Origin of the sequence: Nostoc sp. NZL (assembly GCF_015714705.1) — a bacterium.
Taxonomy (GTDB): Bacteria; Cyanobacteriota; Cyanobacteriia; order Cyanobacteriales; family Nostocaceae; genus Nostoc; species Nostoc foliaceum_A.
In genome coordinates, this window is the sequence record NZ_WBKL01000198.1 from 1 (window position 1) to 57671 (window position 57671).

Consider the following 57671-nt stretch of genomic DNA (forward strand, 5'->3'; position numbering starts at 1 on the left):
CCCCAATCCCCAATCCCCCGAATTCTTCTGGCTGACGACAATTCAGACATGCGCGATTACCTCAAGCGGCTGTTAAGTCAGCAGTATGAGGTGGAATCAGTGTCGGACGGTTTAGCTGCTTTGGATTCTGCTCGTGGGCGTGTTCCAGATTTGGTATTGACAGACGTAATGATGCCTGGATTAGATGGCTTTGGACTCTTGCAAGAATTACGATCTGATCCGCAGACGAGAAAAATTCCAATCATCCTGTTGTCGGCACGGGCGGGAGAAGAGGCACGAGTGGAAGGGTTAGAAGCGGGAGCCGATGATTACTTAATTAAACCGTTTTCTGCTCGTGAATTGTTGGCACGGGTAGAGGCAGCCCTCAAAATGGCTCGTCTCCGCCAGGAGGCAATGGAACGGGAGCAATATCTGCGAATTGAAGCTGAGGTGGCGAAAGCACACCTAGAGACTGTCTTAGCTGGCATCCAAGACCAGTTTTTTGTGTTGGATCGAGAGTGGCGTTATACCTTTGTCAATGATCAGGTAGCACAAGTTGTTGGCATCCAAAAAGAAGAGTTGCTAGGTAGGATCATTTGGGAAGTGTTTCCAGATGTGGTCAAAAGCGAGTTTTATACTCAGGTTCAGCAGGCGTTTGCACAAAATACCGTTGTTCAGTTTGAATACTTTTATCCGGCTTGGCAGCGCTGGTTTGAGAATCGCCTCTACCCCAATGCTTTTGGAGTAAGCATTTTTGTTACAGACATCAGCGATCGCAAACAGGCAGAGAAAGCACTTCGTGAAAGCGAAGAACAGTTCCGCAATATGGCTGACAATGCCCCCTTCATGGTTTGGGTAACTGATACAAATAGCTACTGCACATATCTCAGCAAAAGCTGGTACGAGTTTACGGGTCAGAGCGAGGAAATAGGTCTGGGATTTGGCTGGTTGAACGCCGTGCATCCAGAGGATTACAATCAGGTCAAGAATGTTTTCCTGGAAGCTAACAGGCGCTACGAGGATTTCCGTATCGAGTATCGGTTGCGGCGCAAAGATAGCGAGTATCGCTGGGTGATCGATGCTGCTAATCCTTGGTTTGGGGTAGACGGTCAATTTAAAGGTTATATTGGCTCAGTAATTGACATTACAGAACGCAAAATAGCAGAAGCCGAACGCGATCGCCTCTTGCAACTTGAGCAAGCTGCAAGAACTGAAGCCGAAACAGCTAACCGCATTAAGGATGAGTTTCTAGCAGTGCTTTCCCATGAATTGCGATCGCCTCTTAACCCTATTCTTGGTTGGGCGAGACTCTTACAGACTCGTGAGTTTGATGCAGCAGCGGTGAAGAAAGCTATTGCAACCATCGAGCGGAATGCTCAATTACAAGCTCAACTAATTGAAGATTTGCTTGATGTCTCTCGCATCTTACAAGGCAAGCTCAACCTCAACATGTTTCCCGTCAACCTAGTGCTTGTGATTGAGGGGGCATTAGAGACAGTGCGATTGGCAGCAGAGGCTAAAAATATTCAAATTAAGACAATGCTAGATGCTTCTTTTGGGCAAGTTTTGGGTGATTCCGGTCGCTTACAACAAGTTATCTGGAATCTCTTATCGAATGCCGTTAAATTCACTCCTGAAGGAGGAAAAATTGCTATTCAACTGGAGCGCGTTGATACTCAAGCTCAGATTACCGTCAGCGATACCGGCAAGGGAATCAGCCCTGAATTTCTTCCTCATGTGTTTGAATATTTTCGTCAGGCTGATAGCACAACAACCCGGAGGTTTGGTGGGTTGGGGTTAGGGTTAGCAATTGTCCGTCATCTGATAGAATTACACGGCGGCACGATTTGGGCAGAAAGTTTAGGTGAAGGGCAAGGAGCTATTTTCACGGCTAGGATACCGCTCATCAAAAAAAAGTTAACCCTAAAACAACAGATAATTCCTACCTTAAATGCTTCTCCTACAACTGAAATCCTTGCAGGTATCCAAATTTTAGTTGTGGACGATGACGATGATACTCGTGAATTCCACACATTTGTCCTAGAGCAAGCTGGAGCAAGGGTGACTGCTGTGGCATCGGCAAAAGAAGCACTGCAAGTATTGGCAGAGTCAGAACCAGAAATTCTGCTCAGTGATATTGGGATGCCAGAAACAGATGGCTATATGCTGATGCGCCAAGTTAAAACATTGCAGGCATTGCAAGCTAAACAGATTCCCGCGATCGCTTTAACTGCTTATGCCGGAGAAATCAACCAGCAACAAGCACTCGAATCAGGGTTTCAAAAACATATGTCCAAACCTGTCGAACCAGAGGAGTTAGTCAAGGCAATTGCAACTCTGATTGCAAGGAGTGAGAATAGCTGAGTGTTCGGCTGCTGTGCAGAAACCGCGTAAATCCATGTTTATACAAGAGGAATTTATGAATTTATTCGTGCAAGAAATACCAGCGTTAGATATCTCTCCAAAAACCATTCAAGAAACACCCTCACCAGCCACAGACCCACTAATTGCCCGCAGTTTACAAAAAGAGCAGTATTTTGGCATTATCGGGCTAGCGATCACCCTGATTGCCACCGTGGGATTTTTTAGTCGCAGAGTTGAATACGCTATTGCGATCGCTATTATTCTCAGTGCAATTTTAATTGCTTTCTTTTTGTTCGTATAGCAAGGGCTGGGGAAAATTCAAATAACATTTGCCAGAGCGATCGCTCACCAAATCCCGAAGCCTTAAAGCTACGTTGTCTATTCTGAATAAAATTGCGCTTTTATCGAAAAATATGGGATAATTTGCCAAGATAAAAAGAAAATATAAGCCTTTTTATTCTTATAAAATAATGGGTTCAAGATTGTTAATAAAGATGTGGGTAATGGATAGTTTAAAAATGGCGGAAATTGAGAGTTTTGTGCCAGCCAATTTATTCGGGTTTGGGGAAATTTAAAGCTTATGGAGCAACAATGTTATAAGGGACTTCCAAAAATTAAATTATCCAATTTCTGGACTTCACTACGACTATCCCTCCCCCTGCTCCCTGCTCCCTGCTCCCTGCCTCTATAGCGATGGTATATTTTTTTATTTGGAAGTCCCTAAGACTTGTGTATACAGCGTAGCTCCTACGGGTGAGAGAAACTTTAGCTTTAGTTAAAGGCATGGAGAGGTTCATCGGACTTACGTTAATCTAGCTAAAAACTATTCCTAATCTTGTCTGAATTTATCTTTAATTTAGAAATTTAATTATTAATTTAAATTTTCGCTATTTTGATTAATTGCACAGAATATATCGGCAATTAATTGAGTATTTAATATAATTTTGGGGAGATGTTGGCGAGTTACCTGAGCAGCTAAATTATTCAATTAACCTAACTCATCAAATCTTCATATATTTGAAGTCTAGTTTATCTTTTATAGGCAAAATAATGGGAATAATAAAGTAAATCGGATTGAACAAATTAGTTAGCTATGAGCCACATATGTCCTATCTCCAAAACCTGTGCTTGTCGTAACGTTGCACGCTGCCGGACTAAGGAGGCAGGTAGGCTCTTTCTCTGGTTCCCCGTTTCACATACCCTGAAAAAAGTCACCACCTACCTACAGCAGTTTGCCCTTGAGTATGAACTGATGCACGAGCGTCCAGGTCTGAGTTTGGACTGTAGACCCGGACAGTCGCTAGAAATTGCGCGTAATCTGGCCCAACTACTTGCACCGAGAGAATTAAAAGAGACGCAAGTCCTTTTCATTCAAGGCGCTATGCAACCTCAACTCCACGATTTTAGTGATATAACCTCATTACAACGCTTCATTAAGTTCAACCAATCCGAATGGCTGATTGAAATGCTGGCAACGGAACGATTCACCAGTTACTTTCAACCAATTGTCTCAATTAAGGATACATCGCAGATTTTTGGATATGAATCGCTCTTGCGGGGACTGGATGAACAAGGCAATTTAGTGTTACCGGGGCCAATTCTGGAGTTAGCAACCGAAGCCGGACTCCTACCACAACTTGACCAAGTGGCTCGCCTCAGCACAATTACTCAATTCAGCCGCTATCAAGTGAGTGGGCACATCTTCATTAATTTTGCACCAACGTCACTTTATGATCCAGCTTTTTGCCTACGTAGTACGGTAGAGGCAATTGATGCTGCTAGCATTCCCCATGAGCGGGTTGTTTTTGAAGTCGTGGAGTCAGATAATCCTCAAGATTTAGCCCACCTCAAGGCAGTGCTTCAATACTACCGAGATGCTGGGTTTTTAGTCGCCCTTGATGACCTCGGTTCTGGCTATTCCAGCCTAAACTTGCTGCATCAGTTACGTCCAGATTTTATCAAGCTGGACATGGAATTAATCAGAAATGTGCATCAAGACCTGTACAAAGCCTCGATTACCGAGAAGCTTCTAGAGATTACTCAAAAATTAAACATCCAGACCGTTGCTGAAGGAATTGAGTGCATTGAGGAACTGAACTGGCTGCAAGAACGAGGTGCAACTCTTGCTCAAGGTCATTTGATTGCTAAAGCCAGTGCAGTGCCCGTTACTACAACCCCTCATTTTGATACGATCGCGTTAAATGTAGCATTGGCAGATCGTAAGCAGGTTGAGGGGCATGTCCAACACCAAAGCGAGTCCGAGCGAATTGTTGCGGCTGTGACGCAGCGAATTCGACAATCGTTGGAGTTGGACGAGATTTTGCAAACCACAGCAGCCGAAGTGCGACAACTGTTTGAGGTAGACCGAGTGGTGATCTACAAGTTTGAGCCAGACTGGAGTGGATTAGTCGCTGTAGAATCCTTAGCAGAAGGGTGCATGTCGATTTTGGGATTTCACGTCATGGACACCTGCTTTAAATCTACACGTGCAGCTTACTATCAACAAGGTAACACCAGAGCGATCGAAGACGTTGAAAATGCGGGACTATCGCCGTGTCATGTTGACCTTTTGCGGAGTTTGCAAATCCGGGCAAACCTTGTTGTGCCCATTTTGCAGCAAGAGCGTTTGTGGGGACTATTGATCGCTCACCAATGCCGTAATAGCAGACAATGGCAGCAATCGGAGATTAACTTATTTAACCAGTTAGCGGGACAAGCTGCGATCGCTATTCAGCAATCAGAACTTTACCACCAATTACAACAAGCAAACCATGAATTACAGCGTCTTGCCTGTTCGGATGGTCTAACCCAAGTGGCAAATCGACGTTGCTTTGATGATACGTTAAACGCACAGTGGGAAAGGTTGGCACTAGAGCAAGGTTCGCTATCTTTGATTTTGTGTGATGTCGATTACTTTAAGCTTTACAACGATACGCATGGACATCTGGCAGGAGATGATGGACTCAGACAGGTTGCCAAGGCAATTTCTCAGACAGCTAAACACCCCGCTGATTTAGTCGCTCGTTATGGTGGAGAAGAGTTTGCGGTCATTTTGCCAAATACTGATATCGAAGGGGCCATGGCAGTTGCAAGAAATATTCAGAAGAATGTTAGTGCATTAAAAATGCCTCATCTCTATTCTCATGTCAATGAATTCATCACCCTAAGTCTTGGTGTGGCAACCATCACTCCTCATAGCCAATTATCTCCCGCAATCTTAATTGCTGCTGCTGACCAGGGACTCTACCAAGCAAAAGCACAAGGAAGAAATTGTGTGGTGCAGATGGATTGTGAGGATGCTGACGTTTAGATATCTCTTGTAGCGCCAGTCGTGAATATTGTCGATAAGATGATTATTCAATTCTGCTGGGAGAACGCATTGATAAATTAACAACGCTATTCACCGTACAACTTACAAGAAAAGTTAGCGCGTAGCTTGCCGCCGTAGGCATTGCCCCTCAGTTTCACCAAACCTATACTTTCTAATTTGAAATTACAATACTTGAAGTAGAGACCAATGAATTATTCTCTCATCGCCCAAGCGGCAAAATCTGCATCAAAAGCTAGCGTAGTACCACCACCCCTAACTTTACCAACAGGCGCACAAATTAGCTCTTTCTTCTATACATTTGGCGCATCCATAGTTGTTTTCTTCATAATCTACATATTAGTGTTTTATCTACTGCGATCGTTTCTTCGCCGCACCGAAAAAGATACAGCTCTGTTCATCCTTGGCATTTTACAAATCCCTGCGATCGCTATTTTTATCCTTGCCAGCCTAAAACTCTCGCTGACTCAACTAGGATCAGGGAGAATTATTAGTTGGATTGATCGAGGAATCACGGCTTTCCTAATTGCTGCTTTCACTTACGGCATAACTTTGTTGTTTACTGAAGCAGCAGTCCACTACTTAAAAAACTACGCCCGAAAAACTGAGGCTGTCTGGGATGACGTATTAATTCCACTCCTACAAAATTTTATCCCAGTCATCACTTACGTAATTGGAATATCCCTATTTTTCAGCACTCTTGGGGTTGATCTAACAGGAATTGGGTTAGCAATAGGTAGCATCACGGTAGTGTTGGGATTGGCAGTAAAAGATATTTTAAGCGATTTTTTCAGCGGGTTGGTTTTGCTAGTTGATACACCATTTAGATTTGGAGATGTCATCTCCATGCCCGATGGTTCAATTGCAATTATCAAACATATTGGCATCCGAGTAACTAAACTATATCTAATTAACGAGCATTGCGAGGTGTATATACCAAATAGGACTTTAGGAGGTCAAAATATAGTTAATCTTAGTCGTCCTACAACTCACTATGCTTATACAATTCAAGTATCAGTCAGAGTTGATGCTGACGCAGTTGTAGCAACAAATATTTTGCAACAAATTCTCGTCGGGCATCCAGACACTTTGGGCGATCTTAATGAAAAACTTCAGCATTTAGACAGTTTTGCTGCATTGAGAGAAGCAGAGGGCGATAAACTGTCAAAAAAAGAAGCGGGACGGCTGCGTTTATTAGTTGAAAAAGACGTTAACAGTCAACTGCAAAAAGTTGAACAAGCCTTTGAAGATTTTGTTAGAGAAATTAAGAAGTTAGAAAAGGGTGGATTAAATTCAGAGGAGTTGAGAATTCTCCAGAAAAATTATTTAGAAATCATGAACCTTGTGGGACTATTGGTCATAACAGAACGTCAGGGAAAACGGCTGCGATCGTGGCTAGAAGAACAAGAACAGACTGATAAACCAACTCTGATTAGCTTGATTCGCAAATGGTATCAAACTTGGTTAAAAGATCCTGATTTAGTACTTGAAGACCAACGTCTTTTACCAGACGAATGGGAACAAAAAATCGAACTTATGAAAATTAAACTGAATAAATTATTTCAGAAAGTCTCCAATCCAGGAGTAGATGAAACCAGATTAGATGACTACTGCTTAAAATTCGTCGAATGGCTGCATGAAAGTTTTAAAGAGTCTAATACTGCCTGGAAAGAACCACAAGTTCAGCTAACTGATATCCAAGGCTCTGCTATGCAATTTTCTGTGAGGTTCTACGTTGATAATATTCAGTTAGAACACTGGCGGCGTGGAAACCGGATCCAAAATGAGGTGCGAAGAGAAATGGTACGCCGGTTAAGACAAGCTTATATCTACACACTAGGGTGATGAATTTTAGGTATAAAATAATTTGTCTGTCGATCATGTAAAGACGTTGGAGTGTAACGTCTTTACTGTGAGTAATAGAATCTAAATATTATTAAGTAAAAAAATAGCTTTTTAGTTCGTCCAGGATTAGCGTTGTACCAAGCTCGATATAACATAAAAAAGAAATTTGAAACAAAAAAATGTGTCCACTTATACAACAAAGTAGTAATAATTGTTATAGGCTTGAAAAGCCCTTTACTTTTATACTTTTGGCGAAACTTCACCGCCAAAAAAGCACCAGAGCGATAGGAAATTACCTATGACCAAGTACGATTGATAGTTATCAAACGTAAACTTGGTTAAGTTGAACATATTCCTGTCAGCAGCATAGGTGACTTCCTACGCCCTGGTTATTTCTTTTAATTATTTTTAGGTCAACGGCTTAAAGCGATGTCTACGACGGGCTATTCTGCGTCGCTTGCGAGTTTAAACTCGATCCTCTCTAAGCATCCTTAAAAATGAGGAAGATGACGTAATAGCCAATACGATCTAGAACCTTCACGAGTTAGCTAATAGTCATAAGTTCGTAGTTGGTGCTTTAACGCTAAAGCGCCAACTACGAACAATACCTACCCCTCAATCTAACCAATTAATTTCTGCCAGCTAGCAGGCCCCACAATGCCATCGGCATCTAAACCATTTTGCTTTTGAAAGTTCTTAATTGCAACCTCTGTTTGCGGACCATAAACGCCATCAGCCTCAACACCTACACGGTATTGCAAGTATCTGACAACTGCACCACCAGCATGGTTTGGTCTGATAATCCGTTTTGCCAAAATTAGATTTATGGCATTCCATGTAGCTGAGTCAGCAATTCCAGTCGCTTGAACCCCGACAATAGCCTGAAATTTTTCTACGGCAGATTTTGTATTAGCCCCGGTTATGCCATCTTCTACTAACGCCTTACCATTTTTATCAGTTATTTTGAGTCGATTTAAAGATTTTTGCAGTCTGAGAATAGTGGCATCTACATTATCTTCTTCATCTGGTACCGGATTAACAGGAACACTTGGCAATTTACCAGTTAAGCCTTTGACAATTGCATTGGCCATTGTTTCTGGATTAAAAAGATTCATATCTTTTTGCGAATCAATAAAGCAACATTCTACAAGAATCGCAGGCATATCTGTATTTTTCAGGACATACAAGTGGGAACCACTCTTAACACCACGATTAAAAAATCCCAACTTGACGATTTCATCTAATACAGGTTTGGCTATTTTTCTGCCATTTTCACTAGTTGCAAATACTTCTGTGCCATTAGCTTGCCTGTTAAAAGCATTAAAATGAATCGAGACATAAATATCTACTCTACTCGCATTAGCTGTACTACATCTTTTTGAGAGTGATTCAGTTACTGTACGAGCACTACTTGGTTTACATACGACGACTTCATTTCCTAAAGCTCTTAACTTGGTTATAACTCTATTACCCACATCTAGAGTTAAATTATCCTCAACTTTAATGCCTCTAGCTCCTGTGTCTGGTGGACAATTGTGTCCGCTATCAATTCCAAATTTCATGATTTAATCCTCAACTTACTTATTTATCACACTAATTCAAAACTCTTCCAATTATAAAGACAAAGTTTTGTTAATAAATTTGTTTAAGTACTTGTTGGCAATATTCACATTATTTTTAGCATTACTACGCTGGTAAATAAAATAAGTTTTTTTTGCGAACTTTGTAAGCAGAGTTTATGTGGGAGAATCCGCTTTTTACAAGGTTTTTTGGAAGAAAAAACACAACCATCATAATTTATCAAAATCGAGAAGAACTAGGTGATTGTTGCAATAAATTGAAATGCAGCAATTAACCCCATTATTCAGATAATAACGCTTTGTAAAAGTAGAAAGCTATGACAAATGTACCTATTTCGATGCCAAGCCAAGAGCACTGCTTGATGTAAAGTATGCTTATAAAGCTGTAAACCCTTTACAGGCCTGCCTCTTGGCATTCCTATCAACCTTGAGTAACTGAACACATAATGGTTGACAGTATTAATAAATACGCGATCGCTTCTAGACACTTCCAGGAAATTAATCAGATAAACTTCTTAAAAAAGCAGAGTCAACATCGGATCTTTAAATTTTGTGAAGTTACTGGAGAATTCCATCAATGAACTCGGTTTGGGGTGGAGAATTTTCTGCGGCAGGCGATGGAAAAGAGAATTTATCTGGTTTTTCCTAATGGAGAATAGTCCCAACATCGCTTGAAATCATACTTCCAATGATTGATTTTGATAATAGCTGAAATGATGCGTCTCTGAAAGTCGATGGTCATGTTAATAACAGTGACGTAAAAAGAGCAGCCTTGAAGCTTAACTTTAGAAATAGTTTAAGGCTTCATGATCTTACGTTCGTGCTGTAATGAATTTGCCTCTATTGTTCTTTTTATGAACTGCCAGCAAGTACAAAATTAAATTTTCATTGGAAGCTTTATATAGCTTTATATAGCAAAACTTTTAAGATTTAAGTAGCAGGCAAATGACAGAATAAAGGCAGAGGGCAGTTCTTGCAGGAGGCAGGAGGTTATAGAAAATAATTCTTCCCTCTGCTAAGAGGGTTTCAGAGCAAGTAAATTTATTTATGAACAAAGGTAAAAAATGTATTTTGAGACGCGTAGCGCAAAAAATACGGTGTCCTTATTAAATCCCCTAAATTTATTTATGGGGATTCCTCCTGCCTTCTGCCTCCTGAAAGCTAACTAATCTCACCCCTTTTAAGGATAGTTTAACTGCTTTTAAAACAGCGACTTTAAACAAAGGTAAAGCTTTAATTAAAATTAAAAAAGATTTGTGTATCAATAAAAATTAATTATGTAATAAGTCCAAAATATTACTAAGAGTAATAGGCTTCATAATACGCTTGTAAGTTTTTGTATTATGATATATGAAAATGCTATAAAGTATTTCTTTTTTTATGGGAGGGATAGTTATGACTATTAATCATGATGTCTTAATCCAACAGTTTATTTTATGTAAAACAGAAGATAATATACCAGAAAATTGGAATATACGACGTAGTAGTTCTTGGTGCTTAGGATTCCATCAAGATTTGCCAGTAATAGAAATTCTGGCTTCTGATTCCTCATTTATAGGATGGTTACTCGGCTATCCAATTGATATAAATGGTCTATTGCTGAAGAAAAGCCTACAGATGTCAGTGTCTCTAGAGGATAGCAGCGCTGCTTCTCAACTGGAATCATCGCTTTATGCCTTTGGCGGACGTTTCGTTGCGATTTTTCTCACAGGGAATATCTCGCGTGTTTATTTAGATCCCTTAGGTTCTCTGGGAATAGTATTCTGTGCTGAACAGCAAATTGCTGCTTCATCAACAGTCTTAATTCCATATTCGGAAGATTCTAAAGATAATTATGAGTTAATTAATTCACTAGATATTCCTATCAAGGATAACTGGTATCCGTTTGGTTTAACGCCAAGACATTCAGTTGAACGACTATTACCCAATCATTTTTTAGATTTGGATAATTGGCAATCAACAAGACATTGGCTTACCGACGAAATAACTACGACTCAAGATGTTGACAGTTCTATATATGAAATTGGCTCTATTGTAAAGAATAATATTGCAGCATTTGCTAAGAATGCTCCGGTTTATATGGCATTAACAGCTGGAAGAGACTCACGAATGCTCTTAGCATGTGCGCGAGAATATCTGCAAAATATTGAATTTTTCACAATAAGAATACCTAGTAAAGGAGGAAGACTCGATTGTGAAGTTGCCTCTCAAATGGCAAAGAGGTTTAAATTAAATTATAGGGTTATAGAATTTGAAGAGGCAACGGAAACAGAACTAAACGAATGGTTGCATAGAACCGGAAATTGTGTTGCTGGAAATTCGTGGAAAAATGCTCGGACAATTAAACAGTTAGATTCTTCACGTGGATTATTACTTGGACTGGCTGGCGAAGTTGGACGTTCACTTTATTGGCGCGTTTCAGATACAGAATCCACTTATCTCTCCCCAAGTGAACTTTTACGAAGAATTGACCTTCCAGCTACTCCTTACCTCAAAGAGCAAGCAAATAAATGGCTGAGTAATTTACCAATTAAGAATACTTTTACAGTACTAGACATTGTATTCATAGAACTGAGATTAGGATGTTGGGCTGGCCCACAACAGTATGGTCATGTAAATAATGCCTTCCGTATATCTCCCTTCTCTCATCGTAAAATTATGGAAATAATGTTAAGTTTGCCGCCCGATTATAAGCGTCATCAAATGCTTACCAATGATTTAATTAAAAGATTTTATCCAGAACTACTTATGTTTCCATTCAATGAACCTATTGGCATACAAAGATATTTGTGGTTATTGAAAAATGGAGATAAATTCATTAACATAATCCAAAAAAAGCAAGCTCCTCAGCAATTATTTTGGGAGAATCCAGTTTCGGAAGATGAAGATATAGAAGTTTTGGGAGAAGGTAAGAAAAGATAAAAAGTGTGCATCAGCAACCATGAACTAAGAAAAATAACAACGGCTTAAAGGCTGATTATAAGCATTGGTAACATTGCTGTATTAAAAAGTAGCCAAAAATTCAGGTCATCCGAAAGGCATTGGTGATAGTAAAGCCCTAACTATCTCAAGGAATTACTGAGCAGAATCTGTGGGTAGATATTTAACACTCAACCTGAAAGCACGTTTAAAATTTAAGTAAAGAAATATTTCGTAGCTTACAGGCATGAAACGCATCGTCTTGGTTGCTGGGTTTGAATCGTTCAACGCTGACTTGTATAGAAAAGCAGCATTTTTGGCTAACTCTCGCTGTCCTGATTTGGATATTCGGGTATTTAGCGATCGCAATCTTACCAGTCAACGCGCCGAAGTAGAAGCAGCACTGGATGGGGCTGATGTGTTTTTCGGTAGCCTACTATTTGATTATGACCAGGTTGTGTGGCTGCGCGATCGCATTTCCCAAATTCCCATCCGTTTGGTGTTTGAGTCAGCCTTGGAATTGATGAGTTTAACCAAGCTGGGTATATTTGCCATTGGCGACAAACCCAAAGGAATGCCCAAACCAGTTAAATTCATCCTCGACAAATTTAGCAACGGACGAGAAGAAGACAAACTCGCTGGTTACATCAGCTTCTTAAAAATTGGCCCCAAACTACTGAAATACGTCCCAGTGCAAAAAGTCCAAGACTTACGCAACTGGTTAATTATCTATGGTTACTGGAATGCAGGCGGTCCAGAAAACGTCGCTTCATTATTCTGGACACTGGCAGAAAAATACTTAGGTTTAAAAGTCGGCGACATTCCCCCGCTAATTGAAACCCCCAACATCGGATTACTCCACCCCGACTATCAAGGGTTTTTTGAATCACCCCGCGAATATTTGGAATGGTATAAAACCCATTGTAGAGACGCAGACGCGATGAATCGCGTCTTCCCTAATCGCGTCTCCCCAGTTGTCGGAATTCTCCTCTACCGCAAACACGTCATTACCAAACAACCATACATTCCCCAACTAATTCGCAGTTTTGAAAAAGCTGGCTTAACTCCTTTACCCATCTTCATCAACGGCGTAGAAGGACATGTAGCGGTACGAGATTTAATGACAACCGACCATGAAATTCAGCAACGACAACTAGGTAATATAGAAACTCCCTCACTATCAAGTGAAGCAGTAAAAGTAGATGCGATCGTTTCTACAATTGGCTTTCCTCTGGTGGGTGGCCCGGCTGGTTCAATGGAAGCTGGCCGTCAGATAGAAGTAGCAAAACGCATCCTCACTGCCAAAAATGTACCTTATATTGTTGCTGCACCACTATTAATTCAAGATATTTCCTCGTGGACGCGCCAAGGTGTCGGCGGATTGCAAAGTGTGGTGTTGTACGCATTACCAGAATTGGATGGGGCTATTGATACCATTCCCCTCGGTGGATTGGTGGGCGAAAATATTTATCTAGTTCCCGAACGGGTGCAGCGATTAATTGGTAGGGTAAAAACTTGGGTGGCTTTGCGGCAAAAACCTGCTTCGGAACGCAAGATTGCCATCATTTTATATGGGTTTCCTCCTGGTTATGGTGCTGTAGGCACAGCTGCATTATTAAATGTGCCGCGTAGTTTGCTGAAGTTTCTCCACGCACTTAAAGAACAAGGTTATACCGTCGGAGATTTACCAGAAGATGGGGAAGAATTGATTCGCTGGGTAAAAGAGGCAGATGAATCTTTAGATGATACAAAAAATATCCCCGCGTCCGTTAGCGCCCGTACTCTAGAAAAATGGCTGGGATATCTGCAAACCTCCCGCATCGAAAAACAATGGAAATCTCTGACTGGAACTGGAATTAAAACATCCGGCGATGAATTTCAGATTGGCGGTGTGCAATTAGGAAATGTGTGGATAGGTGTACAACCACCTTTGGGGATACAAGGTGATCCCATGCGCTTAATGTTTGAACGAGATTTAACGCCACATCCTCAATATGCAGCTTATTATAAATGGCTGCAAAATGAGTTTGAAGCTGATGCTATAGTTCACTTTGGGATGCATGGGACGGTGGAATGGTTGCCTGGTTCTCCTTTGGGTAATACGGGTTATTCTTGGTCTGATATTCTGTTAGGAAACTTGCCTAATCTATATATATATGCGGCGAATAATCCTTCTGAATCGATGTTGGCAAAACGTCGCGGTTATGGTGTATTAATTTCCCATAATGTACCGCCTTATGGGCGTGCGGGTTTATATAAGGAATTGGTGGCGTTGCGAGATTTGATTTCGGAGTATCGTGAAGATCCGCAAAAGAATTATGTTTTGAAGGAAGGGATTTGTAAAAAAATTGTGGACTCTGGCTTGGATGCAGATTGTCCGTTTGAGGATGCTAAACGGTTGGGTATTGCGTTTACTCCAGAAAATATTCGGATGTTTAGCAGTCATGCTTTTGATGATTATTTGGTGGAGTTGTACGAATATTTACAAGTTTTAGAGAATCGTTTGTTTTCTTCTGGGTTGCATACGTTGGGGGAAGCACCGAATGAAGAGGAATTAGGATCGTATTTAGAAGCTTATTTTGGCGATGAGAAAGGAATACCTGAAGAAAGAGAAAAAGAAGAAAGACTAATAAGAGATTTGTTAATGCAATCTACGGATGAGTTAACGAATTTGTTAAGGGGGTTAAATGGGGAGTATATTCCGCCTGCGCCTGGTGGAGATTTGTTGCGGGATGGCGCTGGTGTGTTACCGACTGGGAGAAATATTCATGCTTTAGATCCTTATCGGATGCCTTCACCTGCTGCTTATGAACGGGGACGAGAAATTGCTCAAAAAATTATCGCCCAGCATTTGGAAGAACATGGGACGTATCCAGAAACCGTGGCGGTTCTGTTATGGGGATTGGATGCGATTAAAACTAAGGGTGAATCTTTGGGGATTCTGTTGGAATTAGTGGGGGCTGAACCTGTTAAGGAAGGAACTGGCAGAATTGTTCGTTATGAATTAAAGCCGTTGATGGAAGTTGGACATCCCCGAATTGATGTTTTGGGTAATTTATCTGGGATTTTCCGAGATAGTTTTGTCAATATCATCGAATTGTTGGATGACTTATTTCAACGGGCGGCTGATGCTGATGAACCAGAAGATCAGAATTTTATTAGAAGACACGCTTTAGCTTTGAAAGCCCAAGGGGTGGAAAATGCATCAGCGAGATTGTTCTCTAATCCAGCAGGTGATTTTGGTTCTTTGGTAAATGATAGGGTAGTTGATGGTAACTGGGAATCTGGTGAAGAGTTAGGCAATACTTGGCAAAGTCGCAATGTATTCAGCTACGGGAGAGAAGATAAAGGTCAAGCTAGACCAGAAGTATTGAATACGTTGTTAAAAACTAGCGATCGCATTGTTCAAGAAATCGATTCGGTAGAATATGGTTTAACTGATATTCAAGAATATTACGCCAATACGGGTGGTTTAAAAAAGGCAGCAGAAAAACAAAGCGGTAAAAAAGTTACAACCAGCTTTGTGGAAAGTTTCTCGAAGGATACTACACCGCGCAATTTAGATGATTTGCTGCGAATGGAGTATCGCACCAAGTTGGTAAATCCCAAATGGGCGCAAGCGATGGCAAATCAAGGTTCTGGTGGTGCTTTTGAAATTTCCCAACGGATGACGGCGTTGATTGGTTGGGGTGGTACTGCCGATTTTACCGATGATTGGGTTTATGACCAAGCGGCTGATACTTATGCTTTAGATGCAGAGATGGCGGATAAATTACGCAAGGCAAATCCTGAAGCTTTTCGCAATATTTTAGGGAGAATGTTGGAGGCGAATGGGCGGGGTTTCTGGGAAGCTGATGGTGATAAGTTAGATAAGTTGCGGCAATTGTATGAGTTGACAGATGAAGAGTTGGAAGGGGTCGTGATTTAATTCAGTATTGATACCTTAATATGCAAATCATCTAAGTATAATAAGCAAATAAATTTACATACAGAATATCTCCCTCAAAAATGGGCTGTTTCTGTATGTATTTTTATAGACACCAAATATAGCCGTAGCCATCATAGTTAGGACGCTGCTTGCTTGAGAACGGTTTCCATTGCATCACGTAAATTATCGGACTGGAGTAACAACTTACGAACTCTACTTTTCAAAGTCGCCCAAAATTTTTCGATGCGATTGAGGTCTGGTGAATAGGGCGGTAGGTAGACTAACTGACATCCGGCAGCTTCAATTAATAGGGCAATCCGACCGCCACGAAAAGGTGGCATTATCGACTTTTTCCCCACTCACCCGGACATAACACCGGAATCAAGCAAGTTTCTAGCCAGGTTTCAAACACGGTACGGCTTCGCAGCCACTGTGAAATGTAGCGGTATCACCTAGTCATGTAACCAGAATATATGTTCTTCAATGCCAAGTTGTCGATGCATAAAAAACCTCACGATAGTTGGCAATTTGTTGAAGCGCGATCGCCATCAAATAATTCTTGTAATTGATTCAGGCAAGCAGTCGCAACGATTCCTCCCAGAGTCGATCGGCATTGTCCGGGTTGAGGGCATAGGGAGCAACACCGCTCATATAGCCATTACCATTCGTGACGATGGTGCCTTCGTTGCAGTCTTCAAAGTAACGTCCACTAATACCCTCCAGCAGCGGAGAGGTTGCCAGCAAGACTGAGGTGGCAGCACCCTGTTCCGGTGTCTTCCGTAGTTCTAGCGAGACTTGACTCATCACATTGCCGATGTGACGCTGGAGGTTAGTCGCGATCGCACCGGGCATCAAAGCATTGACAGTGATGCCATCCCTGAACCAGCGTGCAGTGGCACCAACCGCGAAGAGGATATTTGCGGTTTTAGACTGTCCGTATGCCAAAAGTGGATCGTAGGGGCGAAATCCGAAGTGAATATCATCGAATACCACTGGCGATATTAGATGACCACTGGAACTGACAGAGACAATACGTGCGGCACCATCTGCAACTAATGCATCGTGGAGTCCGAGTGCCAGGGCGAAGTGTCCGAGGTAGTTGGTCGCAAACTGCATTTCCCAGCCCTCAAGCGTGTGTTGTTCAGGCAATGCCATCACACCCGCGTTGTTGACGAGGATGTGCAACGGTTCATCCCACGCAGCAATAAACGTAGCAATCGAGTTGCGATCGCTCAGGTCAAGCCGAGCGACATGAATGTTCTGATTCCCGGTGGTAGCGATGATGTCAGTTGCCGTCTGTGCTCCAGCATCAGTGTTACGCACAGCCAGAGTAACTTCAGCCCCAGTTAAAGCCAGTGCCCGCGCCGTCTCTATGCCGATGCCTGATGCTGCTCCAGTAACGATCGCTCGCTTGCCAGAGAGATCGATTCCTTCTACTACCTCAGCAGCGGTGGAATGCCGTCCAAAGGGTGTTGCGATCGGTGTCATTTCAACCTTATTATTGCTTCGTTTTCAAAATGTTAGCGATCGTCTTGAACTTCAATAGTTTGTCAATTCCTTTTTACTTACAGGAATGCGTTTCCACAGATCAGTAAGCTCAATGGTATCGAAGAATGCTACTACCTTGACAATACGCCCATTTTTCATGGTCATATACCAGGAATAGGTGTTGGTATAGGGTTTGCCGTCTTTGGCTGTAGCTGTTCCATCCCATAAGGCAATTACAGTGTCGCCATCGGCATAAATACTTCGGACACTGGGTACTATTCTGGCGCTCAATCGCTCGTTAATTGGTACTATGGCTTCCTCCAAAAACTGCTGGCGGCTGGTGTAGGTTTTGGAAATTGGACTTCTGCCTGTAATCGTCCATTCCACATCATCAGCCAGCAGATCGAAGAAACTACCAGTGTTATTTGCCCATTTAGCAAAGCCTTCGCGTACTATTTCTTTATTCTGGCTCTGATTAGATTGGACAATCTTGCGAATCTCTGCTTGCTTTGGCTCGGCTGTAGCACTGGCCACAGGTACTGCGGTGGCTATCATCAAACCAAAGCCAATTAATCCAAAGCTAATTAGTAATTTACGGTGGGGGGCGGTGGTGTATTTTTTCATAAAACCTGTTTCGGATTAAGTCTGTGTAGAAAACGCTATTTTGTCTTTGTTATCGAATCGAAACGTCAGGCTGCCTAATCTATCAATATTTCCCATGCAATCAAAAACACCAGAGATTAGGCTGCCTTTTCATGGCTGAGTCTTCCACTCCTTATCTGAAATCGGTAGACTCAGCTAGAGTTCGCCATTTTGCCGTCTCTTGCTCAACGTAAGCGTTCTTCTCGGCTATTGTCTGAAGTGTATCTGTGCCTAGAGGTAACCGCAGAGGTGGTTCGTCTGTGTTGACAATCTCAAAAATAGCTGGGGCGAGCTTAGTGGGATCTCCTGGCTGTTGGTAGTTAAGTCCAGCCGCTACGTCACGAATTTTCCCGACCGTCTGGGCATAATCAGGGATTTGCACTGCACTCGGACGTAGCGAACTGTTATCAAGAAAACCGGTGCGGAAGTATCCTGGCTCAACCACCGTCACGTGAATCCCCAACGGGGCTAACTCCCCATGCAGGGCTTCGGTAATGCCTTCGACGGCAAACTTGGTTGAGCCATAGATGCCCCATCCTGGGGAGGAGCGATAGCCACCGATCGACGATAAATTAATGATGTGTCCAGAGCGGTGCTGACGCATACTGGGTAGGACAGCACGGGTGACATTTAGTAGCCCGAAGACATTGGTGCGATAAACGCTCTCAACCTCTTCGGCACTGCACTCTTCGACAGCTCCTAGCAAACCGAATCCAGCATTGTTGACCAACACATCGATTTGTCCAAATTTTTCTAGACTTGTGGCGATCGCTGTTTTCACCTGAGCCTCATCGGTGACATCCATGCTCAGTGTCAAGACATCTTTACTGATTGCGAATTGTTGCAAATCAGCTTGATTGCGGGCGGTGGCAATTAATCTGTCACCCGCTGCCAAAACTGCTTTCGCAATCTCGGCTCCAAAGCCCCGTGAAGCACCAGTAATCAGCCATGTTCTCTGAGTCATGATTTATCTCCTGAAAATTATTAGGGTTAGTAGCAAAGCTTCGATATGCAATATTTCGTATCCAGCAAACTTGAATCTTGCAACTGATTTGCTGTTTGTGTTTGCATGAATTCAATATAGGAAATTGACTCGAACTTGTCGTCCACTCAGGGTTGACAGTTTTACACAGTAAAATGATTGATGAATTAGTCAATCTAAAAATGGTAGGGTAGTTCAAACTTAAGTTGGAATCTAAATTCAACCGAAGGCACAACTTAGTTACAAAACAGGTGTTTTAAGTCTGCTGCAAATATTTCTCGAACCATCTCAAGGCAGTTGTACTTGCAATCTCGAAGCCCTCTCTCTGGAAAGCATCAAAGTGTCCGCCTTTCAAGATTGTGAGAGACTTCGGCTCCATTGCCCGTGCATAGACAGCGGCGGCCAAGTCGGCAGGTGCAAGAAAGTCCTTCTCGCCCACAATCAAGCATAACGGGGTGGGAAAGATTGCCTCGATGTGAGGAATCGGTTCGTAATAGAGACAATGTTCAATCGATTCAAAGGTGAGTCGATTCTCCCATCTTCCTTCGCTAGCACTCTTAGCTGATTCAACCCAATTGAAAGCGTCCGGTGTCGGAAGAAAGGAGGGTTGACCGGGTGGAGCAACTAACGGGAAGTAGCTCATCTCTCCGGTTTGATACCGTTTGATCCGGTCTTGTGAAAGCAGCTTCGTGAGTTCTTCGAGTTCAAGTGGAGAAGTCAGGCGGCGGGAGTTGAGAAACCCACTCACTGGAGGCATCTGTGCCACAACTGCTTTCACGCGCCGAACGAATGCGGCCAGATCAGTACATGACCACCGCTATAGGAGAAGCCCCACAGACCTATGCGCTCAGGGTCAACTTCGCTTTGTAGTTGAGTCCAAGTGATGGCATTGCGGTAGTCTTCATGCTGCTCGGTAGGGAGTATTTGTCCACGAGGCTCTCCCTCGCTAGCTCCAAGTTAGCGATAATCGAACAACGTGACGACGAACCCAGCTTGAGCGAAGAACTCAGCGAACTGAGGTAGTCCCATCTCTTTGGTCAAGCCAATTCCATGAGCCATAACAATTGCGGGATAGCGATGCCTTTCCTGCGGAACGCTACGCGAACGGCGAGCGCAGCTAACGCCAGATGTTGCTTTATCCGGAGTATGAAAGGTGACGGAACACTTTAGACCCTTACTTTCAAAACTGGTTCTTCTTTGCATAGCTGCTGTGAAAGTTAGTAAATTTGTTGGAGATCGCTTTTTAAGGCGCTTCAAATCTGTGCCATACCGCCATCGACGAACAGTTCGATACCATTCACAAAGCTGCTGTCATCGGAGGCAAGGAAAACAACCGCCTTAGCAATTTCGTCGGGTGTGCCCACACGCCCAAGGGGATAGTGTCAGCCTGACTTGCGACAAATTCCTGCACCTGCTCATCGCTCAGTCCCATGAAATTGTAGCCAGGAGTAGGCACGACACCAGGGCTGAATGGCACTAAGTTAAGCGCAAAGCCCTGATATAATTGGCTTTAGGGTATAGGGTGTGGGGTGTGGGGTGTGGGGAATTAAGAAGATGTTGAACTCCTTGACGCAACTAAAATTTAATGTTTTGTCAAAGTGTTCTTCGGTGATTTCGCCGAGTGGGGCGAGTCCTCCACCGCCAGCATTGGCGAAGATCACATCCAGGTGTCCTTGCTCTTGCTTGATTGTGGCGAACAGGCGATCGAGGTCTGCCAAATTGGAGGCATCGCTCTGAATACCTCTGACGTTTTTACCGATCGCTTCCACAGCAGCATCCAGTTCAGTTTGGCGATGACCTGTGATGAAGACATAAGCACCTTCGGCGACAAAGCGCTTGGCAGTAGCAAGACCAATGCCGCTGGTGCCACCAGTAACAAGACGACTTTTCCTTCTAGTTTTTTCATGATGATGAGTCCTGTGGCTGTTGAGGGCTGAAAGATTTGGTGTAAAGAATTGTGAGGTGTCTGTGCTTGCTACCTGCTTACACGTTTGAAAACAGCATATTTAACCCTTCAGTCATCGTGGGATGAGTCAAAATTCCATCGCGCAGAACGGTATAGGGCATCTGAGCTTGCATCACCATTTGCACTGTCGAAATTACTTCACCTGCTTCATGGCACAAGAGTGAACATCCGAGAATCCGACCCGTCTCGGTATCCATGATCGCCTTCATCAGTCCATCGGTTTGACTTTGTGTTACCGCTCGCATAATGTCTCTTGCATCCAGTTTCGCCACTCGAATGGCATACCCTTGTTGCTGCGCTTCGGTTTTGGTCAGACCTATATGAGCCAGTTCTGGGTCGATGAAAAGACAGGATGGAACCAAGCGATCGCGCGTGTTGCGGTTGCCACCATCAATCAAATTCGCTTTGACAATCCGATAATCGTCCAAGGCCACATGGGTATATTGCGGCCCACCATTGATATCGCCTAACGCCCAGATATTCGGTACGTTCGTCTCCAGGCGCTCATTGACTGGAATGAATCCGCGTCCATCGGTTGCCACGCCAGCAGCGGCTAAATTTAAGGTATCGGTGGTTGGCGCACGACCGACGGCTATTAGCAAATGCGAACCCTCGAGGCTGATCTCACGATCGCCAACTTGAATCTGAAGTTTAGTTGCATTGCCAACGCGATCGACTCTTAACACCTTCGCCTTCAGCAAGAAGTCAATGCCGTCTCGTTCCAGTAGCGTTTGCACCGCGATCGCAATATCTGGGTCTTGCTGCGACAAGATTTGCTCACTTTGCCCAATGACAGTGACGCGAGAGCCAAAGCGCCGGAACATTTGGGCAAACTCCAACCCAATGTAGCCACTCCCAAGCACGATCAGATGCTCCGGCAACTGTTCTAGCTCCATGATCGACTCGCTGGTCAAAAACCCAGCTTCTTTGAGTCCAGACACCGATGGAATCAACGGTCGCGCTGTATTGATAAACAATCGTTCTGCGGTGAGCAAGCGAGTCGTTCCTTCATCTGTTGCCACTTCAATCGTTTTAGGTGCCACAAAGCGAGCGGTACCAATGATCAGATCGTCCCCCAATGCGGTGTGCAAGTTGTTAAGATTTATTGGTCGCAGGGACTGCACGACCGATCGTTTGCGCCCAATCACTGCCGCCAAATGAACCGTGGGCGGTGCCGTGTTGATGCCATAGGCAGCACTGTTTCGCACAGTATTTGCCACCTCTGCACTTGCCACCAATCATGTTTAAGCTGCGTTTCACCAGAGCGGTTTTGCGCCCGTCCGCAACTAGTGCAGGTGCTAGTGTTTTACCCGCTTTACCGCCGCCAATAATAATGTCGTCGTAGTATTGGGTGTCCATTTCCATCTCCTTTGCGTTTGACGTTACTTCATTCGGCAATTGGGATTACTCCACAGCAGGAAGCTCTGCTGCTTCAATCAGGTTGGCAACCTCTCATGAATGAGAGATAAAGGACACATGGCTTGCTTGGATCTCATGAGTTTTTTACTTGGCAAACAATTCTTTGCCTGTTAAAGCAGCAGCCACTCGCGCTACATTCGCACCATGATACTTGGAAGCTTCCAGCCTTTGTTCAGTAACGCCTGTCTGCTCCATATTTTCTCCCGCTGAACGCCCATAGGGCCCCCTTTGCAGACCGCCAAGAGGATATCCTGGCGTGATTTTGGGTAAAGGTACCATCACCATTCCCAGTTCAGCAAAGTTATTTAACAGCGCCAGCATGGTTAGTTCAGCGCCACCACCCGTATTGCCGTAACCGCCACCAGTCGCAAAGACAGCACCCACCTTCCCAATGAGGCTATCTTTAATCCAAAGAGGGCCACAAACCTGATCGATAAATTTTTCACGCGCCAATCTGGACTCCCCATGTGTACAGGGGAACCTACAATGACAGCATCACTGGCGATTACATCATCTTCAGTAACATCCTCAGCAAACTTTACCTCCACTTCAGTACCTAAAACTGATGTCACACCAGAAGCGATCGCTTCTGCCATCTTCTCGGTATTGCCGTAATCTGTTGCGTAAACAATTAAGACTTTTGTCACCTTTTACCTCACATTTGTTGAAATTGACAGCTGTTTGTGCATCAAATCGCGTTTAAGTCCTGCTACCCTAAATGCTGTTTTAAGAACGCCAACGTGCGATCGCCCGCTAATTCTGCGGCTTCTTGGCGATAAGCGGAACTACCCACGCGACTAAACCCGTGACTCACTCCTTCATAGCGATAGATTGTTACCAGGGGGTTGTCTTTCAGTCCTTCCTGAATGGTCGCTTGAGCGCTTGGTGACACAAACTCGTCATTTCCACTCAGATGCAATATCAGCGGTTTCTGAATCTTTGTCGCCTCGGCTAAATTCTTGTCAATTTCAACACCGTAGTAACTAACGTTGGCATCTGCATCAGTACGTGTTGCCATGAAATATGCCAGTTTACCGCCCATACAAAAGCCGACACTGCCGACCTTGCCTGTACTGCTGGGATACTGCCGCAGAAAAGACAGGGTTGCCTTTAGGTCTTCTACGCCGCTATCCACATCAAACGCTTGGAGTAGCTCAATGGCTTTAGCCCACTGATCCTTATCGTCAGCATCAAGTTGCACATTGGGTTCCAGTCGCCAATATAAATCTGGCACGATCACCAAATAGCCAGCCTTAGCATAATCATCGGCAATCTGTCGCATAGTATTATTCACCCCAAGAATTTCTTGAATCAGCACAATTCCTGCACGAGGCTGACTACTGGGTGCTGCTAGATAGGCGCTAAAACTGCCCCCGGACAAGGCTGGAATGGTTACATTTTGAGTTGTCATGATGTCCTTTCTTTTTAAGAATTTGCTATTTAGACTTTGACCAAATCAAACAGCGTTGCTGAATGCAAGTATGAAGCGATCGCTGTATCTTGCACTGATTAGGCAGAGATGGGTTGCAGCCGTGATGTGAGAAATTGACGGATGTAGTTTGCGATCGCATCTCCGTCTTCTTCCAGAGCAAAGTGCCCGGTATCGAGTAGATGAAACTCAAGGTTCTGCAAGTCGCGTTTGTAGGCATAAGCTCCTTGTTCTATAAAACCCTGGTCGTTTTTGCCCCACACCACCAGCATCGGTGGCTGATACTGACGAAAGTAGGCTTGCCATTGCGGATACAGCAGCAAATTAGACTGGTAGTTGTAAAACAATGCCAGTTGGATATCTTGATTACCAGGGCGATCGAGGAAGAGTTGATCCATGTTCCAGGTATCCGGGCTGATCGCTTCAAGATTGCGGACACCGTTGGTGTATTGCCATTTCGTTGCTTCTAGGGTGACAAGGTATTTGAGCTTGTCAGTATTCTCAGGAGAAGGGTCTTGCCAATAGGCCTTGAACACACCCCAAAAATCGCCGAGTCCTTCCTCGTAGGCATTCCCGTTTTGCACAATCAGCGCTTCCACTCGCTCTGGATATTTAGTTGCAATCCGATAGCCAATAGGAGCACCATAATCCATCAAGTAAAGGCTGTATTTTTTGAGATCGATCGCAGTAATAAACTTCTCCACGATCTGTGCCAGGTGATCAAACGTGTAGTCAAACTCATCCACCGTTGGCATCGAACTGTTGCCGTACCCAGGATAATCCGGTGCAACCAGATGGAAGCGATCGGCAAGTGCAGGTATCAGATTACGAAACATGTGAGATGAGGTCGGGAAGCCGTGCAACAGCAAAATAGTTGGATTATCGCGGGAGCCAGCTTCTCGATAAAAGATATCTAAACCATCGATTGCGATCGTGCGAAATGTAATCATAAGATTACTCCTTATCGGTTTTAGGTTCTTATTTTGGCAAAGGTATTGGTTTGTCTAGCATTTTGATCCCTCTGTTATTGACCATTAAGTTTGGCAGCACCGAAAGTAGCGTTGAATGCATAACACCAAATAACAACAGACTGATAATTTGCTAAATCTAGCCAGGATGGAATGGGGTAACGTTGCTTTCCAGTAAAGCTTTGTAAGCGGTCAAGTAGGAAAAGCTCTTGCTCTTTAATCGGAAAATCTGGGGGAGTGGTAGAACCAATAACATCTTCAAGGCGATGGAGAACCACTCGTAAGTCAGGGCCAAGATCGGAAGTTTTAAAGTCTGGTTGCAACTCGACAAATCGTTGCTCGGACTCTACTACAATCCGAACTGTTCCTTCGGTAGGATGTTCGCCAGAAACAAAAGTGCCAGATAAGTTCATAGTTGATAATTCTCCAGTTATTTTAATGAATTTCAGATTTAATAACGGCAATCAAGACTAGTTCAACTGCTGCATTTAAGGGCAATTCTGAATGTCCAAAAGCTTTACGAGCATGACCAGCCTTTTCGGCCATAATCTCTGCGAATAAATCAGATGCTCCGTTCAGAACAGCGGCCTGCTGAGTCCAGCCTGGTGCGCTATTTACATGACCGTCCACACGAGCGATCGCTTGCAAGTATTCGAGTGACCCAAGAGCAGCTTTCAATTGTGCTTATCTACCGACTAGCGGTAGATAAGCATTCGCCAGTAATCATGATGCTCGAATTGATTTTGGGCGGGCTTTGGAATGCTGATTATTTTCCTTCAAGAAAGTCCAGCAGCACAGGATTGACTTGATCGGCATGAGTCCAGTTGATTGCGTGGGGGCCGCCAGGTATAACCACAAGGCGACTGTCTTTTATTAGCTTCGGCAGTCTCGCTGCGGTAGACTCAAATGGAAGGATGCGATCGCTATCTCCATGAATAATTAGAGTTGGCACATCGATGCGTGGCAGATCGTCACGGAAATCGGTCAGCCACGATGGTACACAATCCAGAGTCCCTTTAGCGGAAGCTCCTACTGCAACATTCCAACTCATTTGGATAGCATCGTTGCTAATACGTTGGCGTTCGCGGAGCGTCTCGTAGAGAAGCCTCTCGGAACGAGAATCGCCCAGAAGCACATCCACGTTGTAAAAGTCTTTAAGAAATGCGGACAGATACGCTGGGCGATCTTCTACGATACTCTTCATAATTCCGTCGAAGACACTGCGATCGACCCCTTCGGGATTGTCGTCTGTCTTCAGCAGGAAGGGTGGCACCGGAGCCATTAGCACGGCTTTACTAACGCGCTCCGAACCGTACTTGCCCAGATAGCGCGTCACTTCGCCAGTCCCCATCGAGAAGCCGACTAGCACTGTATCACGCAGGTCAAGTTCTGTCATGAGCGTGTTCAAATCCGCTGCGAAGGTGTCGTAGTCATAGCCAAACGAAGGCTGGCTAGAATCACCGAAGCCTCTGCGATCGTAAGTGATGACCCGATAGCCTTTGTCCAGCAAAACCGCCACTTGTTTTTCCCAGGAATGACCGCTTAGAGGAAACCCGTGGATTAGCACAATTGGCTGTCCTGCTCCGAAATCTTCGTAATAAATATCGATGTTTCCAGAGTTTTCTTTACCGACAGTAACGTAAGGCATTTGAGTCTCCTTTTTTGTGAGTCGATTTGTTGTCTTATGCAGAAAGTTAAAGCTAGGCGGACTCAGAATCTCGCCATCATGTTGTGCAGAAGAAAATTTCTTGGTGTATGTTTTCTTTTCAGATGGGTTGTAGAGTATAGTTTCTATGCAGAAGGACGGCAGGTCATGACCCCTTCCCTCTGAGCGTTGGCATTGGAATCACCCCCCATCGCTCGAACCGTGATTGTGGGTTCATAGGTAGGGTAACAACGCACCAAGACAGTATCTTCTGATCGGGTCACGTACAGCACATAAACAGGTTTGCCTCCCAATACAGCACGGACAAGGTTGGGGGGTGTGGGGGCAGTTGCAACAAGTTTTGACTGATTCAGAGTTTGTATATCTGGCGTTTCAGATAGAACAGGCTTTGCTTGAAAAGATTGCAAATCGATCAGGACTAATGCTGTAAGAATGACCAGCGCAACAGACAATTTAATGGATAGTTTGAACATGATTTAGTAGTTTTAGTTTGGCTTTGCCAAATAGGGAAAATAGATTCGCAATATGTTGGGCTTTCCAACTTGCTGTCCTTGAGCCGACATACCGTATCCATGCTGTCAGAAGTCTTTCCCTTGTCTACGCGTGGGCGAGTTAGTTTGTGTCCTGGCGAAGACAGCAGTGCTCCGCGCGATCGCTAAGGTACTTGCTGTGAAACGCAATCTGCGGCTTTAATTAAATCGGCTGCTTTTTCGCCAATCATAATGGTGGGCGCATTCGTATTTCCCGTGGTGATCGTTGGCATGATGGAGGCATCCACAACACGCAAGCCCTCAATTCCATACACCCGTAGTTGGGGGTCTACAACCGCCATTGGGTCAGTGCCCATTTTGCAAGTGCCGACCGGATGATACACTGTATCACAAGCTTCTCGAATGTAAGCAACGAGTGCTGTATCACTCTGCTTATCGGCACCAGGAGCGATTTCTTCACCGCGAAACTCATCAAAGGCACTCGCACCGAACAAATTACGGAGTAATTTAATCCCTGCCACTAGCTTTTGCACATCAGCTTCACTTTGGAGAAAGTTCATTTGAATCATCGGTGCGTCTTTGGGATCGAGGGAACGCAAACTGACACTGCCAATGTTTTGAGGATGAGGCAAACAGACTAGACTTGTGAATCCTAAACCAGAGTGGGCATAACCAGGCGGCACTAACACAACAGTACCGAAGAGAAACTGTAAATCTGGCGCAGCATCCAGATTCCCCTCTGTATGCAAAAATAAGCTAGCTTCAGCGATACTACTGGTGCTTGCAGTGTGTAAATCCTGAGTTGCCTCGTGTGCCACGGATACAACAGGGTGATCTTGAAGGTTTTGACCGACACCCGGCAAATTAGCCACTACCGGAATTCCCATCGCTTGCAGGTGTTCTGCATCCCCAATGCCGGAAAGCATTAGCAGCTTGGGCGAATCGAACGCGCCAGCACTTAAAATCATTTCGGAGTTGACCTTAACCTGGTGCAGCGTGCCTTCGTGCAGGTATTCTACCCCAACGGTACGGGCGTTCTCAAACAACAAGCGAGTGACCAATGCTCCTGTTGTTACAGTCAAATTGGGACGCTGGAGAATGGGCACAAGGAAGGCAGCAGCAGCACTGTGGCGCTTACCATCTTTAATGGTTAACTGATAGAGTCCTGCCCCTGACTGCTGCTTTCCATTAACATCAGGATTGTGGTCATAACCCAATTCTACTGCTGCGTCTACAAAGCGTTGAGATACCACAGCAGGTGCAATCAGATCGGTGACGCTCAACTCTCCATCAACCCCGTGAAACTCGGACGCGCCTCGCTGTTGGTGTTCTGATTTCTTGAAGTAGGGCAAAATATCTTGGTAACTCCAGCCGGGATTTCCCAATGACTGCCAGTGGTCATAATCGCGAGGATTGCCCCGCATATAAACCATGAAATTAATCGAACTGCTGCCGCCCAAGACTTTGCCACGGGGACAAAAGATTTTGCGATCGTTGAGGTAGGGTTCTGGTTCAGAGAAATATGCCCAGTCCACCTCAGAACCCAGAAGACTGACGCATTCCGCTGGGATATGAATCTCTGGTTTTGTATCTGGGTTGCCTGCTTCGAGTAGTAAAACAGTTGTGTCACTGTCTTGTGTCAGGCGGTTGGCAACCACACAACCTGCCGAACCTGCACCAATCACAATGTAGTCATAGTGAGTCATATTTGCACTGTTGTCAATTTACTGCGCTTGGAGTAACTCAAAGGCTTTAGCTCACTGATCCTTATCGTCAGCATCAAGTTGCACTCCGGGTTCCAGCCGCCAATACAAATCTGGCACAAGCACCAAATAGGGCGTTGCTGAATGCAGGTATGAAAAAGCCTTGCACTCATTAGACAGGGATGGGTTGCAATCGTGACATGAGAAATTGGGTGATGTGGTTTGCGATCGCATCGCCTTCCTCTTCTAGGGCAAAATGTCCGGTATCAAGTAAATGGAATTCAATGTCTTTCAAGTCGCGCTTGTAGGGATAAGCGCCTTCGGAAGGAAAGATATAGTCGTTCTGACCCCAAACAATCAGGGTGGGTGGTTGATATTTGCGGAAATACTCCTGCCATTGCGGATATAACGGCGGATTCGTGCCATAGCTATAGAACAACGCTAGTTGAATCTCACTGTTTCCAGGGCGATCGAGGAAAAGTTGATCCATCATCCAGGTATCGGGGCTGATCGCTTCCAGATTGCGAACGCCGTTAGTATATTGCCACTTAGTTGCTTCCAGAGTGACGAGGTATTTGAGTTTTTCTGCATTCTCAGGCGATCGCTCTTGCCAGTAAGCTTTGATTGGGTTCCAAAATTCGCCGAGACCTTCCTCGTAAGCATTGCCGTTTTGGACAATTAGCGCTTCCACTCGCTCTGGATGTTTTGCTGCAATGCGATAGCCAATTGGAGCACCATAATCCATCACGTAAAGGCTATATCGCTTGAGGTCGATCGCAGTAATAAATTTCTCTACAATCTGTGCCAGGCGATCAAACGTGTAGTCAAATTCATTCACCGCTGGCATCGAACTGTTGCCGTAGCCTGGGTAATCGGGGGCAACTAGATGGAAACGATCAGCAAGCGCAGATATCAGATTGCGGAACATATGAGATGAGGTTGGGAAACCATGCAGCAGCAGAATCGTTGGATTTTCACGGGAGCCAGCTTCTCGATAAAAGATATCTAAACCATCGATAGAAACTGTACGATATGTGGTCATGACTTTACTCCTTCTAAGTTTATAGGTGGTGAAGTTAGTAATTAAATGCGCTCCCACACCAACTCAAAAACCTGCTCAACACCATCACTAAAAACTGGCGGCGTTAAGAGCGTCACTCGGTTCTCGCTTAAAGTAAATGTGCGAACTAACTTTGTACCAACCCGATTAGGAATCGATGCAATTTCGATCTGGTGAGTGACTGTGTTGCCACTCAATGTATAAGTTCCAGCGTAAGCATTGAATGTCGAAAGCATCTATTTCACATCCTGACGACGACTTTGCTCCTGGAAGTATTCGCGCCAACTTTCGGGTAAGGCTTCAAGTTGAGCAGCTTGGTGAAGTAACTCTGGATTGTCCTGATCACGAACATAAAGTTGAGTGATATCGGCAACCGTAATATGGTTGTCGTCCCGGCTCACCAACTCTAAAGTGTCTCCAGTTCCGACTTCGCCCTCTTGCAAAACACGGAAGTAAAATCCAGTTCGACGACTTGCAAGAAATCGTTTAACCATATCAGGTCGCCCAAACCTAATCCCCTGTTTGTAGCAAGGTACACGAGGTTGTGTCACCATCAGTTTTACAGTGCCGATATGGAAGCAATCCCCAATGTTCACTTCCTCTTCTCTCAACCCGGTGGTCGTAAAATTTTCACCAAAGATACCTAATGGCAATTCTGTTTCAGGCAATTCACCTCGCCAATAATCGTAATGCTCGAACGGATAGACATAGACTGCTTTGTCTAATCCTCCATGAACGGTGAGATCGGCTTGCCTATCACCTTCTAAATTGAGCGATCGCCTACGGCGGGCGGAACGCCATCGCACCGTCACCCGTTCGCTTACTGGTTCTTTGAAAATTCCAGTGCTAACTGTTTTCCCTTTCCAGGTCACTTCTCGCGGCAGTCCGACGTTTACAGAGATGAGTTTCATAAGAATTTTAATCCGGCTTCTCAAAGATTGAGGTCTGACAATCCAGGATGATCGTCAGGACGACGACCCAGTATCCAGTGGAATTTGCGTTTGCTTTCCTGAATTGGCAGGTCATTGATGCTGGCAATACGCCACCGCATGAATCCGTATTCATCGAACTCCCAATTCTCATTGCCATAGGAACGAAACCAGTTGCCGGAATCATCATGCCATTCGTAAGCAAACCGGACAGCAATTCGGTTGTCCTGAAAAGCCCAAAGCTCTTTGATCAGACGGTAGTCCAATTCTTTAAGCCACTTACGTGTCAAAAACTGTACGATCGCCTCACGACCAGATAGAAATTCTGAGCGGTTGCGCCAAAGGCTATCCGACGTGTAAGCGAGTGATACTTGTTCAGGGTTACGTGTGTTCCAAGCATCTTCTGCAATTCGGACTTTTTGGATGGCGGATTCACGATCAAAAGGCGGCAGGGGTAGTCGAGGATTTTCGGGGTTGTTCATAGTGTGGTGGTGTAAAACTAGCATTTCCAGCGTTTCTATGAGCTAGCTCTAATTTTAAGGGCGATTTTCTCTGGTTTATTTCTCCGTGCTTTGAGTTGAGCAAAAAGTGAATGATACACAGCCCGTTTGCAAAATTAGCGATCGCTTTTAGGTTACTTCAAATCTGTGCCATACCGCCATCGACAAACAGCTCGATGCCATTCACAAAGCTGCTGTCGTCTGAAGCGAGAAAGACAAAAGCTTTGGCAATCTCATCGGGTGTACCTACTCTTCCCAGCGGGATGTTGTTCGCTTGGCTGTCCACGAATACTTGCACTTGCTCATCACTCAGTCCCATGAGATTGTAGCCAGGAGTAGGAACCACGCCAGGACTAATGGCGTTAACCCGGATCTTGCGCTCTTTGAGGTCGAGTGTCCAATTACGGGCAAACGATCGCACAGCGGCTTTGGTTGCGCTGTAAACGCTGAAGGCTGGCGTGCCCACGGTAGAAGCAGTCGAGGCGTTCAGAATGATGGAAGCGCCCTCTGGCAACAGAGGCAGTGCCTTCTGGACGGTGAACAACAGACCTTTGACGTTCGTGTTAAATGTCTTGTCAAAGTGTTCTTCGGTGATGGCTCCAAGCGGGGCGAGTTCTCCACCGCCAGCATTAGCGAAAATCACATCGAGGTGTCCTTGCTCTTGCTTGATTGTGGCGAATAGGCGATCGAGGTCTGCCAGATTGGAGACATCGCTTTGAACACCCGTGACGTTTTCACCGATCGCATTCACAGCGGCATCAAGTTCAGTTTGGCGACGACCTGTGATGAAGACATAAGCACCTTCGGCGACAAAGCGCTTGGCAGTGGCAAGACCGATACCACTGGTGCCACCGGTGACAAGAGCGACTTTTCCTTCTAGTTTTTTCATGATTATTGTCATGAGATTGCTCCTGTTGATTAATGGGTTGTGTAATCAGTAGTGATTTTGATTAGATATCTTTTCAAAACACGTGCTTCAGGTTTATTTCAAATATTTCTCAAACCATCTCAAGGCAGTTGTACTTGCAATCTCGAAGCCCTCTCCCTGAAAACCGTCAAAGTGTCCGCCCTTCAAGATTGTGAGAGACTTTGGCTCCATCGCCCGCGCATGGACAGCGGCGGTTATGTCGGCAGGTGAAAGAAAGTCTTTCTCGCCCGTAATCAGGCATAGCGGGGTGGGAAAAATCGCCTCGATGTGAGGAGCGGGTTCGTAATAGAGACAGTGTTCAATCGATTCAAAGGAGATTCGATTCTCCCATCTTTCTTCGCTCGCGCTTTTGTTCGATTCAACCCAATTGAATGCATCGGGTGTCGCAAGGAAACTGGGTTCACCAGGCGGAGCAACCAAAGGGAGGTAACTCACCTCTTTGGTTTGATACCGTTTTATCCGGTCAAGTGAAACCATCTTTGTGAGTTCTTCCATCTGAAGTGGGGAGACTAGACGGCGGGAGATGAGAAACGCATTCACCGTAGGCATCTGTGCCACTATCGCTTTCACGCGCGGATCAAATGCAGCCAGATGCAGCGCGTGACCGCCGCTATAAGAAAAGCCCCACAGACCTATGCGCTCAGGGTCAACTTCGCTTTGTAATTGAGTCCAGGTGATAGCATTACGAAAATCTTCATGCTGCTCTGTAGGAAGCATTTGTCCGCGAGGTTCTCCCTCACTAGCACCAAGGTAGCGATAATCGAACAGTGAGACGACAAACCCAGCTTGAGCGAATTTCTCGGCAAACTGCGGCAATCCCATTTCTTTGGTTAAGCCAATTCCATGAGCCATGACAATAGCCGGATAGCGATCACAGGATGCAACTTTATCTGGAGTGTAAAAGGTGACAGAACACTTTAGACCTTTACTTTCAAAACTGGTTCTTCTTTGCATAACTGCTTACCCTCTCTTTTTTAGTTGGGGTTAAAGACCAGGAACATTAATAACTTGCAGTGACAATAGCTGCCATCAACTGCTCAATGTTCCAGCTATCGCTATATCGAATTCCATTAATAAACAGTGCTGGGGCAGCCGTTACTCCACTGTGTAATCCACTTTCTATATCTTGATTAATGCGTGCTATATGTATTTGACTGGATATATCTTGCAGAAATTGGGGAATATCGAGTCCTAGATTATTGGCATACTCCACAAGATAATCATTTCCTAACTCTTGTTGATGGGTGAACAAAATGTCGTGCATCTGCCAAAACTGACCTTGGGCGGCTGCCGCTTCTGATGCTTCAGCGGCACGTTGAGCATAAGGATGTATTTGCGGCTGTGGAAAGTGGCGAAATACAAAACACAAGTCATTGACCTGTTGCTGGATTGCCTTAATTAATTGGTGAGTTTCGCCACAAGTGAGAGACTGGTAGTCACCATACTCGACAAGTACCACTGAACTACTCACCAATCCCTGAATATGATCTTGTTCTGAAATCGGCACAAGCAACCGATTATAATCATCGAGACTCATGAAAGCACCTTTAAGGAAAGGAGTGCAGCAGGTAGAGACAGATGATTGCTATGAATGAAACTTTTTTCACAATTGGGTAAACCGATGTCGCTGTGTTATCTGTTGCATAATCTCAATTTAGAGAGTTAAGTTGATTTTGTCGCTGAGAAAAACTTCAGTTGATAAGCTGATAATTTAGACAGCTAATAAACTGATAAATTTGACAGGTATGACGCTACAAGCTAACAATACCCCGCCTTAATGCAACGATCACAGCCTGAGTGCGATCCTCCACACCCAGCTTACTTAAAATATGATTTATATGAAAATTGACAGTGCGTTCAGTAATATATAGAGCTTTGCTAATGGCTTGAGTACCCTTGCCCGTTGTAATGAGTTGAAGCACCTCCAACTCGCGATCGCTCAATTCTGGACTTGCCATGCGCTCTAAAAGTTTGGCACCGACGCGGGGTGGAATGTGCTTCTGTCCTTTGTGAATGGCGCGAATCGCGGACAGCAATTCTTCTGGCTCGGCATCCTTGAGTAAATACCCTTTAGCTCCTGCCCGCAATCCCTGATAAATGTCTTCATCGCCCTCGTAAGTCGTCAATACGATGATCCGAGCAGCAGGAAACTCAGTACAGATGGCAGTAATCGCAGCGACTCCATCCATCTGGGGCATTCGCAAGTCCATCAAAGTTGCATCTGGCTGTTTTTGACGAAAGACAGCGAGTGCCTCCTGACCATTCCCAGCTTGTCCAACAACAAGGATATCTGGCGCTTCTTCCAGCATTGCAATCAAACCCTGACGTACAACGGGGTGATCATCTACAACCAGAACACGAATGGCATTAAGTTGACTCATGATGGTTTTTCCTGCTGATTCACGGACACCACAATTTCTGTTCCTTGTCCAAGGGCACTCTGGATCTGGATCTGTGCCCCAATGAGATCGGCACGTTCTGCCATCCCTAATAAACCAAAGCCATTGTGACTAGAAGAACGATCAATTGCAAATCCCTGTCCATCGTCCTTGATTCGCAATATGCACTGCGTGGATTGATAGATTAGTTCAACACGAATTTCAGTTGCTTTTGCATACTTGAGTGCATTCGTCAATGCTTCCTGTCCAATTCTAAGTAGATTATTCTCCACCTCAGAGGGTAGCGGATAGGGGATGCCGACGGCTTCACACATAATTGTTATACCAGTGGATGATTCTAGCTGACTTGTCAGATGTTTGAAAGCGCTGAGTAAATCACTATTTTCTAACAAGTAAGGACGGCGTAGCGCCTCTACAGAGCGGCGTGCTTCTGAAAGTCCAGTTTGGGCTAAGTTCTGGACTTGAGCTAGGTGAGCCTGAGCTTTTTCTGGGTCTACTGTTATCTTGTTCACAGCAGTTCTAGCGTGAATGATAACACCCGTGAAGGACTGTGCTAGTGTATCGTGAATTTCTCGCGCCATGCGATTGCGTTCTTCCAGAATTGAAGCTTCTTCGGCGCGTTTGCGTTCACGCAGTGCTGCGTTGCGCAGTTCGCTAATGTCTGTGATTAAACTGTGGAATCCTCTCACTTGAGCATTGCGATCGAAATCGGGGATCAAGGTAGCACTGATGGATCTTTTACCAAGCGAAAAGGGAATTTCTGCTTCCAAGGTTACAGTTTGCCCTTCAAACACTTGATTAACATACGGCTCAACCATTTGATAAACTGCCTCACCCAGAAGTTCACAAACAGACTTGCCCAGAATCTCATCTCGACTACGGCTAAACCAGTCTTCGTATGTGCGGTTGATAAATTGATAGCGTCGATTGGCATCCACATAGCTAACAAGAGCAGGTAGAGCGTCGGTGATCAGTCGTAATTCCTGTTCTCGCTCGCGCAGTGCGGCTTCGCTTTTCTGTAAAGCTGCCGTTCGTTGGGCTACCTGTTGCTCTAAGGTGCGGTTGTAGTTGGCTAAGAGGTGTTCTGCTTGTTTCCGCTCTGTGATGTCTTGAAAGGCTGCGATCGCATAAGCTACATTGCCCTGTTCATCAAAGATAGGAGTTCCCCAGACCTCAACTGGAACTATTACACTGTTTTGGTGAATTTCTAGATCGTCAACTGTGGTACATTCGCCGCTTAATGCCCGAATAACTGGTAGTTTCTCAGTTGGATAGTTTTGATCTGTTCCCGCCAGATAAAATTGATAAACCTCTGGGATTTGCTCCGGTGCCACAGAAGGATCAATCCCTTTACCCATTAGCTGAATTCCCCGTTGATTAACGTAGTAAATGCGACCAGCCGCATCCAATACTCCAATACCTACCGGAACCGCTTCTAGAAACTGTTTCATTCTACTTTCGCTTGCGCGTAGCTTGGAGTAGAGCCTGGCATTTTCAATGGCGATCGCTGCCTGGGATGATAACAGATGTAAAATCTGCGTTCGCGTAGCGTCTCCTTCGGAGAATCGCTCTGGTGTAAATGCTCCAGCCGCTAATTTATTTTCTAGATACAACACACCCACTAGCTTACCTTGATTTAGCAGAGGCAAACATAAGATTGATTGGATTTGATTGTGTTGAATATATGGCTCATGAATAAAATTACCTTCACTAGTAGCATCATTTAAAATGACAGATTCATGAGTACGAATAACATAATTAATAATTGATTCAGGTAGATGATTTGCAGTTGGAATAGATTGCAGTAATTGTGTAGCATAAGTATTCTCACCCTCCTTAACTTCACCAGACGCTTCAATTACCCATTTTCCTGAGTTTTCTAAAATTAGAAAACCTGTTTGTGCGCCAGCATTTTCAATTAATATCTTCATCAAGGAACTGAGTAACTTATCCAGTTCAATTTCACTCGAAATCGCTTGCGACGCTTTCATCACCGCTGCTAAATCAAAAGTAATGGGTGAGTGATTAGAGGTGGTGACAGAAGTTTTATGGGTTGGCAAAGCTGGATCCGACGATTGAGGCAATAGCTGGGGATAGCGAGTTTCTAAATCTCTTACTTTCGCAGTTGCTCCCCAGCGTTCATAGCAGTAGTGAGCTTCTTTCATATAGGTTTGGGCAAACTTTTCTCTACCGCGAGATAGGTAAAATTTGGCAGCTAATTCATAGCCTAATGCTTCTTCTTGAAGATAGCCATTGTCTCTAGCACCGACAATTGCTTGTTCGTAGAACTCTTCTGCTTCAAACCACTGACTCAAAACTCGCGCTTTCTCTGCCTCAACTAAATGATATTTATGCAAATAATTCATGGGCGCATAAAATGCCCATTGTTTCATTTTCTCCTGGTTAACAGCGACTTTTTTGAGCATCTCCGACTGCGTTTGAGCGCTGCTTTCGGGGTATATAGCAAGTCTTGCCAGAGCATCATATAGATAGTAAAAAGGGCCAAGAGGTGAGCCTGTTACTCGGATCACATAACGTTCTGCTATGGTTGAGTTTTCAACTGCCTGAACATACTTGGAAAATAGGTAGCACAGGAAAAGTTTATTGAAATAGACATTAAAGATTGCAGTTCCATCATTTGCTATTTCATGTTGTGGCAATCCATTCTCTTCATTGTAGAATTTGCCAACTAGACGGGTTGGATTGACCGAGTAGCCCATCAAATTTGCGATCGTCTGCTGAAATATTTGATTCCAGGTTAGTGCTGTCTCCTGTTTTATTTGACCAATTGCTTCATTGTATTTCGTCATCTCGCGTTCAACCTCCACGAGTTCACTTCCGACAGCATAGGAGTTAAAGCAATAAGAATGAGCGCCATAGGCGGCAAACTCTAAATCTCCGGTTTCTAGCCCGCTTTGATAGGCTTCTAGTAATGACTGTAATGTGTCTCTCACATGATCTTTCCAATGAATGATGAAGGTATTCACGATGATCAATGTTCTAGCTTTGAGTGAATGGGTCTTAGGTTGTAACAACTGCCTGAAAGCTAACTGTCCAAACTCGTAGCCAGTCTCGACGTCTCCGACCTTCCCACACAGAATTAATCCAAAGTTGGCATAAACAAAGGGAGACGCAAACGCATTGCCATATTCGATTGACAAGCTGACTTGTTTAGATACCAGTAGCGGCATCAAAGTAGGAGCAGCACTATAAGCAGTAATCGTGATGCTAGATAGGATTCGCATTGCTGCTAACTTATTTGGCTCGTGCATTTGGGGCAAATGAATCAAGTCCTCAATCGATTTCTCACTAAGAAGGCATGAGATTGCGTCTAGTTCAAGCTGAATATCTGACTGGCTTGGCTGTTCGGGAAAACTAATTTCCAGTTGTTGCAACACTTGCAAGCCAATATTAATTGCTTCTAATAGCTGATTTTGGGCGATGTAACTTTGAATTTTGACTTCGTACACTTTCACGCTATCAAGAACCGTTTTAGCCTGTTGCAGAACGATCGCTGCCCAGAACTCCACTTGGTCAAAATTGCCACACAAGTACGCGACTTCTGTTGTTTCTGCGTATAACTCTAAGGTCAGGTCATAATCTGTTTGCCAGCTAGATGCTGCCAGCCATTCTCTTGCTGTAGTTAAATATTTTTTTGACAGGCCATAAGCGATCGCCCCTTTTGCTTTCTGACCTGCGATTAAATTTAATCTGGCAATTTTGTTTCGTTCTTGTTGAGCTGTGACCAACTCAATTCCATGATTGAGATGATCCACAATTTCAAACAGCCGCTCTGAGAGTCGCTCTGGTAAAGTTTTTTCAAGTAAATTGCGACCAATTTCGAGATGAACCACTTGTTTGTGCGACTCATCGATTAAGGCATAAGCTGCTTGCTGTACGCGATCATGCAAAAACTTATATTCTTGAACTAACAAGTTTTCATCTAATTCAGACAGGGGTTGAATTAATCCAGCTTGGATAACTGCCAACAAATCTAGAGAAACCGCTTTAGAGGATTGCTCACAAACGATTGCTAAAGTATTTAAATTAAATTCAGCACCGATACAAGCCGCTAACCGGAGAATTTGCTGTGTGTTCTCTGGTAGTTTCTTCAACTTGTGAAGCATCAACTCCACAACATTATCAGTGATATTTTGAGCTTGAATCTGAGCAATGTTCCACTGCCAGCTTAAGTATTGTGCATCAAATGTCAACAGATTTTCGCTATACATCGTCCTTAAAAATTCGTTGACAAAGAAAGGATTTCCCTCGGTTTTACGCAACACTAACTCTGCTAAGGAACGAACGCTGTCTACATTTTGATGTAGCGTTTCGGCAATCAACTGACTCAACGGCAAGAGCGTTAAAGGTGCCAAGATAATCTCCTGAAGAACTGCTCCTTGTTTTCGCAGTCTTTCCAAGGTTAATACCAGTGAATGCGTTGGATTGACTTCATTATCTCGATAGGCTCCTATTAAAAATAGGAATTGGGTTTGCTCATCCAGCAGCATCAGCTCAATTAACTTCAGCGTTGCTGAATCGATCCACTGCAAATCATCTAGAAAAATTACCAGGGGGTGTGACTTTGAACAAAACACCCGCACAAACTGTCCAAAAGCTCGATGAAAGCGATTTTGAGCTTCCGTTGCTCCAACTTCCGGTACGGGAGGCTGCTTGCCAATAATTAACTCAACTTCCGGGATGATATCAATGATGATTTGCCCATTGCTGCCCAACGCTGTGAGCAGACGCGATCGCCACTGTTGCACCCGATTATCTGGTTCACCGAGCAATTGCTGCACCAATTTTTGCAGGGCATGGGCGATCGCGCTGTAGGGAATATTGCGCTGGAATTGATCAAATTTCCCGCAGATAAAATAGCCGCGCTTTGCAGTAACAGGTTTGTAGAGTTCCTGTACTAATGCTGATTTGCCAATTCCAGCGTAGCCAGAGACCAGCATCATTTCAACTTGGAATTTTGGATTGCCCTTTTGTTCGCTTTGTGAAGTCTTTTCTGAGTTGTTTGGTAAAGAAGCGATGCGATTGTTTTCTGGAAACGCTACACGGTCAAAAGCTGCTAGTAACATTGCAACTTCCTTGTTCCGTCCATACAGTTTTTGGGGAATTTCAAACTGACCCGAAACGTCTTGAAGCGCCAACTGAATACTAGAGATTTGACCGATTTCTTCTAATTGTTGAACACAGATTTCTAAATCCGCTTTGATTCCCCAGGCACTCTGATAGCGATCTTCTGCATTTTTTGCTATCAGTTTTAGAATGATATCTGAAACTGCTTTGGGAATCTTTGTATTTATTTCATGAGGTGAAGGTGGCTGTTTGGCAATATGACAATGAACTAGTTCCAGAATATCCGTTGTTTTAAACGGCAGATGTCCGGTTAGCAGTTCGTAGAACGTCACACCAAGGGAGTAGAAATCGGTGCGGTAATCGAGCAAACGGTTCATTCGTCCTGTTTGCTCTGGAGATAAATATGCAAGTGTTCCTTCTAACACATGAGGACTTTTAAAACTCGGATTCGTGCGGTTGAATTGGGTGGCAATCCCAAAGTCAATTATTTTAACAACGCCAGTATCAAGATTGAGAACAATGTTTCCAGGATTGATATCCTTATGAATGATATTGGCTGCATGGATTCTGCCTAGAATATCGCAAATAGCGATCGCCAGACCTAGAAAAGTGGATAAAGGCATGGGGCAGAAGATATCTGGACGCTTGTAGATCAATTGCTCTAAGGATTCTCCCCCAAAATCTTCTAAGAGAATCACCAAAGTGCGTTGATAGTCCTGCTGGCTGTATGCTTTGATAACTCCTTCCAAGTTAAGGAAACGGATAATTTTATATTCCTGTCTGTAGCGGGTTAGTTCTTGAGGTGATGGATAATCTTGCTTGAGTAGCTTTACAACTACCGCTAAATTATCTTGGTTTTTGATCCCCTGGTACACCAAAGATGCTGAACTCTCATATATTTTGCTTTGGATAGTAACTCCAGGCAGGGCAATCATATAATTTTTTTCCGGTGAGCATCATCAGCCGTATCACCTAATTATTCCACATTACGCAAGTGCGATCGTAAAGGCAGACTTTTAAACACGAGTATCAAAAGTTTTCCAGATGTTTTATTGTTCCTTAATTTGCCCTGACTCAGATTATCTGCCGAAATCAGCTTCTATTCTACCTTTCAAGCACCTATGTTTTGTATGAGCTTAAGAGTTATTGCCGTTAAGCGTGCCGAAAGTGTTTTAGCAGACCAATACCGCAACACAAGCCCACCAAGCATTATCAGCAACCCTAACCACCTCAAATATCCGCTATTCCAATCTCCAAGTTGATTAGCATTAAGCATTGGAGCAAACCTGACTTTTCACGGGATGTGGAAAGTCAGGATCATGCCGCGCCTAACACAATTATTTCGCAAATGGCTGTATCCCATTCCATTAAACGCTGCCTCATGTGTGAGGTAAATTATTTGCAGTAGTAATGGCTGTTATTAACAGATCGAAATTCCAGCGATGCTTGCTGCGGGCTACACCTACGCTATACCGAATCCCATTAATAAACAAAGCTGGGGTAGCTGTTACTCCGCTGTGGGTGCCACTTTCGATATCTTGATTGATACGCTCAAGATGCAAATGCTTACACATATCTTGCAGAAATTGGGAGATATCAAGTCCTAAATCATTGGCATACTCTACTAAATAACCATCTGCTAACTGTTGTTGATGAATAAACAAAATGTCATGTATTTGCCAAAACTGACCTTGAACAGCAGCCGCTTCTGCCGCTTCTGCCGCACGTAGAGCTTGAGAATGAATTTGTATCTGCGGAAAATGGCGGAAAATACAGCACAAATAATCCTCTCCCAAAGAAATACTCAGTTGTCGTCCAATGACTTTCAGCAACCGATAAACATCCGCACTTTCTTGACATTGATAATCTCCATACATCACCAGTACCACAGCGGCACTTAACATCCCCTGTTTATGATCCTGGGTTGAAGGTGGGACAAATAATAAACGGTGTTTACGGTCATTGTTCACTGGAACCTCCCAGGGGAAGTATGCTTACCGCAAGTGATACCAATTGCCTAAAATTTGACAACAGATTCAAATCCCAAAACCTAGATTCTGTAGAAGTTTCTTAATTTTGAATTTTGAATTGGTATGATGCCTACGGTGGGCTACGCCTACATCCCTCTCTGTGCTATCTGTGTACAGCAAACTTGAATCTTGCAACCCGATTGCTATCTGTGTTTGCATGAATTTAATATATGCAATCGGCTGGGGTTTGTCGTCCACTCACAGTTGGTACTTTTATTTAGTCGAGTGGACGATCACTTAACCCATCTCACAATGGAAGACTAACTCCAACTAAAGTTGGAATTCAACAAAATGCCTCAATTTAATCTTCAATCATCTGGGGGATTTTTAGGCAGAATAGCCGGATAAGGCTAAATCGTGGTCGGTACTAGTGGATACTGGCAGCCATGCTTCAATTTCCTTTGCCATTTTCGCGGCATTGTTCCGGTAAGAGGCGATCGCATCCTTTCCGAGGGGCAAATGAAGCGGCGAATTTTTTGCATTAGCTAGTTGAATAATCACCTGGGCAAGCTTTTTCGGATCGCCGGGCTGATGCCCGTGGAGAGCATCGACACGCCTACGCATCAGTCCTACCGTTTCCTGGTAATCGGCGATGATGGTTTCGGCGGCCGTATATGATTCAGTGCTTAAGAAGTCGGTCGTAAAAAGACCAGGAGCCACTACCGTAACGTGGATTCCTAAAGGTGCCAGTTCGATTGCTAGCCCTTTGGAGAGGCCTTCGACAGCAAATTTGGTAGACCCGTATAATCCCCAACCCGGAATAGCATCGTAGCCGAACAGAGATGAGATATTGATGACCCGCCCGGACTTTTGCTGGCGCAGGTAGGGTAACACTGCACGAGTCACGTTCAGTAAGCCAAATACGTTGGTATCATACTGTTTGCGGACTTCGGCATCCGAGGCTTCTTCAATGGCGGTAAGCATTCCAAACCCAGCATTATTGACTAAAACATCGAGCCGACCGAAACGGGCAACGCCTTGCTTTACAGCTGCTTGTACTTGGTCTTCCTCTGTGACATCCATCTGCACAATGCACATATCTGGGTGGTTGTGCAAGGCTACGGCTAGTTGTTCAGGCTGACTGCGAACCGTCGCCACCACTTGATCGCCCGATGCCAGAGCTGCTTTGGCAATTTCCAACCCGAACCCTTTGGAAGCTCCGGTAACAAACCATACTTTTTGCATTTTCGTCTCCTGTGTTGGTTTTAGGTGTTATCTGGTGTACTGGCTTTAGCAAGAAAGGCAGAGGGCAGGAGGCAGAAGGCAGAAGGGAATTCTGATTCCTGCCCTCTGCCTTCTTCACAACACTCAAGCTCTTTGAGTGACAACGCACTTTAATCATTTGCAGCCTCTTTAGCTGGCGGACAGGGGCGCTCCGACGATCCAAGTGTCGTGCTGAGATGCCAGATCCGTCCAACCTTCGGGCGGTGTTTGACCTATTTGGGGAAAAAATTCGTCAATATCGCCGGGTACGAAGGTAAAGAGCAACCGAGCATATCCCGGCCCGAGGTTCACCCATCCATGCACGCTGTTACGGGGCACAACAACCGATGTTCCAGTCCCGACCTCGAACTCTTCGCCCGCGCAGTGAAAGCGAAATCTGCCTTCAAGTACTTCAAATATCTCCTCTCTTTGTTCGTGATAGTGGAGTGGCGGGCCTACGAACGGCGGGACACGCGCTTCGATGATGGTGAAAGCCCCGCCGACATCTCTGCTGTGTACGCGGATAGTCATTTGCTCACCAGGCATTGTATCGAACCAATTGAGGTCTTCGCCCCGGCTGACAATTGCAACTTTGTTTTTACTCAATTCGGTACTCATCGTTTTACCTCCTATAACTATGGGATTGAGGATCAAAGCACTTCATTACTTGCAGCGATAATAGCTGCCATCAACTCTGTTTATAATCCTGAGTTGAAGGTGGAACAAATAATCAACGGTGTTTACGGTCATTGTTTACTGTTACCTCCGAGAGGAAGTATGTTTACCGCAAGTGATATCTGCGGTGGACTATGCCTACATTCCTCTCTGTCCTATCTGTATTCAGCAAACTTGAATCTTGCAACTGGATTGCTATCTGTGTTTGCATGAATTTAATATATGCAATTGACTCTGGTTTGTCGTCCACTCACAGTTGGCACTTTTATTTAGTCGAGTGGACGATCGCTTAACCCATCTCACAATGGAAGACTAACTCCAACTAAAGTTGGAATCGAAAGTTAACCGAAAGCACAGCCTACAAACTAACAATCCCGCGTTTGACCGCAATAATCACGGCTTGAGTGCGATCGCTCACGCCTAATTTACTGAGAATGCGATTGACATGAGATTTAACTGTACTTTCTCCAATAGTTAGAGCAGTTGCAATTTCTAAATTACTCATACCCTGTGCCATTAAACGGAGTACATCTAGCTCTCGTTCGCTCAGTTCTGGGTTACTCATGCGCTGCACCAGCTTTGCCCCCACTTCCGGCGGAATGTACTGCTGACCGCGATTAACCATGCGAATGGCATTAAGAAGTTCGTTGGGTTTTGCATCCTTGAGCAGATAGCCTTTCGCACCTGCCTGTAATCCGCGATAGATATCTTCATCGCCATCATAAGTAGTTAGCACCACAATTCGGGCAGGTTTAAATTGGGCACAAATTGCAGTAATGGCTTCAACTCCTCCCATCTGCGGCATTCGCAAATCCATCAGTGTGATATCTGGTTGATGTTCGCGAAAGCAAGCGATCGCCTGTTGTCCATCTTCTGCTTGAGCAATTACCGTCATTTCTGGATCGCGGTTAATGATGGTTGCCAATCCTTGTCTGACAATGGAGTGATCGTCAACAATTAAAACGCGAATTGTATTGGATTGGCCGATCATGGTTCTTACCTTCGATTAACAATGACAATAATTTCTGTTCCTTGCCCTAGTTGGCTCTCAATTCTCAATTGCGCTCCAATTCGCTCTGCCCGTTCGCTCATTCCCAACAATCCGAATCCGCCAACAGAAGGAATGCTACCTACGCCAAAGCCTTGTCCATTGTCTTTTATGCACAAACTACATTGTGCATCTGCATACACTAACTCAAGGCGAATTTCGTCAGCTTTTGCATATTTAATTGCATTTGTCAATGCTTCTTGCCCAATTCGTAGTAAGTTATTCTCCACTTCGGCGGGTAAAGGATAGGCTGTACCCTGAATTTCGTAAATCAAATCAGTATCATCGGTAGCAGATCTCATTTGCGTCACAAGGCGATTGAGGGCGCTAGATAAATCGCCTTCCTCTAACAACTGAGGGCGGAGTGCTGTAACTGAGCGACGAGCTTCACTCAGCCCGATTCTTGCTAATTCATCGATCATGTCCAGATGTGCCTGCGTTGCTTCTAAATCATCCGTTAGCACTTGGGTTGCTGCACCAACTTGAACCAAAATACCTGTAAACGCTTGAGCCAGCGTATCATGAATTTCGCGTGCCATGCGGTTGCGTTCTTCTAAAATCGAGGCTTCTTCGGCACGTTTGAGTTCACGTAGTGCAGCGTTTCGCTGTTCGCTGATGTCTGTGTGTAGAGAATAAAATCCTACAACTTGGGCATTGCCATCGAAATGGGGTATCAAGGTAGAAGTGATATACTTTTTACCGGATGGCAAGGGCATTTCTAGTTCCAGGGTTGCAGTTTGTCCTGCTAACGCTTGATTGATATACGGTTCAACAATTTGATAAGTCATGTCTCCCACGAGTTCACGAACTGACTTGCCCAAAATCTCTTCTCGACTACAGTCAAGCCACACCTCATAGGTGCGGTTGATAAATCGATGACGTTGATTGGCATCCAAATAACTGATACAAGCGGGGAGAGCGTCTGTGATCAGTCGTAATTCCTGTTCTCGTAAGCGAAGCTCGTCGTAGACATCGCGCAATTCGGCTTCGCTTTTCTGTAAAGCTGCCGTTCGTTCTGCAACCTGTTGCTCTAAGGTTCGGTTGTAATTGGCTAATAGGTGTTCTGCTTGTTTTCGCTCAGTAATATCTTGAAAGGCGGCGATCGCGTAAGTCACATTGCCCTGTTCGTCAAATATTGGAGTTCCCCATGCCTCAATGGGAATTGTGGCGTTGTTGTGGTGAATTTCTATATCATCAACTCTAGTACATTCGCCCCTTAACGCGCGGATAAGTGGCATTCTCTCAGTTGGATATTTTTGATCTGTTCCAGCCAGATAAGTTTGATAAACCTCTGCAAGTTGATTGAGTGTCAGAGAAGGATCGATATCTTTAGCCAATAGCTGAGTTGCTTGCTGGTTGAAGTAATAAGGGCAACCCGATGTATCTACAACTGCAACACCGACTGGAATTGCTTCTAGAAATTGAGTCATCTTACTTTCGCTCTCACGCAGCTTTGAGTAGAGCCTAGCATTTTCGATAGCAATGGCTGCTTGGGTTGATAGTAGATGTAAGACTTGCGAACGAGTCGGTGTAAATGCTCCAGTTGCTAATTGATTTTCTAAATACAATACACCGACAAGTTTATTTTGATTTAATAGCGGTAAACACAAAAGTGATTGAGTTTGGTTCTGCTGAATATATGGCTCGTTGGTGAAATTACCTTCACGAGTTGCATCATTTAAAATGATAGATTCATGAGTCCGAATCACATACTGGATAATTGATTCCGGCAGGTAATTTTTAGTTGGGAGCGATTGCAGCACTTGCGTAGCACAAACACTTTCAGCATCCGCTAGTTCACAAGAAGCTTCAATCAGCCATTCTCCGGAGTTTTCCAAAATCAAAAACCCTGTTTGTGCGCCAGCATTCTCAATTAAAATCTGCATTAAGGAACGGAGCAGGCGTTCGAGTTCAATTTCACTCGAAATCGCTTGTGACGCTTTCATCACCGTTGCTAAATCGAGAGCAACATCTGAGCGATTAGAGGTGTTTCCTGAAGTAGTGCGGATTGACGTACCAGCTCTAACTGACGGCTGAGGAAATAGCTGTGGATACCGAGTTTCTAAATCGTTTACTTTTGCAGTGGCTCCCCATCGCTCATAACAGTAGTGAGCCTCTTTCATGTAGGTTTGGGCAATCTTTGATCTACCACGTTCTAGATAAAACTTAGCGGCTAACTCATAGGCTAATGCCTCTTCTTGGATAAATTCGTTTTCAGAAGCAGCAGATATGGCTTGTTCATAAAACTCCTCAGCTTCAAGAACTTGCCCTAAAACTCGCGCTTTTTCTGCTTCGACTAGATAAAATTTGTGTAAATAATTCATTGGGGCATGATCCGCCCACTTTTGCATCTTTTCTTGGTTGATATTAACGCGATTTAGCCAAGTTTCTTTTTGCGATTCCGCAGCATGAGTCAATCCACTCAAATGTGCCAGAGAATCATAGAAATGGAATAGAGGTACAGCTATTAATGCTGTTACCCCATCTAAATACTGTTCTGCCTTAATTGCATTCTGTACAGCTTGATGGTACTCACCAAATAGATAGCATAATATAAGTTTATTCAAATACAAGTAGTGAATTTCCGGTCTATCATTGGCTTGAATAGCAGATGGGAGCGATCGCTCTTCATTGTATGCACAACCAATTAAACGACTGGGATTTTCAGAACTATCTAGCAAGTTAAGGACTGTTTGCCACAATATTGCAGTCCAATTCAAGGGATTTTCTCGTCTGATTTGGCTGATAGCCTGACTGTAGGTTGTTATTTTGTGTTCCAGTTCTGTAAGTTCCTGACCTACAAAATATGAGTGGCAACACACGTTATATGCAGCATAACCAGCAAATTCAAAGTCTCCAGTTTCCACACCGTTTTGATAAGCATCAATCAGAATTGGTAGTGTTTCTTTAATATGTTCTTTCCAGTGGATTACATGAGTACCTAATACTTCCAATGCCTGAGTATTCTCTTTCTTGGCATTTAACTTTTCCATCAAACTCAAACTCAATTTTCCGAATTGATAGCCAAGTTCAATGTCTTGAACTACTCCACACAAAATTAGTCCGTAAGCAGCATAGCTAAGTGGCGAACAGGTAGCATTACCATATTTGATTGATAAATTTACCATTTTGCATACAATTAACGCCATCAAATTTGGTGACACCATAAAAGCAGCAGCAACAACACTCGATAAGATAGATATTGCTGCCAGTGGTTCTGGTGCTGTCATTTTCGGCAAACTAATAAAGTCTTTGATTTCCCGGTCAGCTAATAATGAAGCAGTTTCTTCTAATCCTCTTTGAACATCCAACTGACTGGGAGTTTCGACTATGTTTACTCCCAATAACCCCAGTACTTCCAGTCCAATTTTAAGTGCTTCTTGAGGATTGCCCTGTGACAAACAAGCTTGAATTTTGCTATCGTAAACTTTCACTTTGTCAATCACTGTCTTAGCACAGTTTAGTACCACTCCCACTAATTGCTCTATCTCGCCGAAGTGACCACTGAGGTACGCCGCTGTTGCTGCTTCTGAGTACAAAGCTAGAGTTAGGTTATACTCTTTCTCCCAACTCTCTGCACTCAGAAATTTCAGTCCCATATTGAAATAATTGAGAGCAGCTTCGTAGGCTGTTGCTGCCTTTGCTTTTTGACCTGCGCTTAAATTTAAGCTAGCAATTTTATTGCGTTCGGGTTGATCTGTAACCAGCTCAATTCCTTGATTCAAATTATCAACAATTTCAAACAGCCTATCTGTTATCTGCTCTAGGGAATTATTTTCCAGCAGCTGACGACCTATTTGTAAATGAACAACTTGTTTGTGCGCCTCATCAATTAAAGCGTATGCTGCTTGCTGAACGCGATCGTGCAAGAACTTATATTTTTGAACTAACAAGTTCTCATCTAATTCAGAAAGAGGTTGAATTAATCCAGCTTGGATTGCTACTAGTAAATCTTGGAAAACTATTTTAGATGATTTCTCACAAATAATCGATAACGTATCTAAATCAAATTCAGCACCAACGCAAGCTGCTAACTGGAGAATGTGGCGTGTATCATCTGGTAGTTTTTCTAACTTATTCAACAGCAACTCTACAACATTATCGGTAATGTTTTGAGCTTGAATCTGAGCAATATCCCACTGCCAACATAAGTTTTTCGCATCAAAGGTTAGCAGATTTTCGCTATACAGCATTTGCAAAAATTCACCGACAAAAAAAGGATTGCCTTCGGTTTTACACAGCACTAACTGAGCTAAGGCAGTAACATTGTCTGTATTTTGATGCAGCGTTTCGGCAATCAACTGGTTCAACGGCTCCAGCGTTAAGGGTGTCAGAATTATCTCCCCAATCACTGCGCCTTGTTTTCGCAATTGCTCCAAAGTTAATATCAGTGGATGGGTTGGATTTACTTCATTGTTTCGATAAGCTCCAATTAAAAACAGAAATTGGGTTTGCTCATCCAGCAACAACAACTCAATTAACTTCAGTGTTGCTGAGTCTATCCATTGCAAATCATCTAAAAAAATTACAAGCGGGTGTTCCTTTGAACAAAACACCCGCACAAACTTTTGAAAAATGCGATTAAAGCGGTTTTGAGCTTCAATTGCTCCAACTTTTGGTACGGGCGGCTGCTTGCCAATAATCAGTTCAACTTCTGGAATGATATCAATAATGATTTGTCCATTGCTTCCCAAAGCGGTCAATAGTTGCGATCGCCACTGTTGAAGTTGCTCATCCGGTTCACCCAGCAGTTGTTGCACCAATTTTTGCAGAGCATCTGCGATCGCACTGTAGGGAATATTACGCTGAAATTGATCGAATTTACCCCAGATAAAATAGCCGCGCTTTGCGGTGATTGGTTTATAAAGTTCCTGCACTAATGCTGATTTCCCAATTCCCGCATAGCCAGAAACCAGCATCATTTCGACTTTGAAGGTTTGATTATCTGTTAGTTTCTGTTCTGAAGTTTGTTGTACAAGGTTTTCTGAAGCAACGCGACTGTCCTTCCCTGCGGGAGGCTGCGCCAACGGACACGCTACGCGCTCAAAAGCCGCTAGTAACATTGCAACTTCCTGATCCCGTCCATAAAGTTTTTGGGGAATTTGAAACTGATCCCAAACATCTAATAGACCCAGTTGAATGCTATTAATTTGCCCGATTTTTTTTAATTGGTCAGCACAAATTTCTAAATCTGCTTTGATACCCCAAGCACTCTGATAGCGATCCTCCGCATTCTTTGCCATTAGTTTCAAAACGATATCTGAAACTGCTTTGGGAATCGTTGCCTTCAGTTCGTGAGGCGGAACAGGTGATTTGGCAAGATGACAATGGACAAGTTCAAGAATGTCTGTTGTGACAAACGGTAACTGTCCAGTGAGCAGTTCGTAGAAGGTTACACCAAGGGAGTAAAAATCAGTACGATAATCAAGCAAACGGTTCATGCGTCCGGTTTGCTCTGGAGATAGATATGCAAGAGTGCCTTCTAGAACATGAGGGTTTTTGAAGGTTGGATTGGTGCGGTTAAATCGAGTAGCAATTCCGAAATCAACAAATTTAACGACTCCAGTATCTAGATTGAAGACAATATTGCTAGGGTTGATATCTTTATGAATGACACCAGCAGCGTGAATTCTGCCCAGAATACCTGTGAGTTTAATGGCAAGGGATAGAAAAGCTGATAAGGGCATAGGGCAGAATTCTGAACGCTGCTGTATCCATCGTTCCAGAGACTCTCCACCGAAATCTTCTAAAAGAATAATGAGTGTGCGCTGATATTCCTGCTGACTATATGCCTTGATCGCGCCTTCTAAGTTAAGCGATCGCGTAATTTCATATTCCTGCCTGTAGCGGGTGAGTTCCGATGCCGTAGGATAGTCCTGTTTGAGAACTTTGAGAATAACAGGCGTGCGATCTGATAGCTTGATGCCACGATACACCACAGAATTATTGCTGGAATATATCTGAGCATCAACCGCAACGTCAGGTAGCGCAATCATTCTTATCACCTTGTCAAAGCATAGAAAGAACCGCAAACCCAAATAGAATTAATGCTTATTATTCAAGTTCTACTTTGAGAAGTCAATTTACCTATTATGTATTGTTATGGCTTCCGCAGGGTATCAAAAATCGGATAAATTATCCAATTTTGTAGACTGGGTGGGTTAAAAACCCCGTTTTTGCCTATGGGCGGGCTTTTTGTCCTACCCCACAATTAATAGTAATGACATACTTTATAGATTTTCCCACTCACCTACTTCATTGTTTCGGCTCACAATGCCATTGTTTTGGCTCACAATGCCATTGTTTCGGCTTACAATGCCATTGTTTCGGCTCACAATGCCATTGTTTCGGCTCACAATGCCATTGTTTCGACTTACAATGCCATTGTTTCGACTTACAATGCCATTGTTCCGGCTTACAATGCGATTGTTCCGGCTTACAATGCGATTGTTCCGGCTTACAATGCCTAGCCCACGTTTCTTGAACCTTGTTTTATCTCAAAATCTCACTTACTGTTAGTTTTATTGTTCTAATGGGCACATTAAAACTATCCCTTACACCACTATGCATATATGCCTGCCCAAGATCAAACACGCCGTTTGCCCTCTGATTCAATTAGTCAAGATATAACCTCATTACACGGTTTGCAAACCGTCAGCACATACAACACAACCCGTACTGATGCCTCTGTTGAAAACTTACAGCAAGCTTATCAGGCTATGTTGGCGCAGCAACAAGCCGAAACCGAGAAATTAACTTTATACCGTGCTGCTGCCGATGCTGCGCGATTAGCAGAATGGGAATTTCACAATGCTGTATTAGCCATGAAAGAAGTAATACGCGGACAATATGGCTCAGATAGCGATCAAGCCCAAGCGGTTGGACTAAAGAAAAAATCAGATCGCAAGCGTCCCAGTCGTAAAAAGTCAGTTGCGATCGCGTAACCGCTTGCCCGAAGCGATGGTCTCCGACCGACCGGAGGTCATCGCAATTTAATCAACAAATAAAACAGACGCGGTAAATCTATCTACAGTCCTAGTTCACTGCGTCTTTTTGGTAACAACAAACTCTACAAGTAGTCTGTCAAGGCAACAATGCTCGGTGAGACACTTCTTAAATATCTCTTCTTTTCTCTGACTCTGTGCCCTCTGCGCCTCTGTGGTTCGTTCTTTACCCTTCAAACTTCGCGGGAGTACTAGGCGCTGCACGAACCCAATAGCAAACTTCTTGTCTGCTCCCCTCCCCCTTCAGCTAGATATCGCCAATGCAGTTGATCAAACCCTCCTGCGTTGCCCCTTGAGAAATTTTAATTTCCCTCGTTATCATTAAAGTTAGTAAGCATTATGAGTGTAAACCGGAATATTGACTAAAAGGTAAACTTAATTATTATCTCTACAACCAAAATACTATTTTGGTTATTAACGCTAAACAAACTAACCTCGCTAAAAGTTTTACATAACTGGCTGTAAAACTGATTGGCCTCAGTGATAAGCCGGGTTTAAACTCAGCTTCACGAACCTCTGTGCTATGTACAGCAACTACCGGGGACATTCAGCAGTTAAATAATGACGTACTCCAAGCTAATCAGATTACCTAAGATTTGTTGCTATCACGAGTACCAGAAAACCTAAAAGCAGTTAAAATCAACTTTCTGCTTTGAGAAAACCTTCTTTAAACACCAAAACCCAGGAAATTCTTTAGAGATAAGGCTATGGCAACCGAACAGTTAACTAGAGACAGCGACAATCTAGATTTAAATCAGCTACTAAGAACGCTGAATGCTGTTAAACAGGGTGACTTCTCTGCTCGGATGCCCATAGACCATACTGGTGTAGCGGGTAAAATAGCTGATACGCTCAATGATATTATTCACCAGAATGAGCGGATGGCAGCAGAACTACAACGGATTGGTAACGTTGTCGGCAAAGAAGGCAAAATTGCTGAACGCGCCTCTCTCGGAGATGTTCATGGTTCTTGGTCACATTGCGTTAATTCTGTCAATACTCTCATTACAGATTTAGTTCAACCAACAGCTGAAACTACTCGGGTAATTCGGTCAGTCGCCAATGGTGACTTATCGCAAACGATCGCAACAGAAATTGATGGCAGACCCCTCCAAGGTGAGTTTCTGCAAACTGCTAATATTGTCAACACGATGGTAGATCGGCTCGGTTCCTTTGCATCGGAAGTAACGCGGGTGGCGCGTGAGGTGGGAACCGAAGGGAAGTTGGGCGTTCAAGCCGAAGTGCAAGGTGTTGCTGGCACTTGGAAAGATTTGACTGATAACGTTAACTTGATGGCGGGAAATCTCACCGGACAAGTTCGCAACATTGCCGAAGTTGCAACTGCGATCGCAAATGGTGACTTATCCAAAAAAATCACTGTTGATGTCAAAGGCGAAATTCTGGAGTTGAAAAACACCGTCAACACGATGGTGGATCAGCTTAATTCCTTTGCATCGGAAGTAACGCGAGTGGCGCGTGAGGTGGGAACTGAAGGTAAATTGGGCGTGCAAGCCGAAGTTAAGGGTGTAGCAGGTACTTGGAAAGATTTAACCGACAACGTTAACTTGATGGCAGGGAATTTGACAGCCCAAGTCCGTAACATTGCAGAAGTGACCACGGCGGTAGCGAATGGCGACCTTTCCAAGAAAATTACTGTTGATGTCAAAGGCGAAATTTTAGAGTTGAAAAACACCGTCAACATCATGGTGGATCAACTTAATTCCTTTGCATCGGAAGTCACAAGAGTTGCCCGTGAAGTGGGTGCAGAAGGTAAATTAGGCGGTCAAGCAGAAGTTCGCGGGGTAGCGGGTACGTGGAAAGACCTTACCGACAGCGTAAACTTTATGGCGGGAAGCTTGACGGCACAGGTGCGGAATATTGCCGAAGTAACTACGGCGGTTGCAAATGGCGACTTATCGAAGAAAATCACTGTGGATGTGAAAGGCGAAATTCTGGAGTTGAAAAACACCATCAACACGATGGTGGATCAACTGAATTCCTTTGCATCGGAAGTAACGCGGGTTGCGCGTGAGGTGGGAACTGAAGGGAAGTTGGGCGTACAAGCAGAAGTCCGGGGAGTAGCAGGGACTTGGAAAGATTTAACTGACAACGTTAACTTAATGGCGGGTAATCTCACCGGACAGGTGCGAAATATTGCCGAAGTTGCAACTGCGATCGCAAATGGCGATCTATCTAAAAAAATCACCGTCGATGTTAGAGGTGAAATTTTTGAACTCAAGAATACCATCAATATCATGGTGGATCAACTTAGTTCTTTTGCATCGGAAGTAACAAGGGTTGCCCGTGAGGTAGGCAGTGAAGGTAAATTAGGTGTGCAAGCCGATGTGCGCGGTGTCGCTGGCACTTGGAAAGATTTAACCGACAGCGTGAACTTCATGGCGGGAAGTTTAACGGCACAGGTGCGAAATATCGCGGAAGTAACTACGGCGGTTGCAACAGGCGACTTATCCAAGAAAATCACTGTCGATGTCAAAGGTGAAATTCTGGAGTTGAAAAATACCATCAACACAATGGTAGATCAACTTAACTCCTTTGCATCAGAAGTCACCAGGGTTGCCCGTGAAGTAGGCAGTGAAGGTAAACTGGGCGTGCAAGCAGAAGTTAAAGGAGTTGCTGGCACTTGGAAAGATTTAACTGACAGCGTGAATTTCATGGCGGGAAGCTTAACGGCACAGGTGCGGAATATTGCCGAAGTGACTACCGCCGTTGCAACAGGCGACCTTTCTAAGAAAATCACCGTCGATGTCAAAGGTGAAATTCTGGAGTTGAAAAATACCATTAATACAATGGTGGATCAACTCAGTTCCTTTGCCAGTGAAGTAACGCGGGTAGCGCGTGAGGTGGGAACTGAAGGTAAATTGGGTGTACAAGCAGAAGTCAAAGACGTTGCGGGTACTTGGAAAGATTTAACCGACAGCGTGAACTTCATGGCGGGAAGCTTAACAGCACAGGTGCGGAACATTGCCGAAGTTACAACTGCGATCGCTAATGGTGACTTATCTAAGAAAATTACTGTTGCTGTCAAAGGCGAAATTCTGGAACTCAAGAATACCATCAATATAATGGTGGATCAACTCAACTCCTTTGCATCGGAAGTGACGCGGGTTGCCCGTGAGGTAGGAAGCGAGGGTAAACTGGGTGTACAAGCAGATGTGCGCGGTGTGGCTGGCACTTGGAAAGATTTAACCGACAGCGTGAACTTCATGGCAGGAAGCTTAACGGCACAGGTGCGAAACATTGCCGCCGTCACCACAGCCGTAGCTAATGGCGACTTATCTAAGAAAATCTCCGTTGATGTTAAAGGTGAAATTTTAGAGTTGAAAAACACCGTCAACACAATGGTGGATCAACTCAACTCCTTTGCAAGTGAAGTGACGCGGGTGGCGCGGGAGGTGGGAACAGAAGGGAAGTTGGGCGTACAAGCGGAAGTTAAAGGTGTAGCCGGAACTTGGAAAGACTTAACCGACAGCGTAAACTTCATGGCGGGAAGTTTGACGGCGCAAGTGCGAAACATTGCCGAAGTGACGACAGCCGTCGCAAACGGCGACCTTTCCAAGAAAATCACCGTTGATGTTAAAGGTGAAATTCAGGAACTTAAAAACACCATCAACACAATGGTGGATCAGCTAAATTCCTTTGCATCGGAAGTTACAAGGGTTGCCCGTGAAGTGGGAACGGAAGGAAAATTAGGCGTGCAAGCTTACGTCAGAGGAGTAGCAGGCACTTGGAAAGATTTGACGGACAACGTTAACTCAATGGCGGGGAACCTCACCGGACAAGTTCGCAACATCGCGGAAGTTACCAAGGCGGTAGCTAATGGCGACTTATCGAAGAAAATTACCGTCGATGCCAGAGGCGAAATTTTGGACTTGAAGAACACCACCAACACAATGGTGGATCAACTCAGTTCCTTTGCAAGTGAAGTAACGCGGGTGGCGCGGGAAGTGGGAACTGAAGGAAAGTTAGGCGGACAAGCGCAAGTCCAAGGTGTTGCAGGGACTTGGAAAGATTTAACAGATAACGTTAACTCGATGGCGGGGAACTTAACGGCACAAGTGCGCGGTATCGCCAGAGTTGTAACGGCAGTTGCTAACGGTGACTTGAAACGGAAACTAATGCTAGATGCTAAGGGAGAAATTGAAACCTTGGCAGAAACAATCAACGAGATGATTGATACCCTAGCGACGTTTGCCAATCAGGTAACCACAGTAGCGCGGGAAGTGGGAATTGAAGGGAAGTTAGGCGGACAAGCTAGAGTCCCTGGGGCGGCTGGAACTTGGAAAGATTTGACGGATAATGTGAACGAACTCGCTGCTACACTGACAACTCAGTTGCGAGCGATCGCAGAAGTTGCTACAGCTGTAACTAAGGGCGATTTAACTCGTTCAATTGCCGTCGAAGCACTAGGCGAAGTTGCAATACTCAAAGACAACATCAACCAGATGATTGCCAATCTGCGGGAGACAACGCAGAAAAATACTGAGCAAGATTGGTTGAAAACTAACCTAGCCAAGTTTACCCGAATGCTGCAAGGGCAGCGAGACTTAGAAACTGTATCTAAACTAATTCTCTCAGAACTAGCACCCTTAGTAGGAGCGCAACACGGCGTATTCTTCCTGATGGACTCAGCAGAAAATACAGCGTATTTGAAACTAATTAGTAGCTACGCTTACCGCGAACGCAGACATCTGGCTAACCGCTTCCACTTGGGTGAAGGTTTGGTGGGACAATGCGCTTTAGAAAAAGAGCGAATTCTATTGACCGACGTACCAAGTGATTATGTCAGAATTACCTCTGGTTTAGGAGAAGCGGCTCCACTTAATGCCGTGGTGTTACCTGTACTCTTTGAAGGACAGGTGACAGCGGTGATTGAATTAGCATCCTTCCGTCGCTTTAGCGAAATTCATCTGACATTCTTCGACCAACTTACCGAAAGTATAGCGATCGTCCTCAACACGATCGCAGCATCCATGCGAACCGAAGAACTCCTCAAGCAGTCGCAATCTTTGGCTGAAGAACTCCAAACCCAGCAAAATGAACTCCGGGAAACCAACAAGCGCTTAGAACAACAAGCCCAATCACTCAAAACCTCAGAAGACTTACTCAAAGGACAACAAGAGGAACTGCAACAAACTAACGCTGAGTTAGAAGAAAAGGCAGAGTTGTTAGCGATGCAAAAGAAAGAAGTCGAGCGCAAAAATCGGGAAATCGAACAAGCAAGAATGTCTTTGGAAGACAAAGCTGAACAACTCGCCCTTTCTTCAAAATATAAGTCTGAGTTTCTCGCCAATATGTCCCATGAACTGCGGACACCGTTGAACAGCTTGTTAATTTTGGCGAAGTTGTTGGCAGATAACATTGATCACAACCTCACTGCCAAGCAAGTCGAATACAGCCAGACAATTTACTCAGCAGGTACTGATTTGTTGGCGTTAATTAATGACATTCTGGATCTCGCTAAAATTGAATCTGGAACTATGTCGATTGACATGACCCAAATGCCATTATCAGAGTTGGGCGACCAGATTGAGCGTACCTTCCGGCAAATAGCTCAGAACAAAGGACTTGCCTTCGCAATTGAATTTACTCCCGAATTGCCAAACAGCATCTATACAGATGTCAAACGCTTACAACAGGTGTTGAAAAATCTGCTCTCCAACGCTTTTAAATTTACAGAGCAAGGGGAAGTCCGCTTGCGGATTGCGCTAGCGAAGCAAGGATGGAGCAATGACCAGGAAACTTTGAATCGCGCCCAAAATGTCATCGCCTTCTCAGTCAGCGATACAGGCATTGGCATTGCCCCCGACAAGCAAAAAGTTATTTTTGAGGCATTTCAGCAAGCCGATGGCTCTACCAGTCGGAGATACGGTGGTACTGGATTGGGCTTATCAATTAGCCGCGAAATCGCTCGTCTCTTTGGTGGCGAAATTAAACTGGTCAGTCAACCAGGTCAAGGTAGCACCTTTACGTTCTTTTTCCCACAATTGATTCCTGACTCTACATCGACACTCCCCACTCCTAGTTCAGCACAGCCGCGATTAATTGCGTCTGTACCTACTTCCCACTCCCCACTCCTAAATGACGATCGC

40 protein-coding genes and 3 pseudogenes (1 of these 43 running past the window's edge) are annotated in these 57671 nt (G+C 44.4%); 9 read left to right on the plus strand and 34 right to left on the minus strand.

Annotated features, from left to right (window positions below; all coding sequences use genetic code 11):
* The 4 genes from F8R90_RS29360 to F8R90_RS29375 all read left to right on the plus strand — a co-directional run.
* Positions 1-2343 (plus strand): hybrid sensor histidine kinase/response regulator (locus F8R90_RS29360; RefSeq protein WP_196513574.1); only part of this gene is annotated, 2343 nt, incomplete at its 5' end.
* A 55-nt stretch (positions 2344-2398) separates the two neighbouring features.
* Positions 2399-2644 carry a hypothetical protein gene (locus tag F8R90_RS29365; protein WP_196513575.1) on the plus strand — a complete coding sequence of 82 codons (246 nt, stop codon included), beginning with the start codon at positions 2399-2401 and terminating at the stop codon, positions 2642-2644.
* A gap of 792 nt (positions 2645-3436) precedes the next feature.
* On the plus strand, positions 3437-5653 hold the full coding sequence (locus F8R90_RS29370) for an EAL domain-containing protein (protein WP_196513576.1): 2217 nt from the start codon (positions 3437-3439) through the stop codon (positions 5651-5653).
* Positions 5654-5860: 207 nt separating this feature from the next.
* Positions 5861-7516: a mechanosensitive ion channel family protein gene (locus F8R90_RS29375; protein WP_196513577.1), complete on the plus strand. Its 1656-nt coding sequence runs from the start codon at positions 5861-5863 to the stop codon at positions 7514-7516.
* Positions 7517-8136: 620 nt separating this feature from the next.
* Here the strand turns inward: F8R90_RS29375 and F8R90_RS29380 are convergent.
* On the minus strand, positions 8137-9078 hold the full coding sequence (locus tag F8R90_RS29380; RefSeq protein ID WP_196513578.1) for an N-acetylmuramoyl-L-alanine amidase: 942 nt from the start codon (positions 9076-9078) through the stop codon (positions 8137-8139).
* Between the two features lie 1413 nt (positions 9079-10491).
* Here F8R90_RS29380 and F8R90_RS29385 point away from each other — a divergent pair.
* Together F8R90_RS29385 and bchH are read left to right on the plus strand one after the other, a co-directional pair.
* On the plus strand, positions 10492-12018 hold the full coding sequence (locus tag F8R90_RS29385) for a hypothetical protein (RefSeq protein ID WP_196513579.1): 1527 nt from the start codon (positions 10492-10494) through the stop codon (positions 12016-12018).
* Positions 12019-12262: 244 nt separating this feature from the next.
* Entirely contained in the window at positions 12263-15943 is a 3681-nt protein-coding gene (gene bchH / locus F8R90_RS29390; protein ID WP_196513580.1) for a magnesium chelatase subunit H, read from the plus strand.
* 137 nt (positions 15944-16080) lie between these two features.
* On the opposite strand, the pseudogene F8R90_RS29395 reads toward bchH, so the two are convergent.
* From F8R90_RS29395 to F8R90_RS29545, 33 genes and pseudogenes are all read right to left on the minus strand, one after another.
* Positions 16081-16361 (minus strand): annotated as a pseudogene (locus F8R90_RS29395) (transposase); the annotation flags it as partial.
* Between the two features lie 152 nt (positions 16362-16513).
* Positions 16514-17431 (minus strand): SDR family NAD(P)-dependent oxidoreductase, encoded by a 918-nt coding sequence (locus F8R90_RS29400; RefSeq protein ID WP_196513582.1) that lies wholly within the window; start codon positions 17429-17431, stop codon positions 16514-16516.
* Between the two features lie 51 nt (positions 17432-17482).
* Entirely contained in the window at positions 17483-18055 is a 573-nt protein-coding gene (locus tag F8R90_RS29405) for a nuclear transport factor 2 family protein (protein WP_196513583.1), read from the minus strand.
* A 151-nt stretch (positions 18056-18206) separates the two neighbouring features.
* Positions 18207-19037 (minus strand): oxidoreductase, encoded by an 831-nt coding sequence (locus F8R90_RS29410; protein WP_196513584.1) that lies wholly within the window; start codon positions 19035-19037, stop codon positions 18207-18209.
* 274 nt (positions 19038-19311) lie between these two features.
* On the minus strand, positions 19312-19821 hold the full coding sequence (locus F8R90_RS29415; protein WP_196513585.1) for an alpha/beta hydrolase: 510 nt from the start codon (positions 19819-19821) through the stop codon (positions 19312-19314).
* Between the two features lie 8 nt (positions 19822-19829).
* A pseudogene (locus F8R90_RS33955) lies at positions 19830-19997 on the minus strand (hypothetical protein); the annotation flags it as partial.
* 311 nt (positions 19998-20308) lie between these two features.
* The gene (locus F8R90_RS33750; protein ID WP_331000745.1) at positions 20309-20419 is read right to left on the minus strand and encodes an SDR family oxidoreductase; all 111 of its coding nucleotides are present in this window, start codon (positions 20417-20419) and stop codon (positions 20309-20311) included.
* A gap of 117 nt (positions 20420-20536) precedes the next feature.
* Positions 20537-21061 (minus strand): SDR family NAD(P)-dependent oxidoreductase, encoded by a 525-nt coding sequence (locus tag F8R90_RS33755; RefSeq protein WP_331000746.1) that lies wholly within the window; start codon positions 21059-21061, stop codon positions 20537-20539.
* Positions 21039-22100, minus strand: a complete 1062-nt coding sequence (locus F8R90_RS29435) for an FAD-dependent oxidoreductase (RefSeq protein WP_230967062.1) — start codon at positions 22098-22100, stop codon at positions 21039-21041. Before F8R90_RS29435 ends, F8R90_RS33755 begins: the two co-directional genes overlap by 23 nt.
* A gap of 16 nt (positions 22101-22116) precedes the next feature.
* On the minus strand, positions 22117-22419 hold the full coding sequence (locus F8R90_RS33200) for a hypothetical protein (protein ID WP_230967064.1): 303 nt from the start codon (positions 22417-22419) through the stop codon (positions 22117-22119).
* 105 nt (positions 22420-22524) lie between these two features.
* Positions 22525-22893, minus strand: a complete 369-nt coding sequence (locus F8R90_RS29440) for a hypothetical protein (protein WP_230967073.1) — start codon at positions 22891-22893, stop codon at positions 22525-22527.
* Between the two features lie 11 nt (positions 22894-22904).
* Positions 22905-23036: pseudogene (locus F8R90_RS33205) on the minus strand (flavodoxin domain-containing protein); the annotation flags it as partial.
* A 113-nt stretch (positions 23037-23149) separates the two neighbouring features.
* On the minus strand, positions 23150-23851 hold the full coding sequence (locus F8R90_RS29445; protein WP_196513586.1) for a dienelactone hydrolase family protein: 702 nt from the start codon (positions 23849-23851) through the stop codon (positions 23150-23152).
* A gap of 98 nt (positions 23852-23949) precedes the next feature.
* Complete coding sequence (locus tag F8R90_RS29450; RefSeq protein ID WP_196513587.1) at positions 23950-24819, minus strand: alpha/beta fold hydrolase; 870 nt, start codon at positions 24817-24819, stop codon at positions 23950-23952.
* A 74-nt stretch (positions 24820-24893) separates the two neighbouring features.
* Positions 24894-25250: a DM13 domain-containing protein gene (locus F8R90_RS29455; protein ID WP_196513588.1), complete on the minus strand. Its 357-nt coding sequence runs from the start codon at positions 25248-25250 to the stop codon at positions 24894-24896.
* A 22-nt stretch (positions 25251-25272) separates the two neighbouring features.
* Positions 25273-25515 carry a RidA family protein gene (locus F8R90_RS29460; RefSeq protein WP_196513589.1) on the minus strand — a complete coding sequence of 81 codons (243 nt, stop codon included), beginning with the start codon at positions 25513-25515 and terminating at the stop codon, positions 25273-25275.
* 88 nt (positions 25516-25603) lie between these two features.
* Positions 25604-26485 (minus strand): alpha/beta fold hydrolase, encoded by an 882-nt coding sequence (locus F8R90_RS29465; protein WP_196513590.1) that lies wholly within the window; start codon positions 26483-26485, stop codon positions 25604-25606.
* 143 nt (positions 26486-26628) lie between these two features.
* The gene (locus F8R90_RS29470; protein WP_196513591.1) at positions 26629-26910 is read right to left on the minus strand and encodes a hypothetical protein; all 282 of its coding nucleotides are present in this window, start codon (positions 26908-26910) and stop codon (positions 26629-26631) included.
* 248 nt (positions 26911-27158) lie between these two features.
* A complete protein-coding gene (locus tag F8R90_RS29475; RefSeq protein ID WP_196513592.1) occupies positions 27159-28700 on the minus strand; it encodes a GMC family oxidoreductase in 1542 nt (513 codons plus the stop codon).
* Between the two features lie 169 nt (positions 28701-28869).
* The gene (locus F8R90_RS29480; protein ID WP_196513593.1) at positions 28870-29739 is read right to left on the minus strand and encodes an alpha/beta fold hydrolase; all 870 of its coding nucleotides are present in this window, start codon (positions 29737-29739) and stop codon (positions 28870-28872) included.
* Positions 29740-29780: 41 nt separating this feature from the next.
* Entirely contained in the window at positions 29781-29993 is a 213-nt protein-coding gene (locus tag F8R90_RS29485) for a lipocalin-like domain-containing protein (protein WP_196513594.1), read from the minus strand.
* A complete protein-coding gene (locus F8R90_RS29490; RefSeq protein ID WP_196513595.1) occupies positions 29994-30668 on the minus strand; it encodes an MOSC domain-containing protein in 675 nt (224 codons plus the stop codon).
* Positions 30669-30688: 20 nt separating this feature from the next.
* The gene (locus F8R90_RS29495) at positions 30689-31192 is read right to left on the minus strand and encodes a nuclear transport factor 2 family protein (protein ID WP_230967065.1); all 504 of its coding nucleotides are present in this window, start codon (positions 31190-31192) and stop codon (positions 30689-30691) included.
* Positions 31193-31325: 133 nt separating this feature from the next.
* Positions 31326-32075, minus strand: a complete 750-nt coding sequence (locus F8R90_RS29500) for an SDR family oxidoreductase (protein WP_196513609.1) — start codon at positions 32073-32075, stop codon at positions 31326-31328.
* Between the two features lie 93 nt (positions 32076-32168).
* Complete coding sequence (locus tag F8R90_RS29505; RefSeq protein ID WP_196513596.1) at positions 32169-33068, minus strand: alpha/beta hydrolase; 900 nt, start codon at positions 33066-33068, stop codon at positions 32169-32171.
* 46 nt (positions 33069-33114) lie between these two features.
* Positions 33115-33651 carry a DsbA family protein gene (locus F8R90_RS29510; protein WP_196513597.1) on the minus strand — a complete coding sequence of 179 codons (537 nt, stop codon included), beginning with the start codon at positions 33649-33651 and terminating at the stop codon, positions 33115-33117.
* A 214-nt stretch (positions 33652-33865) separates the two neighbouring features.
* Complete coding sequence (locus F8R90_RS29515) at positions 33866-34495, minus strand: response regulator transcription factor (RefSeq protein ID WP_196513598.1); 630 nt, start codon at positions 34493-34495, stop codon at positions 33866-33868.
* Positions 34492-40536, minus strand: a complete 6045-nt coding sequence (locus F8R90_RS29520) for an AAA family ATPase (RefSeq protein ID WP_196513599.1) — start codon at positions 40534-40536, stop codon at positions 34492-34494. The genes F8R90_RS29515 and F8R90_RS29520 overlap by 4 nt, the downstream gene beginning before the upstream one ends.
* A 444-nt stretch (positions 40537-40980) precedes the next feature.
* Entirely contained in the window at positions 40981-41571 is a 591-nt protein-coding gene (locus F8R90_RS29525) for a DsbA family protein (RefSeq protein ID WP_196513600.1), read from the minus strand.
* Positions 41572-41958: 387 nt separating this feature from the next.
* Entirely contained in the window at positions 41959-42816 is an 858-nt protein-coding gene (locus F8R90_RS29530) for an oxidoreductase (protein WP_196513601.1), read from the minus strand.
* A 168-nt stretch (positions 42817-42984) separates the two neighbouring features.
* Entirely contained in the window at positions 42985-43452 is a 468-nt protein-coding gene (locus tag F8R90_RS29535; RefSeq protein ID WP_196513602.1) for a cupin domain-containing protein, read from the minus strand.
* A gap of 415 nt (positions 43453-43867) precedes the next feature.
* Entirely contained in the window at positions 43868-44497 is a 630-nt protein-coding gene (locus F8R90_RS29540; protein ID WP_196513610.1) for a response regulator, read from the minus strand.
* A gap of 8 nt (positions 44498-44505) precedes the next feature.
* Complete coding sequence (locus F8R90_RS29545; protein ID WP_196513603.1) at positions 44506-50553, minus strand: AAA family ATPase; 6048 nt, start codon at positions 50551-50553, stop codon at positions 44506-44508.
* Positions 50554-50841: 288 nt separating this feature from the next.
* Here F8R90_RS29545 and F8R90_RS29550 point away from each other — a divergent pair, with 288 nt between their 5' ends.
* The 3 genes from F8R90_RS29550 to F8R90_RS29560 all read left to right on the plus strand — a co-directional run.
* The gene (locus F8R90_RS29550; RefSeq protein WP_196513604.1) at positions 50842-51027 is read left to right on the plus strand and encodes a hypothetical protein; all 186 of its coding nucleotides are present in this window, start codon (positions 50842-50844) and stop codon (positions 51025-51027) included.
* Between the two features lie 102 nt (positions 51028-51129).
* Positions 51130-51501, plus strand: a complete 372-nt coding sequence (locus F8R90_RS29555; protein WP_196513605.1) for a hypothetical protein — start codon at positions 51130-51132, stop codon at positions 51499-51501.
* Positions 51502-52268: 767 nt separating this feature from the next.
* A protein-coding gene (locus tag F8R90_RS29560; RefSeq protein ID WP_196513606.1) for a HAMP domain-containing protein crosses the window boundary here: on the plus strand, positions 52269-57671 show its 5' portion. Its footprint extends 1191 nt past the window's final position; the window shows 5403 of its 6594 coding nt (coding positions 1-5403); the start codon lies at positions 52269-52271; the stop codon falls past the right edge of the window.

Excerpts from the sequence above, each read along its gene's own strand:
- F8R90_RS29365 (WP_196513575.1), top strand. The coding sequence starts at position 2,399 with ATGAATTTATTCGTGCAAGAAATACCAGCGTTAGATATCTCTCCAAAA.
- F8R90_RS29370 (WP_196513576.1), top strand. The coding sequence starts at position 3,437 with ATGAGCCACATATGTCCTATCTCCAAAACCTGTGCTTGTCGTAACGTT.
- F8R90_RS29375 (WP_196513577.1), top strand. The coding sequence starts at position 5,861 with ATGAATTATTCTCTCATCGCCCAAGCGGCAAAATCTGCATCAAAAGCT.
- F8R90_RS29380 (WP_196513578.1), bottom strand. The coding sequence starts at position 9,078 with ATGAAATTTGGAATTGATAGCGGACACAATTGTCCACCAGACACAGGA.
- F8R90_RS29385 (WP_196513579.1), top strand. The coding sequence starts at position 10,492 with ATGACTATTAATCATGATGTCTTAATCCAACAGTTTATTTTATGTAAA.
- bchH (WP_196513580.1), top strand. The coding sequence starts at position 12,263 with ATGAAACGCATCGTCTTGGTTGCTGGGTTTGAATCGTTCAACGCTGAC.
- F8R90_RS29400 (WP_196513582.1), bottom strand. The coding sequence starts at position 17,431 with ATGACACCGATCGCAACACCCTTTGGACGGCATTCCACCGCTGCTGAG.
- F8R90_RS29405 (WP_196513583.1), bottom strand. The coding sequence starts at position 18,055 with ATGAAAAAATACACCACCGCCCCCCACCGTAAATTACTAATTAGCTTT.
- F8R90_RS29410 (WP_196513584.1), bottom strand. The coding sequence starts at position 19,037 with ATGACTCAGAGAACATGGCTGATTACTGGTGCTTCACGGGGCTTTGGA.
- F8R90_RS29445 (WP_196513586.1), bottom strand. The coding sequence starts at position 23,851 with ATGACAACTCAAAATGTAACCATTCCAGCCTTGTCCGGGGGCAGTTTT.
- F8R90_RS29450 (WP_196513587.1), bottom strand. The coding sequence starts at position 24,819 with ATGATTACATTTCGCACGATCGCAATCGATGGTTTAGATATCTTTTAT.
- F8R90_RS29455 (WP_196513588.1), bottom strand. The coding sequence starts at position 25,250 with ATGAACTTATCTGGCACTTTTGTTTCTGGCGAACATCCTACCGAAGGA.
- F8R90_RS29465 (WP_196513590.1), bottom strand. The coding sequence starts at position 26,485 with ATGCCTTACGTTACTGTCGGTAAAGAAAACTCTGGAAACATCGATATT.
- F8R90_RS29475 (WP_196513592.1), bottom strand. The coding sequence starts at position 28,700 with ATGACTCACTATGACTACATTGTGATTGGTGCAGGTTCGGCAGGTTGT.
- F8R90_RS29480 (WP_196513593.1), bottom strand. The coding sequence starts at position 29,739 with ATGACCACATATCGTACAGTTTCTATCGATGGTTTAGATATCTTTTAT.
- F8R90_RS29485 (WP_196513594.1), bottom strand. The coding sequence starts at position 29,993 with ATGCTTTCGACATTCAATGCTTACGCTGGAACTTATACATTGAGTGGC.
- F8R90_RS29490 (WP_196513595.1), bottom strand. The coding sequence starts at position 30,668 with ATGAAACTCATCTCTGTAAACGTCGGACTGCCGCGAGAAGTGACCTGG.
- F8R90_RS29495 (WP_230967065.1), bottom strand. The coding sequence starts at position 31,192 with ATGCTAGTTTTACACCACCACACTATGAACAACCCCGAAAATCCTCGA.
- F8R90_RS29500 (WP_196513609.1), bottom strand. The coding sequence starts at position 32,075 with ATGAAAAAACTAGAAGGAAAAGTCGCTCTTGTCACCGGTGGCACCAGT.
- F8R90_RS29505 (WP_196513596.1), bottom strand. The coding sequence starts at position 33,068 with ATGCAAAGAAGAACCAGTTTTGAAAGTAAAGGTCTAAAGTGTTCTGTC.
- F8R90_RS29510 (WP_196513597.1), bottom strand. The coding sequence starts at position 33,651 with ATGAGTCTCGATGATTATAATCGGTTGCTTGTGCCGATTTCAGAACAA.
- F8R90_RS29515 (WP_196513598.1), bottom strand. The coding sequence starts at position 34,495 with ATGAGTCAACTTAATGCCATTCGTGTTCTGGTTGTAGATGATCACCCC.
- F8R90_RS29520 (WP_196513599.1), bottom strand. The coding sequence starts at position 40,536 with ATGATTGCCCTGCCTGGAGTTACTATCCAAAGCAAAATATATGAGAGT.
- F8R90_RS29530 (WP_196513601.1), bottom strand. The coding sequence starts at position 42,816 with ATGCAAAAAGTATGGTTTGTTACCGGAGCTTCCAAAGGGTTCGGGTTG.
- F8R90_RS29535 (WP_196513602.1), bottom strand. The coding sequence starts at position 43,452 with ATGAGTACCGAATTGAGTAAAAACAAAGTTGCAATTGTCAGCCGGGGC.
- F8R90_RS29545 (WP_196513603.1), bottom strand. The coding sequence starts at position 50,553 with ATGATTGCGCTACCTGACGTTGCGGTTGATGCTCAGATATATTCCAGC.
- F8R90_RS29555 (WP_196513605.1), top strand. The coding sequence starts at position 51,130 with ATGCCTGCCCAAGATCAAACACGCCGTTTGCCCTCTGATTCAATTAGT.